Genomic DNA, 57,671 nt, shown 5'->3' with positions numbered 1-57,671 from the left:
GGTTAACAGAGCAGGCGCGTTTGCTGAGTATCTTAGCCTCCCTGTCGACAATGTGTTTTTAGTGCCAGACAATATTGATGACCACCATGCAGCTATTTTCGACCCCTTAGGTAATGCTGTGCATACAGCCCTCAGCTTCGATCTAGTGGGTGAAGATGTGCTCATTACAGGCGCTGGGCCTATTGGTTTAATGGCGGCCGCTATTGCCCGTCATGTGGGCGCCCGCCAAGTGGTGGTAACGGATGTTAACCGTCATCGCCTAAGGTTGGCTTCAGCGATGGGAGCCACCCGTTGCGTCAATGTCGCAAAAGAGGATTTGAGTGAGGTGATGGCCCACCTGAACATACACGAAGGCTTTGATGTGGGTCTAGAGATGTCTGGTGTGGGGTCAGCGTTTGAGCAAATGTTAAAACATATGAACCATGGTGGAAAGATAGCAATGCTAGGCATCTTAGGGGGGAAGGTGGCCATTAATTGGGGCGAAGTTATTTTCAAAAGCCTAACCATTAAGGGTATCTATGGCCGTGAAATGTACGAAACCTGGTATAAGGCTGCTGCAATGTTGCAATCCGGTCTCAGCGTAGAGCCCATACTAACCCATGAATTTAATAGCCAAGACTTCGAGCAGGGTTTTGCGGCCATGGCTGCAGGTACTAGTGGTAAGGTGGTATTAAAGTGGAGCTAACGGTGCATGGGTGTTTTTCTGTGTGCTCTTAGAGTCTTTGTGACTGGTGTAATCGCCAGCAATAGAGTTTGCTATGAGACACTTATTCAGTCTTTGTAGCGTTGCAATCATTCGCCTAATCCCGTACAATCCCGTACCCATTTTATTTGGGCTGGAAGGCTTTTCGCTTTTTAGCACTGAAATGGGCTAGATTTAAACCCGTTTAAAGAAGGTTGTAGTCGATAATGCAAAACCAAAAAATCCGTATTCGGTTGAAGGCTTTTGATCATCGTCTGATTGATTCTTCTACGTTGGAAATCGTAGATACTGCTAAGCGTACTGGCGCTCAGGTTCGTGGTCCTATTCCACTACCTACTCGCAAGGAACGTTTTACAGTTCTGACTTCACCGCACGTCAACAAAGACGCGCGTGATCAGTACGAAATCCGCACCCATAAGCGTGTTCTAGACATCGTTGACCCTACAGAAAAAACTGTAGATGCATTGATGAAGCTAGACCTTGCTGCGGGCGTAGATGTTCAGATCAGCTTGAGCTAATCGAATCGTAGGCCGAAAGGCAGCGTGGCAGCGCTAAAAATCTGCACTATTTATTATTTTTCGTGCAATTGACGTGTATCGTCAGCCGTAGTGGGTAAGCAGCCCCGTGCACAACTGGCAATTTGAGGTAATACAATGACTATTGGATTAGTCGGACGGAAGGCGGGCATGACCCGTGTATTCACCGAAGCAGGTGATTCCGTGCCAGTCACCGTTATCGAGGTTGATCCTAACCGCGTAACGCAAGTGAAGACAGCAGATACTGACGGCTATGCAGCTATTCAGATTACTGTTGGCGAACGTCGCGCTTCACGCGTTACTAAGGCTGCTGCAGGCCATTTTGCTAAGGCAAATTCTGCTGCTGGTCGTGGTCTATGGGAACTACGCAATGTTGATGGCGAAGAAGTCTCTGTTGGCGATAAGCTATCGGTCGAACGTTTTGAAGTTGGACAGAAAGTGGACGTAACAGGCCAATCAAAGGGTAAAGGCTTTCAGGGCGGTATCAAGCGGTGGAATTTCACCATGCAAGATGCAACCCACGGCAACTCACTCTCCCACCGTTCTATCGGATCTATTGGTCAGTGTCAAACCCCCGGTCGTGTCTGGAAAGGCAAGAAAATGGCGGGTCATATGGGCTCTGAACAAGTTACTACCCAATCACTAGAAATCGTTCGTGTTGACGCAGAAAATAATCTGTTGTTGATCAAGGGCGCTGTTCCTGGTGCACCAGGTGGTGATGTGATCGTTAGACCTACCGTCAAAATCCGTCGGTGAGGCTTAGGAGAATATCATGAATTTAAATCTTGTCGCAGGTGGTTCAATTGAAGTGTCCGAAGTAGCCTTTGGTCGTGACTTTAATGAAGCGCTTGTTCACCAAGTAGTTACCGCATATCTAGCTGGCGGCCGTCAAGGCACTCGCAAGCAAAAGACCCGTTCAGAAGTGAGCGGTGGCGGTCGTAAGCCCTGGAACCAGAAGGGCACAGGTCGTGCGCGTGCTGGTACCATCCGTAGCCCAATTTGGGTTGGTGGTGGTCGTGCATTTGCAGCTCGTCCTCAAGATCACTCACAAAAAGTTAATCGCAAGATGTACCGTGCGGCGATGCAATGCATCTTAGCCGAACTCGTACGTCAAGAGCGTTTGATCGTTGTTGAAACGTTTGAACTAGCGGAAGCGAAAACAAAGGCAATGCTGGTTAAGCTTGCTGAGTTTGATGCGACTGACGCGCTAATTGTGACTGAAGCCGTAGAAACGGGCCTGTATTTGGCCGCTCGCAATATTCCTAAGATCGACGTTGTTGATGCCGCTGGCATTAACCCTGTCAGCTTGGTGGGAAGTGAGAAGGTTATTATAACCGTTGCTGCTCTGAAGAAGATCGAGGAGTTGCTAGGATGAACCAAGAACGCATTTATCAAGTACTGCTAGGCCCACACATTTCTGAGAAAGCTACAATCGTTGCAGACGATGGTGGTCAGGTTGTCTTCCGCGTTGCCGCGGATGCGACTAAGCCAGAAATTAAAAAGGCTGTTGAGCAGTTGTTCGAAGTTAAAGTGGCTTCTGTCCGTGTACTTAATGCTAAGGGTAAGGCTAAACGCACCCGTTATGGCATTGGTCACAAGGACAATATCCGTAAGGCGTATGTACGCTTAGCGGAAGGCCATGACATCGATTTCATCGCTGAGGCGTAAGGAGAAGCACATGTCAGTAGTTAAGTGTAAACCTACTTCTCCGGGTCGTCGTCACGTCATTAAAGTCGTACACGTTGATCTACACAAGGGTAAGCCATACGCTCCTTTGTTAGAGAAGAAGTCAAAGTCTGGCGGCCGTAATAATAACGGCCGTATCACTACCCGTCATATCGGTGGTGGTCATAAGCAGCATTATCGTATGGTCGATTTCAAGCGTAATAAAGATGGCATTCCAGCCACTGTAGAGCGTATTGAATACGATCCAAACCGCACTGCTAATATCGCACTTGTGCTTTATGCAGACGGTGAGCGTCGTTACATCATTGCCGCTAAAGGCATGAAGGCCGGTGATCAAATCATCTCTGGTGCTGATGCACCAATTAAGAGTGGTAACACCATGCCTCTACGCAACATCCCTATGGGTAGCGTAGTGCACTGCGTTGAAATGAAAGTAGGTAAGGGTGCGCAAATCGCCCGTTCTGCTGGTGCCTCTGTGCAACTGGTAGCGCGTGAAGGTGATTACGCTACATTACGTCTACGTTCCGGCGAAATGCGTAAAATTCGTGTTGAGTGTAAAGCCACTCTGGGCGAAGTAAGCAACTCCGAGCATAGCCTTCGGTCATTGGGTAAGGCTGGCGCCTCCCGCTGGCGTGGTGTTCGTCCTACCGTTCGCGGTGTGGCAATGAACCCAGTTGATCACCCACATGGTGGTGGTGAAGGTCGTACTTCTGGTGGTCGTCATCCTGTTTCACCATGGGGTACTCCTACCAAGGGTTACAAAACTCGTAGCAACAAACGCACCGACAAACTTATTGTTCGTCGTCGTAACGCTAAATAACTAAAAGAGGATACGGCTGTGCCACGTTCACTAAAGAAAGGTCCATTCATCGACCTTCATTTGTTGAAAAAGGTTGAGACTGCAGTTGAAACGAACGAACGTCGACCAATTAAAACCTGGTCTCGTCGCTCGACGATCTTCCCTAACTTTGTAGGGTTGACGATTGCAGTCCATAACGGACGCCAACACGTACCAGTCTTCGTAACTGAAGATATGGTAGGGCATAAACTCGGCGAATTTTCTGCTACACGGACCTATAAAGGCCATGCAGCAGATAAGAAAGCCAAGCGTTAATGGAGAATATGATGGAAGTCACCGCAAAACATATGGGTGCCAGAATATCTGCTCAAAAAGCGCGTTTGGTTGTCGATCAAATTCGCGGAAAGCGTGTAGATGAAGCATTGACTATACTTGCTTACAGCCCCAAAAAGGCTGCTGAGTTGGTAAAGAAAGTGCTAGATTCAGCTATCGCTAATGCAGAACATAACAACGGTCTAGACGTTGACGAACTAACGGTTTCTACCGCGTTTGTTGACGAAGGTATGACCATGAAACGCATCAGTCCACGTGCCAAAGGCCGTGCAGACCGAATTTTAAAGCGTTCATGCCATATCACCTTGAAAGTCGCTGAGAAATAGGAGCTACCATGGGACAGAAAATACATCCTACGGGTATTCGTCTTGGTATTGTGAAGGACCATACCTCAACTTGGTATGCGAACCGCTCTGCTTACGCGACTAACCTGTTGCAGGACTTAAAAGTTCGTGCCTTTTTGGAGCAACGCCTAGAGCGTGCTTCAGTAAGTCGCATCGAAATTGAGCGTCCTGCGCAAAATGCACGCATTACAATTCACACGGCTCGCCCTGGTATCGTTATCGGTAAGAAAGGCGAAGACGTAGAAAAGCTACGTAATGAATGTTCTAAGATGATGGGCGTGCCTGTGCACATCAACATCGAAGAAATTCGTAAGCCAGAATTGGATGCAAAACTCGTTGCACAAAGTGTAGCTGGCCAATTGGAGCGTCGGGTTATGTTCCGTCGCGCTATGAAGCGTGCTGTACAGAACGCCATGCGTCTGGGTGCCGAAGGCATCAAGATTCAGCTAGGCGGTCGTCTTGGTGGTGCTGAAATAGCGCGCTCCGAATGGTACCGCGAAGGTCGCGTTCCATTGCACACATTCCGTGCAGACATCGACTACGCACCCTATGAGGCTCATACTACGTATGGCATCATCGGCGTTAAAGTGTGGATTTTTAAAGGCGAAATTCTGGGTGGTTTGGACGAAGTCCGCGCTGCTAAGAGCAACGCTGCGAAAAAAGCTAAATAGGGGATACTGTAATGTTGCAACCTAAACGCACAAAATTCCGCAAAATGCACAAAGGCCGTAACCGCGGTCTTGCACTTCGCGGAAGTAAAGTAAGCTTTGGTGAATTTGGTCTTAAGGCTACTGGCCGTGGCCGCATTACCGCCCGTCAAATTGAAGCGGCACGTCGTACTATGACGCGTCACATCAAGCGTGGTGGTAAGATTTGGATCCGAGTTTTCCCAGACAAGCCGATTACTCAAAAGCCTCTTGAAGTTCGTCAAGGTAAGGGTAAGGGTAACGTTGAATATTGGGTTGCCCAAATTCAGCCAGGCAAAGTCTTGTTTGAAATGGAAGGTGTTTCTGAGCAACTAGCTAGCGAAGCGTTCACGCTTGCTGCAGCGAAATTGCCACTCGCCACCACTTTTGTTAAGCGGACGGTGATGTAATGAATTCTGTTGAAATGCGTGAAAAATCTGTTGATGAATTGCAAGTGTCTTTGCTGGACCTATTAAAGGAACAGTTTAACCTTCGCATGCAAAAGTCATCAGGTCAGCTAGGTCAGTCTCATTTATTGGGACAGGCGCGCCGCGATATCGCCCGCGTAAAGACTATTCTTAACGAAAAGGCAGGTAATTGATATGACGGCTACTGAACAGTCTCGTCTCGCCACTGGCCGGGTCATCAGCGACAAGATGGAGAAATCCATCACTGTACTGATTGAGCGTCGTGTTAAGCACCCTATTTATCACAAGTACGTGAAGCGCTCTACTAAGCTTCATGCACATGATGAGAATAATGAGTGTAACACCGGTGATCTTGTAACTATTGGTGAAACACGCCCGATTTCAAAGACTAAGTCTTGGTCTTTGGTAAAAATTGAAGAAAGCGTCGCAAAGGTGTAGAATACCCGCCTCGCTTCTAGGGAACTCCAATTTTGGGCACCTAAATTAGAAGATTTTCTGGTTAAGGAGTGTGAAATTGGCCCTTATAGTTTGGAGTAAACAATGATTCAAACAGAATCAATGCTAGACGTTGCTGATAATAGCGGCGCCAAGCGAGTACAGTGCATTAAGGTACTCGGCGGTTCTCACCGTCGTTACGCAGGCATCGGCGATGTCATCAAAATTACTGTTAAGGAAGCAATTCCTCGCGGTAAGGTGAAGAAAGGCCAGGTGCTTAAAGCTGTTGTAGTACGGACCCGCAAAGGTGTACGTCGTCCGGATGGTTCAATCATCCGTTTTGACGTTAACTCTGCTGTGTTATTAAACGCAGCCGATGCCCCTATCGGTACACGTATCTTCGGCCCAGTAACGCGCGAGTTACGTACCGAGAAATTTATGAAAATTATTTCCCTGGCACCTGAAGTACTTTAAATCTCTTTGGAGTTTAAACTATCCCTGTTAAAAGGGAGGGGAGTGAGCGCAGTAGCGCTCCCTCTTGTATGAGAAGGTTGTAGGAAAGGATAAACAAATGCTTAAAATTAAGCGCGAGGACGAAGTAATCGTTATCGCAGGCAGAGATAAGGGCAAGCGCGGCACCGTCGCGAAAGTTCTTGATGGTCGATTTATTGTGACTGGCATCAATATGGTTAAGAAAAACCAGAAGCCAAATCCAATGACGAACCAACCTGGCGGCATCATTGATATGGAGGCGGCAATTGCTGCGTCTAATGTTGCTATTTTCAATTCCGCGACTGGCAAGGGCGACCGTGTTGGCTTCAAGATTCTTGAAGACGGCAGTAAGGTACGTATCTACAAGTCCAGCGGCGAAGTGATCGGCGCATAAGGGGATTCGGACTATGTCAAGACTAAAAGCATTATACAAAAACGAAGTCGCTAGCAAACTCCACGAAGAGCTAAAGCTAGCTAACGTTAACGAAGTTCCAAAGATCACCAAGATCACTCTGAACATGGGTGTAGGTGAAGGCATTGGCGACAAAAAGATGATCGACAACGCAGTAGCTGATTTACAAGCTATCGCTGGTCAGAAAGTTGTTGTTACTCTAGCGCGTAAGTCTATTGCAGGCTTCAAGGTGCGTGAGGGTTGGCCAGTGGGTTGTAAAGTAACTTTGCGCGGCCAGCAAATGTGGGAATTCTTTGATCGTTTGGTAGATATTTCTATCCCTCGTATCCGCGACTTCCGTGGCTTAAATCCTAAGTCATTCGATGGTCGTGGTAATTACAGCATGGGTGTTCGTGAGCAAATTATTTTCCCTGAAATCGAATACGATAAAGTGGACAAAATTCGCGGTATGGATATTACCATCACTACCACAGCACGTAACAACGAAGAAGGTTTGGCGCTATTAACAGCCCTTAACTTCCCGTTCAAAAAGTAGGGCGATAACATGGCTAAATCTTCCATGAAGGCGCGTGAAGACAAGCGTGCAAAAACTGTTGCTAAGTTTGCCGCTAAGCGCGATGCAATCAAAGTAATTTTAAACGATGTTAATACTAGCGATGAAGATCGTTGGGACGCACAAATAGCTTTGCAAAAGTTGCCACGCAACGCAAGCCCTGTTCGTCAAATGCGTCGTTGTCAGATCACCGGTCGTCCACATGCGGTTTACCGCAAGTTCGGCCTATCACGTATCAAGCTTCGTGAAGCTGCGATGCGTGGTGATGTACCAGGGCTTAAGAAAGCATCTTGGTAGAAAGTTGGCTGTGAAGTCTTGGTGCTTCTCGGCCAGTTTTTAAAAAATCGGGTGATTGGAAACCAAAGTCAATACCGGCTTTAGGTCTGGTCACGCTTTTGTAAAGCAAGCCTCAGGGCATGTGGCACTTAAGTTATAATTTGGAGCTCACTCACATGAGTATGCAAGACACATTAGCGGATATGATCACTCGCATCCGTAATGCGCACATGGCTGGGAAAGTATCAGTCACTATGCCTTCTTCAAAGTTGAAGGTGTCAGTAGCGCAAGTTCTACAAAGCGAAGGTTACGTTGGTGACATCTCTGTTGCTGAGGGTACTAAGCCTGAACTAACTATTACTTTGAAATATTATGAAGGCAAGCCTGTAATCGAAAAGATTGTGCGCATCTCTAAGCCTTCTCTACGCGTGTACAAAGGCGCTTCTTCTATTCCTACTGTTGAAGGTGGTTTAGGTGTTGCAATCGTTACAACTTCTCATGGCGTCATGTCCGACCGCGCAGCTCGTGCTGCTGGTATCGGTGGTGAAGTCATTTGTACTGTATTCTAAGGAGTTGTCATGTCACGAGTAGCAAAAAACCCAGTGGCTTTGCCCACCGGGGTCACCGTTACAATTAATGGCCGCGATTTGACCGTTAAAGGCAGCAAAGGTTCTTTAGACTTGGCAATTCACCAAGATGTAGAAGTTAACCAAGCTGACAACCAAATCACCTTCGGTGCTCGCAACAATAGCAAGCTAGCTATCGCCATGTCAGGTACTACCCGTGCCCTAGTAAACAACATGGTTAACGGCGTAGTTAATGGCTTCGCTAAGACTTTGTTATTACAAGGTGTTGGTTACCGTGCTGCTGCTAAAGGTCCTGTACTTAATCTAACGTTGGGCTTTTCCCATCCGGTAGATTACCAGTTACCTGAAGGCATCACTGCTGAGTGCCCTAACCAAACTACAGTCGTAGTTTCCGGTGTCGACAAGCAACGTGTTGGCCAAGCGGCCGCCGAGATTCGCGCCTTCCGTCCACCAGAGCCTTATAAAGGTAAGGGTGTCCGTTATGCAGACGAGCATGTACGTCGTAAAGAAGCTAAGAAGAAGTAAGGTAGGATAACGATGGAAAAGAAAATTGCACGTTTACGTCGCGCCGCCCGCGCACGTTATAAGATGCGTGACCTAGGTGTGACTCGCTTGTGTGTTAACCGCACACCACAGCACATCTACGCACAAGTTATTTCTGGCGACGGTTCTAAGGTATTAGCCCAGGCTTCTACGCTAGACTCTAGCTTGCGCTCAGGCGCTACTAGCAACGCTGATGCGGCTGCACAAGTAGGCACACTGATCGCAACTCGCGCTAAAGAAGCAGGTGTCGAGACGGTCGCGTTTGACCGTTCTGGATTTAAATACCACGGCCGAGTGAAGGCGTTGGCTGATGCCGCGCGTGAAGCTGGCTTGCAGTTCTAAGGAAATATGACAATGGCTAACATTGAACAGAAAGACGGCGACCTGCAAGAAAGTTTGGTACAGGTTAACCGTGTATCTAAAGTGGTTAAAGGTGGTCGTATCTTTAGCTTTACCGCTTTAACAGTGGTAGGTGACGGCGCAGGCCGTGTAGGTTTTGGGCGTGGTAAGGCTCGTGAAGTGCCTGCTGCAATCCAAAAAGCTATGGAAGCTGCACGTCGTAACATGATTACAGTGGAATTGGACGGTACTACCCTTCAATACGCAATTAAAGCTCGCCATGGTGCCTCTAAGGTATACATGCAGCCTGCATCAGATGGTACTGGCGTAATTGCCGGTGGCGCGATGCGTGCTGTATTTGAGATGGCTGGTGTCCATAACGTATTAGCTAAGTGCTACGGTTCTACCAATCCGGTAAACGTAGTGCGTGCAACATTCAATGGCCTTAAGGCCATGAATTCTCCAGAAGAGATTGCAGCTAAGCGTGGTAAAACTGTCGAAGAAATTTTGGGGTAATTAGTCATGGCAACAAAAAAGTCTATGATCAAGGTCACCCTTGTACGCAGCGTGCATGGCAAATTGCCACGTCACCGTGATTGCGTCAAAGGTCTCGGCCTAAAGCGCATGTGGCATACAGTTGAAGTGGAAGACACTCCTTCTGTACGTGGCATGATCAATAAGGTCAACTACATGGTTCGCGTTGAAGGCGAATAAGGGAAATTGATATGCGTTTAAATACTCTATCCCCAGCCGAAGGATCTACCCATGCGCCAAAGCGTGTAGGTCGTGGCATCGGTTCTGGTTTGGGCAAGACGTGTGGCCGCGGTCACAAAGGTCAAAAGTCTCGTTCTGGCGGCAGTGTTAAGCCAGGATTTGAAGGCGGCCAGATGCCTCTACAAAGGCGTCTACCAAAGTTTGGTTTTACGTCGCGCAAAGCTGCTTTTGTAGCTGAAGTGCGATTAAGTGAATTGGCAAGTATGAATGTTGATGTGATCGACTTAGCAGCGCTTCAAGCTGCTGACGTGATCAATGATCGCATGAAGGACGCCAAAATCATTCTTAGTGGCGAGCTAACCCGGGCAGTTACTGTCAAAGGTTTGCGTGTAACTAAGGGCGCTGCAGCTGCTATTGAAGCGGCTGGCGGTAAGATCGAGGCATAGTATGGCAAAGCAAGGTAAGTCGCCAGCAGGCAATCAAGGTGGGTTAAGTGAGCTATGGTCTCGCTTGCGCTTCGTTCTGATCGCCATTTTGGTGTATCGGATTGGGGCACATATTCCAGTCCCTGGAATTAACCCTGACCGCCTTGCCGCTATGTTCGAGCAGAATCAAGGCACCATCCTGAGCATGTTTAACATGTTCTCAGGTGGAGCGTTGGAGCGCATGAGTATCTTAGCCTTGGGCATTATGCCCTACATATCGGCTTCGATAATCATGCAGCTTATGACTGTGGTAAGTCCACATTTAGAGCAGCTGAAGAAGGAAGGTGAAGCTGGTCGACGGAAAATAAGTCAATACACCCGCTACGGTACTGTGATTTTAGCCACGGTACAGTCTTTAGCTATGGCGGTCGGTCTTGCTGGGCAAGGAATTGCCTTTAATGCAGACCTCAGCTTTTATTTCGTTGCAGTCGTAACCTTGGTGTCTGGTGCAGTATTCTTAATGTGGCTTGGTGAACAAGTGACAGAAAAGGGTATTGGCAATGGCATCTCAATACTCATCTTTGCAGGTATCGTATCAGGTCTCCCTGGTGCGGTAGGACAATCGTTTGAGGCCGCCCGTCAGGGTGACTTGAACATTATCGCCCTGTTAGCAATCGCCGTACTGGCGCTCGCGACCATCGCTTTTGTGGTGTTCATGGAGCGTGGTCAGCGTCGAATTACCGTTAACTATGCCAAGCGTCAGCAAGGTAATAAGGTATTCTCCGCTCAGTCCAGTCATTTGCCTTTGAAGGTGAACATGGCGGGGGTTATTCCGCCAATTTTTGCATCGGCCATTTTACTACTACCCGCTTCAATCGGTCAGTGGTTTGGTCAAGCAGACAATATGCAATGGGTGCAGGATATATCTTTGGCGCTAGCGCCAGGCCAGCCCCTATACATACTTCTGTTTGCAGTAAGTATTGTGTTCTTTTGCTTCTTTTATACCGCATTGGTCTTTAACCCTAAAGACGTGGCGGATAACTTGAAGAAGTCTGGGGCTTTTATCCCAGGCATTCGCCCAGGTGAACAATCGGCGCGTTATATCGACACTGTATTGGGTCGGTTAACGTTATTCGGTGCGCTTTACATTACCGCGGTTTCGCTAATGCCGCAGTTCTTAGTAATTGCATGGAATGTGCCTTTTTACTTTGGTGGCACATCGCTTTTGATCGTTGTTGTTGTGGTCATGGATTTCATGTCCCAAGTTCAATCTCATTTGATGTCCAACCAGTATAGTTCCCTGATGAAGAAATCGAATTTAAAGGGTAATGGCGGACTGTTAGGTTAAGTCCATTATTAGCCCCAAGAATTTAGGAGTTCGAAATGAAAGTACGTGCATCTGTAAAGAAAATGTGCCGAAACTGTAAAATCGTACGTCGCAGCGGTGTAGTTCGAGTGATCTGCAAAGTTGAGCCACGTCATAAGCAACGCCAAGGCTAAGCTGAATTGACGCAGGTGGGTGGGGGATGTATAATTCGCCGCCTTCTGTGACGAAGAGAATAGAAACGATGCACTTTTTGAGTGTCTCGAACGGAGTAAATTGAATGGCTCGTATAGCTGGCGTCAATATTCCAGACAATAAGCACACGGTTATCTCGTTGACTTATGTTTTTGGTATTGGCCGACCCACTGCCCAGCAGATCTGCGCCGACCTCAATATTGAGGAAAGCACTAAGGTTCGCGACTTGGGCGAAGAAAAATTAGATGAGATTCGTAACGCCATTACTACAATGAACGTCGAAGGCGATCTTCGCCGCGAAATCTCAATGAATATTAAGCGACTAATGGACTTAGGTTGTTATCGTGGTTTACGTCACCGTCGTAGCTTACCGCTACGTGGTCAACGTACCAAGACTAACGCGCGGACCCGCAAGGGCCCAACTAAACCAATTCGCAAATAAGCTAAGTACAGGATATCAACATGGCTAAGCCAGGTACTCGTACACGTAAAAAAGTTAAAAAGCAGGTAGCGGATGGGCTAGCGCACATTCACGCCTCTTTTAACAACACGATCGTTACTTTAACCGATCGCCAGGGCAATACACTAAGCTGGGCAACAGCTGGTGGTTCTGGTTTCCGTGGCTCTCGAAAGAGCACGCCTTTTGCTGCCCAGGTGGCTGCAGAACGTGCTGGTAAAGCAGCAATGGAATTTGGATTGAAGAACATTGATGTATTTGTTAAAGGCCCAGGACCAGGACGTGAGTCTGCGGTTCGTGCTTTAAACGGTTGCGGCCTCAAGGTTGCTAACATTACAGACGTGACTCCAATTCCACATAATGGTTGTCGCCCGCCTAAAAAGCGTCGCGTATAAAGGGGTAGGATCAAATGGCAAGATATATTGGACCCGTTTGCAAGCTGTCTCGACGTGAAGGAACAGACTTGTTCCTCAAGAGCGGTGTGCGAGCATTAGATTCGAAATGTAAAGCTGATACCATTCCAGGTGTCCACGGCGCACGCCGTAGTCGTCTGTCTGAGTTCGGCACGCAGTTACGTGAAAAGCAGAAAGTTCGTCGTATGTATGGTGTTCTTGAGCGTCAATTCCGTAACTACTATAAAGAAGCGGATCGTCTTAAAGGCGCAACAGGTACTAACTTGTTGGGTTTACTTGAGACACGTTTAGATAACGTTGTTTACCGTATGGGCTTTGGCTCTACTCGTGCAGAAGCACGTCAAATTGTTTCTCATAAGAGCATTTTGGTTAACGGTCAGACTGTAAACATTCCAAGCTACAAAGTAGCTGAAGGTGACGTAATCTCTATCCGTGAAAAGGCAAAAGTACAGTTACGTATCAAAAGTGCTCTAGAGTTGGCCGCCCAGCGTGCCGCAGTAGAGTGGTGTGATGTAGACACTACAAAATTGGAAGGTACCTTTAAAAGTACACCAGAGCGTAGCGAACTGCCTGCCGAAATTAATGAGCAATTAATTGTAGAACTTTACTCTAAGTAATTTCTTTATTAACTGCCCCAGTGAAAGGTGAGTCCATGACTTCAACCAACGATATTTTGACACCGCGTAACATCGTAGTGCAACGTGTAAGCGATACCCGCTCTAAGATTATTCTTGAGCCATTAGAGCGTGGTTTTGGCCACACTTTAGGTAACGCTTTGCGTCGTATTCTACTGTCTTCAATGGCAGGCGCGGCAATCGTTGACGTAGAAATCGACGGTGTTGAGCATGAGTACAGCTCTATTGAGGGAGTGCAAGAAGACGTTATTGAAATCTTGCTTAACCTTAAAGGTGTTGCACTAACCATGCACGCTGGCGAAGAAGCAGTCCTAACCCTGACTAAACAGGGACCTGGTACTGTAACTGCAGCCGACATCGCACTGAGCCACGATATAGAAGTGGCTAACCCAGACCATGTGATTGCCCATCTAAACACTGCAACCAAGCTAGTAATGCAGCTTACCGTGCGTGCCGGCACTGGCTATGAGCCAGCCGACACACGCGACTTTGGCGAAGACGAAACTCATGCCATTGGTAAGCTACAGCTAGACGCTTCTTTCAGCCCTGTACTGCGTGTTGCATACGCGGTTGAAAGTGCTCGTGTTGAGCAGCGTACTAACTTGGACAAGCTAGTGTTAGATCTAGAGACCAACGGTACTATAGATCCAGAAGAAGCAATCCGTAGCGCTGCTACCATTCTGCAACGTCAGATGGCAGTGTTTGTGGCCTTGGAAAACGACAACGAACCAGAAGCTAAGGTTGATGAGCCGGAAATTGATCCGATTCTTCTACGTCCAGTAGACGACCTAGAGCTAACCGTACGTTCGGCAAACTGCCTCAAGGCAGAAAACTTAAACTTCATTGGTGATCTGATTCAGCGCACCGAAGTTGAGTTGCTTAAAACTCCGAACCTCGGCAAGAAGTCATTGACCGAAATTAAAGACGTACTGGCCTCTAGAGGCTTGTCTCTTGGAATGCGTTTAGAAAACTGGCCACCGGCTATGTTGAAAGGCAACCAAGCATAACGTCTTAACCGGCTAAAAATTCAAACTTAGTTTGATAAGGAACTAACAAATGCGTCATCGTAAAAGTGGTCGTCATCTAAATCGGACCAGCTCTCATCGTAAGGCCATGTTCAAGAACATGTCTGTATCTTTGTTTGAGCACGAGTTGATTAAAACCACCCTACCCAAAGCCAAGGAACTGCGTCGTGTGGCTGAGCCATTGATCACCCTTGCTAAGGAAGATAGCGTTGCTAACCGCCGTTTGGCCTTTGCTCGCACGCGTAGCAAAGAAGCAGTTGGCAAGCTGTTTAATGAACTAGGCCCTCGTTATGAGGCTCGTCCTGGTGGCTATATCCGCATTATGAAATGTGGTTTCCGCCCTGGTGACAATGCCCCTATGGCCTATGTAGAATTAGTTGATCGTCCTGTAACTAGCGACGAGTAATTTTTTACATTAGTAAAAACCCAGCCTTGTGCTGGGTTTTTTTATGTCTAAATTACAGTCTAATAGCTTGTGATGGGATCGTGGTTAACATAGACAAGTTACTAGTGTGATGATCCTAAGCGGAGTTATGTGTAAGCGTAGCTAACCTGAACTTGCAGCTATTATTGCTCAGTAAGAGCTATGGCTGCAGTGCGCTTTAGGGGTGTGAGTATGTAGTCAATAATGCGAGTTTTTTCGCCGAGAATGTCAACTTGGGCAACCATGCCTGGCATGATGTTAGGAACCAAGTCAGATTTAGAAAAACTAGCTGTGGTTGTTTCCACCCAAACTTCGTAATACATTAAGCCTTGATTAGTTTCCGTTATATTTTGTGCAATGTTGACGATTTTACCTTCAATAGACCCAAACTTGGCAAAGTCATAAGCTGCAAAAGAAACCCGACAAAGCTGGCCTTGGGTGACATTGCTGATATCAGCGGGTTGAACTTTGGCCAATACTAGAAAAGAATCCGTTATCGGCACAACCTCAGCTAACGTTTCGCCGCCATTAACCACTTCACCTTCAGTGGTCACAAAGATGGCGGAGATAATACCATCACTTGGGGCTTTAACTTCTGCCATTGCCATGCGCTCGATCAAAGAGGTGTATTCCGCGCTGGTTTTCGTCATGGTGTTTGTACTGTCGGCCAGGCGCTCTTCCGCTTGCACGCGGTGATCCATTAGCACTTGTGTTTTACGGCGTTTAAGGGTGTCTATATCGATGTTAAGGCCTGCTTCTACTAGGACTTGTTGGTTAATGCTGTTGTGGGCTTCTTGCTGCTGCCTCTGAAAGCCAAGTAATTTTATTTTTGGCTCGACACCGGCGTCAACTAGAGGCTTGTATATGCTCAGTTCTTCTAGGGTGAGCAATAGGCTGTCTTGAGCTGAGCTAACAGCAGTTTGAGCCTGTAATATGGCATTGGACTTACTCGAAATTTCTTGCTCTATGATGTTAAGTTGTTCTTGAATTGACCGTGTTTTTGCGTGAAAAATAGCCCCTTGTTGTTCTATAAAACGAACAGGCAATTGGCTTGGAAAATTTAACTCCTCACCATAAGCTTCTGCTCTAAAGCGGGTTATTTCGGCCATGGCGTTGTAAAAAGTAATACGGTTTTGCTTAATAGCTGCTTCGTTGTCTTCTTGCTTTAGCCAAAACAACACTTGGCCTTTTTCCACAGCATCACCAACGCTAGCCCTAAACTTGTCAATGGATCCTGGGTAGCGGTTTTGCACTACTTGCACTTTCCCAGTGGGCTCTACTATGGCTTCGGCGCGAACCACTTGGTCTACTTCCGTATTGAAAGACCAGTAAGTCGCTGCGATAAAGAAGGCGCAAATAAGGTAAAAAATGACGTTGGTTAACTTGCCTGATTTCACGATGGGGTTCCAGTTTTTGCGGTCTTTAGCACTTCTTCTTTTGGCCCATCTGCAACGATGCGACCACTGTCTATAACAATCACACGATCAACAAGGGCGAGCAAGGTGCCGCGATGGGTGATAATAATTACGGTTTTGTGTTCAAAGAGAAGTTTCAATCGCACCATTAACTGTTGTTCAGTACCAGAGTCCATTGCGCTGGTCGGCTCATCCAAAATGATTACAGAAGGGTTGCTGATCAATGAGCGGGCAATACACATAGCCTGGCGTTGACCACCAGACAGCTGTTGACCTCGCTCTGTGAGGACAGTTTCATAGCCATCGGGTAGCTGCCCAATAAAGTCATCGATGCCTGCCTGTTTAGCGGCTTCGATGACTTCTTCGTCTGTAGCGTCTGGTTTGCCCAACAATAGATTCTCTTTTACAGAGCCAGAAAATAACATGGGTGTTTGTAATACCACGCCCACACCACGTCGCAAGTCTTCTGGGTGTATGTGGCCTACTTCTGTTTGGTCTATCTGTACACTGCCCTCATTAGGCTCGTAAATTCCAGCCAGCAGACGCAATAAAGACGTTTTACCGGATCCAATTTTGCCTAAAATAGCGACCTTTTCACCCGCTTTCATTTTCAAATTGAGTTGCTTAAGGGTGTCTTCTTTTTGGCCCGGGTAACGGAAGCTAGCGTTGCTAAAACGGATGTCACCTACAATTTCTTCGCGTCTAATTTGGCCCACACGGGAGGCCTCCAATACGGGTTCAGACATGAGTTCGTTAAGGTTCTTGTAGGCGTTTACAGACTGGTTAAACCGGCCTAGAAGGTTGGTTAGCTGCCCAAGGGGTGCCAATGTTCGGCCTGATAAGATTACACAAGCAATCAAGGAACCCATGCTTAGGTCGCCACTGCTGATGAGGATTACACCATAAACAACAATACCTACTTGGGAAGCTTGTTGGCCAAGCTGGGAAAAGTTAGTGGTGAGCTGAGTCCAGAAGCGTGACTTAGCAGTGACCACGCCTTGACGACCGACACTATCCATCCAACGGTTACGCAATAAACGCACACCAGACAGGGTTTTGATAGTTTCTAGGCTGTTAAGCACCTCTACTAATACAGCTTGTTTAGACTGACCATCTTGCATAGCGTTAAAAGTAAGGCGCTTAATAATAGGTTGGACTAAAAGGCCCACCAATAATACAGCGATGACAATAACGCCAGGAATTGCGGCGATAGGCCCACCAATGCTGTAGAGCACAAAAATAAATAAAAATACAAAGGGTAAGTCAGCAAATACCACAAAAGAAGCAGAGGCTAAAAAGTCCTTAAGGCTGTCAAAATCCTTTACAGTATTAGCCATGGCCCCCGTCGCTTTTTGGCCAGCTACGTTATCATTTTGAGCCAAGCGATCAAAAAGGTTGTCGGCTACGTCAAAGTCGATATTAATACCAGCTTGGTCAGTAAATACGCCGCGCATCACCTTCATAATGAAGTCAAAGCTCATGACAATGCAAACACCAATGGTGAGAGCCAAGAGTGATTCCATAGCGTCGTTAGGGATAACCCTGTCGTAAACTGTCATTATGTAAAACGCACTCACAAGGGCGAACAGATTAATAAATACAGAGGCTAATATTACCTGCATGTAAAGGCGTTTACTGCGGATTACGGGCCCAAAAAACCAATGCTGCGAAGCCGACTTGTGATAAGGTTTATTCATGGTAATTGATTATAGCTTACGTTGAATTGTTGAATGATTTGTTCGCTAAGTAATACATGGTCAAGTGTTAGCTGTTCCATGTCCGAAGCGATGCCAATAAGGTTTATTTCAGCACTAGCAATTTGAGTATACATGTTAGCAAGACTGGCGTGGTCATTAGCTGTTTTCCCTAAAGAAAGCTTCATATTTTTTAACTGTAAAACTAAGTTATTGTGCTTCTTAGTACCCTCTTGTTCGCGCAATTCTAGGTCTTCTATTTGGCGCTCACTAGTTTTCAAATCTAAGTTTTTTTGCTGAATTACTTTTGCTAATGCTTGCTGCTCGGCACTGATAGCATGAGTGATGCTGGCCATTTTTGCAGAACGATAGCCGCTGTCAAAAGCAGGGAAAGTTAAACGGAATTCCCCAGCAACACGGTAGTTTCCTAAGCTTCCTGTCACGTCATATAATGTCGTATTAACGTCTATAATTAATTTTGGTTTTTTTTGTGCATCAATGCTATTGCGCTGGTAGCGCAATGAGGTTTGTAAATCTTGGCTTATTGCACTGGTGCGCAAAGCTTGTTCTGGAACATAAGATACTCTACTCAGTTGTGGTTCTATGGAGTGCCAATCGTTTACTAAGTCGGCAACAGTTAGGCCATAGTCAGAGTTAACCATGTGTTCAATTTCATCCATTTTGTTAAACAATTGAACGATTTGAGTCTCTAGGTCAATTTGGCTAAGTTGGGTGCGGCGAATGTCTGTTATGGTGCCAAGGCCAGCCTCAAAACGCTTTACCAAGTCCTTTTTTACTAAAGCTATATTAGCTTGAGCTGTGTCAATAATAACCACGGTTGTCTTAGCTTTTTGGTGCTGAAGAACAAGGCTAAATAAAGCATGGGTTTGTTGCTCAAATGCGTTGGCAAAAGCTAGCCTAGCTCGGGTTTGCAGCGTACGTTCTGCGTCAATCAACGAATCAGATTCGCCAAAGTCATACAGTGTATGACTAGCGCTAAAGACCAGATCTAAATAAGGGTCGTGGGTGGCTACGCGAGAGAAAGAACTGTCAAAATGCTCGGCAATGGGCAGATGTGCAGAGCTCTTGATATCGAAATCAAAACCTTGCTCGGCTTCAAGTTCTAATATTTTCCATTTTTGTTTCTCTATAGAGCTGTTTTGCACCCGCAGATTTGGGTGATCAAGCACCGCAGATACCCAGTCTGCTGATGCTTGAGCAGCAGAACTGGCCACAGCCACCGAAATGATGGCTGTTAATATAAGTGGACGATACATTTTATTCCTTAGCTCTTAGGACTCAGTGAATTGCAGCTAAAGCTGAGTTTAAGCAATATCAGGAGTGGTAATGTTAATTTCATGGTCAATATAAAGTGTACTGGTACCGTCTGACCAAGCGTCTAGTACTTGTGCTGAGTAATCGCCAGATGACAGGCTTGAACTTGCCCCCTTGGTCCATGCTGTGCCACTTAAGGTGACTATGTCGTTAGTAGTACCCATAATACTCACGGTACTATCAGAACCTGCAATCATGCTTGCCGCCGAAGTGGCATCAATGGTCATGTGGGTGCTAAAGTCACCAATCACAATAGCTGAGCTGTCGTTGCTGCTGATCACGTTGCCAATATCAATGATTTCCATGTCTACAAGGGACGCTGTAAGTTCAGTGGTGCCACCGGTAGTATCCCACGTAGTGTGGTTTGCAATGCTTATTTTAGCCACGTCGTTGCCACCGTCACCACCATCTGCCGAAGCGGTCAGGGAGTCAATAGTGTAAGTGTCAGCGCTGGCTGTGCCTGTCCAGGTTGCGGTGCTAGTGGAGCTGTTAGCGTTGGCCGCAGCGGCATCTACTGTAATAGAGAGAGTTTGAGTTACACTGCTGGTGCTATCATTGCTGTCTGTTGCCGTGACGGCTACAGAATAAGTGCTGCTAGCTGCTGGTAAATCGGTAACGGAGTTGATGATTAGGTTATTGGTAGTAAGTCTCGCTGAGGAGCTAGTACCATCGTCACCACCATCCATTTTAATAGTTTCAATAGAGTAGGTTTCTGCAGCGTCATAGTTAGCAATGGTTATTGTGCCAATTTTAACGGCGCCAAGGGAGTTAGAACCTGAGGTATCATACCAAATTGACTGGCCTCCATTATTAGTAAAAGCACCTCCAATTGAGGAGTCCTTTACTATACTCATATCTGCTGCCGAATCAGAAGAGGTTTGTTTAAACTGGAACCCAGCCAACGATTCTGCACCCCCAGCTTTAGGCAAAGCGTATAAATCCATTGTGACTTGGGTAACGCTACCCGTGATAGTGGATGTGTAATTGTCAGCTAATAAAGCCCCTGGGTTTCCACTGCTGTCTAACAGCATAACCATGTCTGTGCGTGGGCTACCAGAAAAACTCAGCTTGCCCGTGCTGGAGTCGATGCTAAAAGAACTAGCATCGGTGCCACTGAGGCTGTAGGTCAATGTGTCCGATTCTTCATCGCTTACAACTACCGTGGCTGCGGTAAAACTATTTTCGGTGACATTAACACTGGATGCACTGGTGAATGCAGGTGCGTCGTTTGCTGCTGTTGTCACTAGATCAAAAGTGGCAGTGCCTGATGCGGTACTGGCATCTGTTGCAGTCACAGTAATTGTGCTTGTGCCAGCATCGCTGTCGGTAGTTGGTGTGCCACTAAAGGTTTTAGTATTTGCGTCGAAGGTTAGCCAAGTAGGTTCTCCTGATACGGTGACAGTCATAGTGTCACTATTACCATCAGTAAATTTAGCATCTGCTAAGGTAAAGCTCACAGCTGTGTCTTCCGTTGCTGTTTGATTTCCTAAGGTAGCCACTGCAGGGGCTTGGTTTGCCGTCACTATGATATCAAAGGTATCAGACACTGCAGCAGCAGCAGTATCCGTGGCGGTAACAGTGACTGAAATTGTGCCAGCATCACTAGCTGTTGGATTAGCGCTAAAGGAGCCGTCTCCATTAGGACTAAGCCACGAGGGCAAATCTCCGCCGCCTGCTAAGGTGACAGAGTATGCTAAGGTGGCAGTTTCACCGATATCAATATCACTAAAACTATCGCTAGCGATGGTGTACGTACTTTCACGGCCGCTAATTATAGTTTGGTCGATCAGTTCATTAGCCACAGTGGGTGCGTCATTGACATTGGCCACCATAATGGTAATTTGGTCGGTAACGCTAGCGCTACCGCTGTCTGTAGCAATAATGCTTACTACGTTGGCGCCTACGGCGGCGTTAGTAGGCGTGCCACTAATGGTACCATCGGCAAAGGTTAATCCATCAGGTAAGCCCGTTGCAGTAATGGTTAAGCTAGAGTCTAAATCCTCTAAGTCACTAAAAGTGCCCGTTGGTACGATGTAGGAAGTGAAGACACTGTCTTCAGTCCCGGTTAGGTCTGCTTGAGCGACAGCGACAGTAGGCACTGCGTTGTCGGTCACCGTTAATGCTAGCGTATCGCTCACTGTTGCTATGCCATCACTGGCGGTCACCTTGATGCTTAAGTCGGCAATGTCGCTGTTAGCAGGCGTGCCGCTAAAAGTTTTAGTACTAGCGTCAAAGCTTAACCATGCAGGCAGTGCGCCTCCACTGGTTAGGGTGGCGCTATAGGTGAGGCTATCCCCCACGTCTATATCACCAAAAGTAGCATTAGGCACTGCATAGCTAAAGGCTACGTTTTCTGAGGTTTCTAACGCAGTTTGGGCCGCTGTTATGGTAGGCGCATCGTTCGTGTTAGTGGTAGTAAGGCTAAAGCTGTCTGCCACAGAGGCCGCACTGGCGTCTGTGCTGGTTACGGTAATGTTAATACTTCCAACTTCGTCATTAGTGGGCGTGCCACTTAGTACACCTGTGGCGGCTGTGAAGGTAAGCCAGCTAGGTAAGTCACCTCCACCCGTTAAGGTGGCTGTTAAGGTTGAGGTGTCACCAGTGTCTACATCAGAAAAAGTGGCACTTGGAATAGTGAAGCTTAAGGCTGAGTCCTCGGCGATAGTCTGGTCAACGATCTCAGCAGAAACTGTGGGCGCATCGTTTGTGTTAGTCACTGTAATAGTGAAAGTATCAGACACAGATGCTTTACTGGCGTCTGTGCTAGTTACGGTAATGTTAATGCTTCCTACCTGGTCATTAGTGGGAGTGCCACTTAGAACACCAGTGGAAGCTGTAAAGGTAAGCCAACTAGGTAGTTCAGCACCGCCCTCTAAGGTGGCGGTCAAAGTGGAGGCGTCACCGGTGTCTACATCAGCAAAAGTGGCACTGGGAATAGTGAGGCTAAAGCTTGCATCTTCTGCCGTTGAAACATCACCTAGCGCTGCGCTTAAGGTAGGCGTGTCATTACTACCAACAACCCTTACACTAATAAACTTTGTTGAGCTATCGGCAGTGGTTAGGTTGTCTGGGTCGGTGGCATCAGTTGCGATGGTTTTAATTTGAAACACTTCAACTAGAGAGCCACTTGCACCTAATGCTTGAACGTCAGCATGGTTGTTATCCAAGGTGTATGTCCATACACCCTTTGCAGTGATGGTTAAGGTGCCTATAGGATTCCCGGATGTGCTGTCAGAACCTATTGAAACTGCAGTAGTATCAAATGTATAGGTCACGTTGTCGGCTGTATCAGGATCTGTAACGAGGGCAGTACCAGTAAGTACTAAGCTACCAGTCTCGGTTACTGAAGCTGCGTCTTCTGCAGTAAGTCCAGCTGTAACGCCGTTAATGACCACTAAGGTAGAGATATTGGTGCTGGCAGTAATTGATGCATTGCTAGCATCGTTGGTGCTGGCCACTGCCTGGGTCATGTCTATCAAACTTGATTGAGCTACAGCAAATGTTTGTTTAGAACTTGAGTCTAAACTGGTAACAGCATCAATAGCGGTGTTAACAGTTTGAATCGCTATTTTGATAGATGTTAAGGAGGTAGTAAAAGTGCTGTCAGCAAATACGGAGCCAGCGTCATTGACAACGGCAGCAGCTACGACTTCATTTATGATATCAGCTTCTTTAAAGTCAATAGCGGTTACCGGGTCACTACCTGCAGCTACAACCTTAGCCTCAATCACGTCTACAAAAGCAGCCACTGCGTTGTTAAGGGCTGCAGACTTACTAACCGTTGAACCTATCGATGAAGTGGCTTCAGCTTCGGCTAAAGTGTTAATCACAGTCATTACTTGCTGGGCGGATTTTTCAAATGCGACCGATTCTGCAGTGCCTGCGTTGGCAGCAGCGTATGCGTTATAGCTAGACACGTCTGTGCTGGTATCAAGGCCAAGAATAGCCTTCACTTGAGCCTCTGCTTTGGCTTGACTTAAAGTGCCGCCAGAGGAATCTACCAATTCGTTAGTAATCGTTGTGGCTACGGTTACCACGCTAGAACCAGCCATGGCAGACATTTTTATGCCAGCTAAGATGGCGCCAGAAGATGCGTCTATGGTGGTTTCATCGGTTTGCACCACGATGTCGCCGCTGAGTTCAGTGTCAATGCTAAAGCTACCATCGGCTTCGGTGCGCACTTTGTCGCTATCTACCCCAACTGTCCAAACCCCGTCGCCATCAACGTCTATGAATACCTCGGCATTGTCTAATAAACCTTTATAGGCAGTGCCAGTAGTAGCTGTGTCAACAGTACTGCAACCTGCAAGGCCAGCAGAGAATAAACTCAGCAAAATTGGATTAGCGTGATTTCTGATATTATTTGTTTTTTTCACAGGTACGTACCTTAATTCAATAGTTTTGACCGCGGAATGAATAGCGTATTTCTTAACGTAATTCTTGAAAAGCCTAAATTAATATACCCTTTCAAATTTCTACAATTACTTATATTGATGTGGATTCCATACTCAAAAAGCCACTAACATAATTAGAACTGAAAGGAATGTAAAAGTATCTGGGTATTTATACCTATAGTTTCATCCCTAAATACAGCTAATTTGGGCATTAACAATACTTGCTAGGTGAGTAGATAGTTAGGTAAGCAATAGGTAGGTGCTTAGGCAGGTAAATAAACAGGTAAATAAATAGGTAAATAAATAGGTAGATAGGTTAAACCATCTCATAATTAATTAAATGTTGTTTTATCGATTGGGATCATTTCAACGTGATCTAGTGGTAATAAATATTGCCCTGTTTGTGTGTGCTTAATTAGCACGTTTTAAACCTTTCTATTGGGAATGTTAACAATACTTAAATATTGAAAATTTTTTACCTGTGGTTTATACCTGCTATAAAAATGCCAAATAAAATTTAGAAATTTTTCTTAATCCCATCATCTCGCTTCAGATGACGGATATTTAATTGAGTCTAATCAAAAATTGTGTGATATTCACATTATTGCTTTTAAATATAGGATTAAATAACAATCGTTTTGCCAAATGTCTCATTCATTTTTCAATAAACATAAAAAAGACTACCTTTTTGCTACCCTAAAGGGTGACTTTAGTGATGCCCCATCAATATCTGGAGAGGTAGCGATTGAGCGCCTGCAAACTCCCTTAGTTAATTTGCAAAAAACCGACAGCCCTATACTGCCAGTAGTGTTGCCTAGTGTGGAAAATAATGCCGCCCATATGCACACTAATGGGCTCATTAGACCTGCTGCAAACCAGCAGCAGTCTGGCCAGCCATTGCAAAAAAATCTAGTAAGTCATGGGCAAGCTGCAGACAACAGTTTTGTTTATTTGCCAGTGTACGAGCTGCAGATATACGATGTAGAGCTTTTATTAGTATGGAATGAAGTTGAAGATCGCCTGCTTTTATTGCAACCCCAAGCCGGAGTTATTGAGGTTAGTGCTAGAGAATCGGTCTCGCGACTTGAGTTGGTTGGCCATATCCAAAGCACTATAGACGTCAGTGATGTGCTGGCTCTAGTTCGCCACATAATTGATTTTGATCTATTACAGGGTGACGCTTTATTAAGCGCTGACGTTGATCAAGATGGTGAAGTGAGTATATCGGATGTTTTGAGGTTAGTTAAGCACGTACTCAACATCGATAAAATATCAGCACACAGGTTAGTTGATGCCAGTGGGGTAATGGTGGATGCAGCTGGCACGATGAATAGCCCCCAGTACCGCCTTATCGCTATGGGAGACATAAACCCCGTCACCTCAACGAATTTGTTAATTGGCGCCAACTCATCAATTGTTTATGGTGCCTTTAACTTTGAGGTTCAAGAGAACACGAATCTGATCACCACTGCTCAATTACTTGATAGTAATGTCAGCGCTGCGCCAGCGTACAGCTTAACTGGAACTGACGCCGCGGCATTTGTAATCAACAACGGTGTCATAGAATTTGTTGAAGCGCCTGATTTTGAGAAAGCGGTGGATAACGATGGTAACAACCGTTATGAACTCACCCTAGAGGCAGCATACGACGAGTTAACACTCAGCCAGCCACTGCAGATCACAGTCATCAACGAAGACGAATCTGCAGCGGCCTCTCCTCTAGTCAATGCAGCAGTGGTGACCTTGCTCGATGAAGTCTCAGGTATTGATCGTATTGATAACTTATTAATGGGCTCGTTGTGGGGCTCTCAGTTAGGCCAAGGGCTTGACTTGAGCTACTCCTTCTACGACCAGAGTTCGGTCTTTAGTTACGATACAGACACTCTTGGTGTGGCTTTAGGAGAAAACATTAAAGCGACAATTCATGCGTCCTTTAAAGCCTTGTCAGAGCTAACTAACCTAAACTTTAGTTGGCTTGAAGAAACATCATCCAGCGTAGGCGATATTCGTCTTGGCTACCAAAATGGTTCGTCCTACGGTGCTGCTTTCGGTCCTGCTGAGTGGGCATCAGACTCCTATGGTGGTGACGTGTATTTTGACAGCGAATCGATTGCGGGTTGGGAGGCAGCAACTGCAGGAGATTTTTACTATGCCACAGTATTTCATGAAATTGGCCATGCTATGGGCCTGGAGCACCCTCACTCTGAAGGGACCTATGGCGATGTGGTGCTGGGTGTAAATACCGATACAGGTAGTGGTGGCCGAGATGGACAACCCTATACGTTAATGAGTTACGCAAGCTATCAATCCGGAAACATCGGCTTTCTTAATGATCTTAGAGCACAAACCTACATGGTTGATGATATAGCAGCCTTGCAGTATTTATATGGCGCCAACTTAAGTACTGGGGCTGGAGCAGACGTCTATGGCGCTGAGCTGTTAACCTCAGATCAGCCCTTTGAAGCGTCCATTTGGGATGCGGGGGGGATTGATCTCATCGATTGGCGCCATGGGACGACGGCCAGTGTGATTAACTTAACTCCTGGTAGTTTGTCTTATTTTGGAGGCAAAATTAGCAATGCTAGCGATGCACATATTGCACAATTAAAGGCTGGTGAGGGGGTGTTAGGCATTGCCTTTGATACAAATATTGAGAATGCCTATGGCGGCTTGGGTGCTGATGTATTGTTGGGCAATGATTTAAGTAATGTACTGTACGGAGGTGCAGACCGTGGTCAAGGTGATGTTTTAACCGGAGGCGCTGCCACAGATTACTTTGTGTGCAATGTGTTAAATGCGTCTGTTCAGCAGGCCAATGTAGATCGAGTCACAGACTTTAATAATGGCGAAGACAAGATTGCCCTTAGTGGTAGTTTAAATTATGAAGACTTAACCTTTGTTAATAGTTCCAGTGGAGGCTTTAATAACGTGTTAATTGAACATACACGAACAGGGCAGTATCTACTAGCACTAGATAACGTTGAAATTAATCAAATCGATATACACGATTTCATTAACTATGAGATTGTTTAACCTACCTACCTGCCTAGCATTGTTAATACTTAAACTAGCTGTATTCAGGTATGGGATTATAGGTATAACTACCCAGATACTTTCGTATCTCTTTAAGTTTTAATTGTAGATATAAATCTCTGTCTGATACCCACATCAATATAAGCATTTTAAGAATTTGAAAAGCTATATTAATTTCGGCTTTTCAGACGTTGTGTTAAGAAGGTTGACGTATTTTATATATCAACTGGAATAATAAGAAAATATAAAGAAAGAAGGTGGCTAAAATGGACCTAAACGAATTTGGTGTAGATGAATTAAATTCTACCAACAACGCCAATGCTGATGATGGTGCAACAAGACATGATCAGTCTGCTGCGGGTGATCAAGAACAGGATGGCGATAATAGGGAGCCGCTTCAGGTTGTAGATGATACTGGAAGTAAGTTTAACGGCCGCATGCTAGTCAGTGATAAGTTTGCAGCTAAGATTGCAGTTGATGCTAATGGTAATCCTACCCAAGGTGATGATGCTGATTACATCCTCGATATGCAAATATTGGGCACTGATATGGCGGTTGCTGCATCCTATGATCCTAATTGGATCGCTGAACTACAATCAGCCAAGGGTTTGATAAATATAGATAATAATAATCAAGGCTCATTGGCATTAGATGCTGCTGCTGTTGCTGGTGTGGGTCATACCACCGGCTCTGCAAGAACATTGATGATTTGGGGTAGTGATACTGACACTATCAAATTGATTGGTAGTGACGACGCTTGGATCAAAGTAAGCCTTGCGGGCACAGAATATAAAACTATGGTCAACGGTAACAAAGGCCGTGGTGAGAGCTTTGATGTATATGAAAGCCAAGTGGACGGCCAAACCGTTGCTGTGATTGTGCAAAGCTCTATGCAGATAAGCTTGGGTCAAGACGCTAACACAGACATTGATGTTGCAGATCAATTCTTTGCTTATAACGGCATGACTGCGGATCAGGCAGAGCAAATGGGTATCTCTTCAACGGGGGAGTATGTTCATGCGGACGCCAGCGGTGGTGATACAGACATTACCCTTACGGCAGGTGAAGATGAACAAAAGGGGCAGCTCGTCCAAGCTGGAGATTTAGACAATACAGTAACAGGCTCCGATAAAAGTGACACTATTCGTGGAGATGGTGGCGCAGATACGCTTAACGCAGGCGCGGGTGCAGACCGTATTTGGGGCGGAACAGGCGACGACATTATTGATGGCGGGGATGGTGGTGATATTGGGCATTTTTGGGAAGATGCGGACCACGTTTATTTTGAAGGTAATCGTGACGACTACACTATCTCTCAAACGGTTACGGAAGGTAAGTCAACCTTCAGCATTATCGATACTGCGGCCAATCGCGATGGTACCGACACAATAACCAATATTGAAATAGCTCACTTTGCTGATGAAGAAGTGTTACTGGGGGTAGAAACAAATTCTTGGACTTACACAGACTGGGCTACCAACCTAGAAGTGACAGAAGACTTCAATAGGGGCACTGACTTTGACGATACCATTGTAGGTTCTACAGGGCGTTCGCATATTGAAGGTGGCGCTGGGGATGACGTTATCATAGGCGATTCTGAGGGCAGTGTCGGTGATGCTGACCGCATTATAGGTGGTGAAGGCAGTGACTTCATTGACGGTGCTCTAAGAGGCGACAGTGCTTATTCGTGGGAAAATGACAACACAGCTGAATATTGGTCGGCCAGCCGTAACTATAGTGTAGAAAAATACACCTATAGTGGCAGCGATGTGTCAACTTTAGACACGGCTTTAGCCGATATGGGTATGTCGGATCGTGTTACTTTGGTAGCTGATCAAGAATATTTCGTGGTCACAGACGCTCGTACTGTCGCTGATGCAACCAAAGGCACCGGTGTTGATATTATTACCAATATCGATCAGTTGTTTTTTGATGATAAAGACATGCGTTTGTCGGTTTTCAAAGATTCACTGGGTGGTTACATAGAAGGAACCAACTTTGGTGACACAATTCTAGGCTCTAGTGCTAACGAATTCATAGACTCGGGCAAAGGTAATGATATTGTTGAAGGTGGTGATGGCGCTGATGAGGCGGAACTCGGTCAGGGTAATGACTTCTTTGATGGCGGTGCTCATGCAACCAACAGTTTCAATCTGCAAGAGTTCTTCCAAGGCTTTGGTGACGATTGGAAGGATGTTGACCTAGGTTTCATGGGTGAAGAGTTTGAAAACGTCAAGTTTGATGATTTCGACGCCACTAACTCAGGTGAAGAAGGTGCAGGGTTTGGATTTGAAGGGGACGAAAATTCGGAGCTAGGTCACGAAGCTGCAAGCCCTAATGAAGCATTTGGTGGTAATCAAGGCTCTGAGCAAAATAACCAAGGAAGTGACACAGCCTTTTATAAGGGCGATTTTGATCGTTACATCGTTACTAGCTACGAATCTACTAAAACTGCAGAAAAAACTGCTCTTGATAGTGTAATCGGTGCTAGCTTTTCTAGCGCAGTGCAAACCAAGGTTGATGCGCTGGTAGCTAATTTAGCAGATGGTGGTTTACTCAATTTTATTGTTGTAGAAGACACGCAAACCCGCAAGGGTGACGGCATTGATCTGTTGGTTAATGTGGAAAAAATCCAATTTGCAGACATGACCTTTAACGCTACAGTAACCCAAGAAGTTAATGATTGGGGTTGGCCGGGGCCAGAAGTTCAATGGAATGGCACCTTTGGCGATGACATTATCAATTTCAATGCCCTAAATACAGATGCAGACGGTAAAGTGAATGGCAAGCTGGCCTCTTCATACCAAGATATTGACTGGGATGGCACAAACGAGCCTCTAGAAAACGACCGTATGTATGGTGAAGCAGGTAATGATGTATTGATTGCTGGCGCAGGTGGTGACCGCCTTGACGGTGGCATAGGTAATGACATTATGGATGGTGGTGCTAACGGTAGCGCCAGTTTTGCTAATGACCCATGGATGAAACAGGAGGCTAACTATGACGTGGCCGAATACAGTGCTGATATTGACCGCTTTGAATTGACCAAACACACCTTTGTGGGCAAAAACATGGCCCTTAAAGACCAAGATGGCAACGTGATATACAAAGTAACCGCTGCCACCAAAGGTAGCGACACCATTGGCCAAATTACCCGCATGGGTAGCGACGAGGTGGTATACCAAATCGATAAAGGCACAACCTTTTATGTAGTGGCGGATAGTTTGCCAGGAACTTATGGCGGCTACGGCACCGATATTCTATTAGGTATGGAGAGTGCTCGTTTTGGTTATGACTGGGATGGCAATGTGTCTTTTCAGGTGGATTACCGAGTTGATGATTGGGGTAATGGCGAGGGCCAAGTTAATGCAGACGGCACTCAATTTGCTGATGTAATTGACTTACGTGCAGGTAAAATGGCCACTCAAGCTGGTTTTGGTGGTTTTAACGACTTTAATGACGGCATGGATATCTGGGACGATGGCTTTATGGACGTCCAAGATAATAAATTAGACGCAGACAGCGCTGGTTTTGATCTGTGGAGCTGGGCCCCAAGTGACGCTGACATTGCCACTGCCGAAGATGTGACGCAAATCACTAGTATTGATGGTGCCAATATTATCTCTGGTAACTTTGCAATTTACACCGGTCTCGATATGACCGCGACTAATCCACAAGGCAAAACAGTGGCTTTTGACGTTGATGGTGGTTGGGTGTTTGGCGAAGTAGCTACCGATGGTAGTGGTGGTTGGAAGGAAGACTATGAGGGCTTTATCTTTGACGCTGCCGCCAGTACGAGTAACGACACCTATGGTTGGCAACCCACTCAGACAGATACAAAGTTTGCTGAAGGGGTAAAAGTACAATGGGAAGATGGCTTTGAAGAGCCTGAGAGCTTTGATGTATATGATATTGGCACAGTCGCAGAGCCAAGCTACGTTGCCTACAGCGAGGACTGGGGTTTCGTATTTGAAGCGGTAAGTAAAAATGAAGCGGGCAACTGGGTGGTGGCGCAAGTTGCAGGCATGACTGATTTTGAAGATACAGGTGGCTTTGATTGGAACTGGAAACCCAACGAAAATGACGACAAGCTTGACTTAGACGGCGATTCTACCGACGGCGTTACCTCGATCTTTTGGAAAGGCGAGGGTATTGAAGATGATTATGAGGTAACGGGGCAATGGGACATCTATGATATAGAAGGAAAACCTGTCGCGTATAACACAGAGTACGATTTCATAGACCTAAAAGTGTCTTACGACGGCACCGAAGGGAAGTATTATTTTGTTGATGATTTTGCTCCTACAACTCAGGATTCAGCTCAAAATAATGCCCAGTCTCACGCAGAGGCAAGCCCTAGCCGCATCCATGACAGTTATATTGATGCAGGAAAAGGCAACGATATTATTATTGCTGGCCAAGGTCGTGATGAAATCCGAGGGGGTCAGGGCGATGACTTTATCGATGGTGGTTCAGAAAGCGAATTTTTAGCCACGTTAGATCGTACAGACACATCTACTCCATCCCAGTTACTCGCCAACCCAGACACGGGCTTAACGAGTAAGTACAAAATCTACACCGTAGGCAGTGGTTCCGAGGAAAAATTATGGGCTTGGGATGACAATGTAACCACACCGGATTACTTCGAAGTTACGTTCAATGCAGGAAAATACCAAGCAGCGACCCAAAATCAAAACGATTTTGATAATTGGAAGTATTACGACCGAGCAATGTACGAAGGTTATAAAATCCGCTACGACATTTCTGAAGTCTATTTAAAGATGGACAGTGGTCGTCCTGACCTCACTAGTGATGGGTCTTACCAAGAAATTACTACCAGCGCCTGGTCTGCCCTAAGTGCGGCAGACAAGGCAGGCTACTCTTCGGTGGTTAAAATCAAAGATTTGTTGCCAACAGTTGCTGGTGGTGAAGGCACTGATTACTTGATGAATATTGAAGAAGTGCAGTTTGAAGACGGCTACGAACAACTAGAAATAGAAACGTGGGGTTGGGATCGTCAAGAGATTGATTGGGACGCCTTGAATACAGCAGCACAAAGCGACCCAAGCGTCTGGGAACTGAACTGGGAGCAGCAGCAACAACAATTTGGTGTCACCGTCAGTGAAGCCAATTACCGAGGTACGCTAAAGAACGATACCTTGGGTGGGCCAAGCCCCGCTAAAGTGGTTGCTGATGAACTGTGGGGGCAGGCCGGTAATGATCTAATGATTGGTGGTGCGGGTATGGACCGTGCTAAAGGTGGTGCAGGTGACGACGTTTATTGGGGTGGTACCCATGCGGGTGGCAATCCCTGGGACTTTAGTGGTGATACAGCGTTCTTTACTGGTGGCGCGTCCCGTTATCAGGTTGTGCGTAATGTATTTGTTCATGCGGATAGTGAAAATGGACAAGTCACTACAGACGCCAGTGGTAAAGTCATGCTTTACCGTGCCTACGATGCGGCTGATGTCTTCGCTCTAGCCACAAAAGGAGTGGTTGCTAATTCAAGTGCCAGCATTGGCAGTGAAGCCGTTGCAAATTTAACAACGTCAGACCTAGTGGTTAGCAATGGTTTTTATGCAGCCACCATTGTGGTGGACAGTTTGGGAGCTAGCACGGGTGGTGAAGGTGTCGATACTTTAATCGGTGTGGAACGCCTAGTCTTTGGCCATGCAGAATCTGGTGACTTTGGCTGGTTACCTACTAACCCTGAACACGAACATGACGCTTCTTATACTATTAATACCTTGGCGGTTTCTAGCCAAGCGGAAAGCTTTCAGGATTGGGATTGGCAGACGCAACAAGACGTTAGTCGGTTTAAGGTAACCTATAAAGGCACCAAATATGCTGATGAGATTTCCTATGAAGATGACTCTCCCTTCACAGCTGGCAATGGTGATGTGTTTTATGCTACCAAAGCGGCAGCAACTGATGCAAGTAGCTCAAAATCAGCCACTGAGTTTCAATTTATGGGTGGTGCGGGAGATGACGTTATCACCGGTAGCACTGAACTTGGGGTTAAGAATTACGCTCTCTATAATGGCACTTCTGGCGCTTATACCGTTGACATTACACGCGATGGCAGTGGTGATATCTCTTATGTAACAGTGACCCATAACGTGCCTGATGACATGGATGGTACTGGTGCCGACACACTATACAATGTTGATGGTGCAGTGTTTAGCTATCAAACTGACAGTGAAACCCGCGTTAACTTTACGCCTAAGTACTCCGCCCAAGAATGGGATGGAGACAAAACAATGGAAATTTCTGGCAGTCGGTTTGGTGATCGGGTAGCACCTGTAGCCACAGATGGGTCTACTGCCACTGACGTTGCCGATAGCTTAAATAGTATGGCTAACGTATTCAGGCCAAATGGTGGTGCAGATACCTTCGATGGTGGCACAAGTGTGCTTGATAGTGCTGGGGATGATGCGGACTGGTTAGCGCTTTCGGGCATGCCTACCCGTTATTCCTACCTCTGGGATGAAGCTGCTCAAGACATTGTTGTGATCGATAAGTTAGCCCATGTATTGGGAGGTGACGGCCATATTACGTTGCAAAATGCTATGACTGGCGGTTTAGGAGCCAACGTAGATTTTATTGACTATGGTGGGCCATTTTCCATGAGCCTGGTATTTAACGCTGATGGTAGCTTGCGTACCAAGGGCGATCTTGGTACCACCGTATTACGTGGTAATGCTGACGCCTATACGGCTATTTATGACCAGAGAGATCTAACGGGCAGCGAAACTGATGAGCCCACTTTATTGGCTGGCTTAGAGGCGCTGGCAGTAGATGTGGATGTCAATACTGATGATGTTTGGGACATTACTGGGCTCTCAGCCACTTTAGATTATAACGGCGATGGTAATGCTGATTACAGTACTGCACCAGTGTATTTTGCTGGCCTTGGTGCGGTTGATATGGCCTCACTTGGAAATATAACTACGACATACTCTTTGGGAACTATCTTAGGTGCAGCCATTACGTTCGATGCCGTCACTGCGGCGGGTAGCGGCGATTGGGATGGAGAAACTTACACACCTCTAAACAACCAAGTGACTAGAGAGGAGGTGTTTTCACAAACCTACAATACCAATACAGATCGGTGGGAAGATAACTCAGCAATTACAGTATATAGTTATTACCTGTCGGGCATGGGTAGTAATGACCGTTTACTGGGTGCCGACCAAAATGATAGCTTTGTTGGTGCACCAGGCGATGATTATTTCGATGGTCGTGGTGATAAAAAGGGCGACTGGTGGGATGCTTGGAACAACGGTGACGTTGTGGAATACAGCGGCTATTTAGCCCGCTATAGTATTACCAACCTCACAGATGATGCAAGTGGTAGCGTTACCGGAACAGCCAATTTAGCTTATTTCAAGGTAGTCGATAGCTTAGACGCAGGGTTTGGTGGTGATGGTACAGATACCTTAGTAAATATTGAGCGTATTCAGTTTTCAGATCAAACCTACTTCCTCAGCATTCGAGATATGACTAACGATTGGGACAGTAACGCCCGCCTCATTGGTACATCTGGTGACGATGATTTCACCAGCTACACCTCTTCTACCACTGATGTTAAAGACTACTTCATTAACCCAGGTGCAGGTAATGACTTAGTGATTGGTAAAGTGGAGGGTGACAATAACTGGGGTGATGCCGTCGTATTTGATGGCGCAGCCAACTATTTTGATATTACAGTAAAGAAGGTCACCTTCACCTCATTAGAGGACACTCTAGAAGCCACGTTGCGTGATAGATTCGCAGATAGTGACGCTTCTAATGATGTTACTGAAACCATAGATCAAGTGGTAGTGACCGATCGCCGCTCCGCTGATGCTGGTGGTTTAGGTGAAAATACGCTTTACGGTATTGAACGCTTAGAATTCCAAGCCAGTGGTAAATTTACCGAATACGATATTAAATCTACCCAGCAAGACTGGGATGGTGATGGCTACATTGACGATTTCCGTGGCACTAATTTTGGTGATCGTTTTGACGGTGATGGCGGTGATACTTACATTGAGGCTAAAGGTGGCGATGACATTATTCTAGCTGGCGACGGCGCTGATAATATTAATGCTGGTGGTGGTAATGACTTTGTTAACGGCGGTGAAAACGGTGCAGTAGACGATTATGGTTGGGGCGGTCGTGACGAAGTACAATTTAGGGAAGCAACCTACGCCAGAGTAGAAATTGAAGGCGTTAAAGTTGTATTACTAGCTGATGGGACAGCTACCTTAGACAGTGCTGGCCGTTGGGTAATATATGAATACGGTGGTGATGAAGCGCTCAATTCCACAGCGGTAAGGTTTTCTACTGACGCCACTCCAGGTGATGCAGTGGCAGCTTACCTAGTTACGGACACCTTGCCCAGTGACGAAACAGGATCTGTGGGCACTAACCTAGTGGTGAACGTAGAAGCCATTGGTTTCTCTGACGAGTACTTGGATTTAGAGTCTACTAACAGCACGTGGGAGTGGACCGATTGGTATACGGGTGAAACCTTTTCTGAAAGTTATCAAAGGGGTACGCCATTTTCCGATACGATGACAGGTGGTACTGGCGCTGACACCTTAGAAGGCGCATCTGGTAACGATTATTTGAGCTCTGGCGCAGGGGGTGACCGCTTAAGAGGTGGTGTTGGTGATGACCTAATCGACGGCGGTGCAAATGGCAGTAGTGGCGACCCTTGGCGCGATATGGACGTAGCTGAGTACGGTGGTATTGAAGCCCGTTATACGGTTTACACAATTAAAGTAGAATTAGATAGCGAAGGTAAACCTACGGTCACTGATGGTAAATATAATGTCTACGATACAGGAAGCCTAGTTACTGCCGACAGTATTGCCAGTATGACTAGCTACAACGTTGTGCAAGGTGCGGTGCCAGGGAGTGTTGGCGCCCTAAGTACAGCCTTTATAGTTTCTGATGCCTTGATGTCTGCTTTGGGTGGGCATGGCGATGACTTGCTTATTAATGTTGAACAAGCTCAGTTTAGTGATGGCCAAATGGACTTAGGCTTTAGGGTTATGCGCCAAGACTGGGATAATGATGGCGCCCTAGATATGGTTGAAGTTTCAGGCACTGATGGCGGTGATAATATGACTGCTGCTGCCTGGGGTGATGGCACTGATGCCAATAGCGATGGCGAGTCTGATGATGTAGCCCTAGAGAATCAAATATTTGGTAAAGGTGGCAATGACATCATCGAAGGTGGTTCTGGTGGCGATCGAATTTCTGGTGGTGCAGGTAACGACTTTATCGATGGTGGTGCTGATGGCGTCTTGGATGATTGGGGCCATGTGCCTAAAGACGAAGCCATTTATGATGGCGCTAGCCGCAATTTCACAGTAACCACCTATACCTTTACGGAGGGTGCTACGACTGCAGACAACACTGCTATACAGACAGCTGTAACAAAAACGGGCCACACGGGCACTTTGGTTTCTGGAAAATATACGGTAGTAATTGATAGCTTGCCTGATGCCATGGGTGGCGCAGGTACAGACGTCTTAACTAATATTGAGTTCCTTTCCTTCCAAGATGCCTTTGTACCACTAGCTATGGAAGAGTGGATTGATTATGAAATTGTAGATGGTGTACAAACCGAGGTGCGACGGTTTGTTAAAGGTACCGACGCAGCAGATACCATTAACGGTGGTGATGGTAACGATGACTTGTGGGGCAACAGTGGTGACGACACCATTAGTGCCGGTGCAGGAGGAGACTTTATTCAAGGTGGTGCTGGCGATGACATTATTGACGGTGGCAGCAATGGCGTTGATGAATGGAGTGGTCAGATCATTGGTGACCGAGTTAGATATGATGGTGACTATGATCAATTTGAGATTGAAGACACCCTTGTAGGTGGAGTGTCTACGCTTATTGTCACGGATACTGAAATAGACGGTGAAGGCCAAGACACCATCACCAATGTGGAAATGTTAGAGTTTGATGATCGCGTTGTTCGTGTAGGAGTGGAGCAGTTTACCAATTACGCTCAAGATGGCGAAACAGTCAGTAGTATCCACTACGACGGCTCGATTTTTGGTGATACGGTAACAGGTACATCGGCTTCTGAGTACATGGATGGTGGCGCAGGTGCCGACACTTTATCTGGTTTATCTGGCCCTGACACCTTCAATGGTGGTGCAGGTAATGACACTATTTACGGTGGCGACAATGGCTTAGATGAATGGGGTAATGCGGGGCAGGACGTTGCAGAATATGCCGGTTCTGAGAGCCGTTACACTGTTACTCATTATGACTCTGCTGGCGCAGTAGCCACCAGCTATCAAGCTGATGGTTATATGACCGTTGAAGATACTAACACCACCGTGGGTGAGACTGAAGGTACAGATACCTTGTACGGCATTGAGTCGGTAGATTTTAACGGTGACTTTGTTAGCTTCTTAAGCAGTAACACCTTTGTTGATTTCGACGGTGATGGTATTGCCGATGTAGGTGATCAGCGCGGCACTAACAATGCAGATGAGCTGGTGGGCCAAGATATCGACGAGACACTCGACGGTGCAGGCGGCGACGATATCCTATGGGGTAACGGCGGCGCTGACTTTATCCTGCCGGGGTTAGGTACTGACTTTGTTATTGGTGGTGCCGATGGTGTGGCAGATAAGTTTGGCCGCAGTGACCCAGACGTAGTTCAGTTAGCAGGTAACAAATCTAGTTACACCTATACAGAAATAGGCACATATTGGCTTGCTCAAGACGCCAGTGGCAGCTTGGCTATCGACGCCGCTGCAGGCACCCCTCTAGTCTACGCAGCCACTGCCACAACGGGTATCTTGGCAGATACTGCCATCGAAGAAGGCTATACCAAGGTAGATTTAGTGCGCTTTGCGAGTAATGTTACTGGTGTTGATGATGTGAATTACATTGCCCAAGTAGAGCGTATTGAATTCCTTGATGGTGTTGGCCGGTTTGATGCCGAATTAAAAGCCGAGGACATCGACTACGATGGCGTGGCAGATACTGCTAACTTAGTAGGCGCCATGGGTGCCGACACCTTCACCGAAGCAAACATTGATGCCAGCTTACTGCCTGAGTGGGCCGATGCTGCAGCCATATTTGCGGCCGATAACTTTATCGACGGTGGTGCAGGCGCAGATACTATAGAGACAGGTGCGGGTGATGACACCATTGAAACAGGTGCCAAAACTAGTGATGCCGACGATAAGGTTGACGGTGGCACAGGTAACGACACCGTGTACATGACGGGTGTTGAAGCCAACTGGTCTAAAGCAGATGGCACCGGAGATTATGCGGGTTATGACGCTTGGACCAGTACCAACGGTACTGGTGATGCGAGCTCCGAAACAAGCGACGACTTCACTGTTTATTTGAAGAACGTAGAAGGTTTAGAGTTTAGTGACGGTTTCTTAGGCCTAACCATTAATACGCTTAACGTTGATATTGACGAAGACGGCGTGGTCGATGAATACGTGATCAAGGGCACAGCCAATACTGGTTTTGCCGCTGGCGAGTATGAGGAATTAATGGCCACAGCTGGTGCGCACACAGACACCATAGACGGTGGTGCCGGTGATGACTTGATTAGTACAGGTGACGGTGCCGACACCTTAATTGGTGGTGGTGGTAGCGACTTCATGATTGGTGGTGCCAATACAGGTACTGATGATTCTGGTAATGCTCTTAAAGACACTGCAGTGTTTGATGGGCGCAGCACTAACTTAGATGCCGATGGAGATGGTACCAATGAAGCCAGCTTGCAATACACCGTAGCCAATGTAGGTGTGGCAATACGTACTGCAGTGGATGCTACTACTGGTGAAGAAACCTTTATTGATGCTGGTGGTGATAAACGTCCCGACGTATATACCTCGGCTACGGCCGTGTACGTAGCCCAAGCAAATCAAACCACAGCGGCAAACAACAGTGGTGACATTGACGGTGACGGTACAGTGGATACCGTTTATTTAGACACCAATAACGATGGTGCTAAAGACACCTACTTCATTGATGAAGCCCAAGATGGCATTGCAGATACCTTCGATAGTCAGGATGATACAGACTTTAGTGCCACAACGATGACTATTGACTTAGCCCATAATCTGGTTGATAGCAGTGATATTACCAGCATGCGTTTCGACGTAGACAAGGTAGAGCAAGTGTTTACCGTGTCCAATTCTGAAGATAGCACTGAGACAGACTATCTAATTGGTGTTGAGACCATTGAGTTTACCGACACTATGGTGAATTTGGGTGTCAAAGAATCCAGTTCTACCACCTTCTCTTTAGCTAATGGCTTAACCAATCTCACTAATCTGGACGGTTCGGCCTTTGTCGACCACCTACACAGTGGTGACGGTACCGACATTATGGAAGGCGCAGGTGGTTTGGATGCATTCTGTTTTGGAGCTGCCAGCGGTGCTGACCAAATTCTAGACTTTAACGTAACCGGTGTAGATACCGACAGTGATGATGTGGCGGATAGCTTTGAGACGTTGCTTATTGTGCGAGACATTAATGGCAGTGGTATCACTACTGAGGCCAACGCTCTATCGAGAGTCACTTCCACCGCTGACGGGGCACTCGTCAACTTAGGTTCTACCATCACTAATGGTGTGACTAGCGCCAATACAGTGCTGTTAGTGGGTATCGATGCAGATACATTAACAGCAAATCATTTTCAAATTGCAGATCCCGTTCTTATGGACGTTATGTAAACCACCACAATAATACTAAGAAAAGGGTAGGAGAAAGCAATGGCCAGTTATTCAGGCAGTTCAATTAGTGGTGCGACTTTAGCGGTACCTTTGCAAACAGCAATTACAGACCAGCTACAAACCTCAACAGAGATTGATTATTTTAAAATTTCTGGTGCTGATATAAGTGTGGACTCGCTTATTACTTTGGATTTTGGTGTGGCATCTGCCAGCAGTAATAACGAATACAGTGTTTCGATTGTTGATGATGGGGGCGCTAGTTTAGCCACAACCAGCACAGGGCAGAACACAAGCTTAACGTATCAAGCAACCGCTGGCGTTACTTATTACGCCAAGGTTGAGAAAGGTGCTGATGCGTTCACTGATGCAGCATATACCCTTAATTTGGCTGTTGTAGGTACCTCAGAAGTTGCAGGCAATAATGACACTCAAGCTAATGCTAATGCTTTATTAGAGAATGTTAACTTTACAGGTAGCCTTGCCACTACGTCTGATGTGGACGTATTTGCCTTTACCACCGGCCCTGCTGGAAGCACGGTCTCGCTCTCAGTTGCGGCAGCATCTAGTGCAACTACGTCATTTTATGACATAAAGCTGACCAATGATGCTGGCACCACTATTGTTGACAGTTCAAATGCCTCTGTGAGTACTACGGTAACGGGTAACTCTAATGGCACGTTAAGTTTTGATGTCACTGCTAGTGATGGCCAGACCCCACAAGGTACTTACTTTCTTACTATATCTAATAACGCCGCAGCCTCTACCCCAGACACTAAATACACTATAAATTTGGCTGGCACCTCAGAACTTTCAAGCGTCGCCAACACTCATGATTATAACAATGCACCTACGGTGACCATGGGCAGTATGGCCTCCACTCAGTATGGTACAACTAAGGTTAGTGAAGAAACTCTATCTGTTAACATGGGTTCTTCAGTTAATCTCAGTGATATCATCACTGTGGCCGATGCCGATAGCTCAAGTGCAACCAACGGTACCGTAAAAAGCTATGTGGTAGCTTTGTACGATACCAGTTCTCCTGTTACCTATTCTGGTAGTGAGAGCGCTTATGACGGTTACATTAGCTTTGGCAGCACAGCGACTTATGTGAACGGGATGTCGACCCAGGGCTCAGGCTTTTTTACCTCTATTAGTGCGGCAGACTTTGCTACCGCAAAATACTATGCAGGTACCAGTGCTAATACTCAAACGCTTTACGTGGCGGCTATAGATAGTTCTGGTTCTAGTACCTTAAGCTCTACAACTATGGCCAACCCACTAGATACTAGTGGTTTTGTCACCATGGCAGTAGCCTCTACTGATGCTAGCGTTAGTGTGGTTTCAGCTGGCATTACTGCCCTTAAAGAGGGTAATACTAGCGCCACCTACTCCGACACGCTAACTATCTCGGTAGCTGGGGCAACGATGCCTAGTGGCGGCAGTGTGGTTGTAGTGTTAGACCCAGGTGATGACTTGGCCATTAGTGGTTCGGCCCTTACGGCCTCTAACGCAGTCACTCTTAATGCAGCTAACAGCTACAGCACCACAGTGGTTGTAGTTGCAAAATCAGATGCCATTACCGAATTGTCCCATACGGGTGCGTTGACCTTTACCACCAGCAGCAGTGACAGTGCCTTTAATAACTTATCAATAGATGGGTTGAGTTATACCATTACCGAACAAGTGGCTAACTTTGCTATAGGCAGTGTTACTTACAGTGGCTCAAATACTTCGGTACTAGAAGGTACGGACTCGCGCACCGGCACATACACCATTACCGCGACTGATATTCCTGAGGGTACTACCCTAAATCTCAGTGTTACAGGCACGGGTTTGCAAGTTACCAGTAGCACATTACTGGCCTTTACTTACGATAGTGGTAACTCGGTCACCCAAACGGTAACCTTCATCGCCGAAGACGATGTTTCTGAAGAAGCCTCTCCCCATACGGGCACCCTTAGTCATACAGTAGTAGACAGTGATGGTGACCCATTAAGCCAATACACCGGTGCAGTGGTGGATGCCTCTGCTAGTATTACTGATAATGACGACCAAACAGCGCCCACAGCCTCAATAGCTGTAGCAACTATTACCAATTTGGGCAGTGCGGTAATCCAAAGTACTGAAGTAGGCACAGCCTATCTGGTTAACACCAGTATTACCGTAACCAACTTAGCCAGCATTACTGCTGCTGCTGATACCTCATGGAACACGGCTAGCGTAACCACCGCGGCCAATAATACCAATGTCGCTGCTACGGGTTTAGTAGATGGCACCTATAAAGTGTACACCACAGATGCCAGTGGTAACTTGTCTAATGCTTCCTCCAGTACTTTAACTATTGATAGCTCCACGCCTATGCTCACAGCGGTGACTGTGTCTACGGACAGCGTGATCGATTCGAGTGATACTGATCTAACGGCAGTAGCTTTTGCAGGCACCACTTCAGACGTTAATGATAGCGCTAGTGTTAGCATTACTATTGGTGGAATTAATACCATTGTTACTGTCACCAGCGATGCTTTTAGTGGCACCATTGATCTCTCGGGGGTGGCTGATAGCGATAGTGTGTCTATTTACGGTGGTGTTGGTTCTAGTGCGAGTGTGCCACTGCAATATAGCAGCACCTTTATCAAAGATGTAGTTGGGCCTAGCGTGGACAGTGTTGCTATTTCTTCAGTTACAGGCGCGCAAAATAACCGGCTTAACACAGGTGATGTCGTAAGTGTTACGGTAACTTTAGATGACTCTTCTATCGTCACTGGAAGCCCAATTATTGCCTTAACTATAGGCAGCGCTACCGCCAATGCTACTTATGTAAGCGGTACGGGCAGCGCGAGTTTGCTATTCCAATATACGGTACTGACCAACGATGTGGATAGTAATGGAATTAGTATTGCCGCCAACGCACTGAGTTTATCTTCTGGCAGCATCGTCGACGCTCGTGGAAATGCGGCTGTATTAACGCATGATGCTGTAACTGATAATTCGTCCTATAAGGTCGATACTGCAGCTCCAAGTGTATCCAGTGTGGCCTTTACCAGTGCCATTGGTGCAGAATCTAACACCCTTGGTACGGGTGACACCCTAGACATCACTGTGACTATGAGCGAAGTGACTACCGTTACAGGAGTGCCTCAACTTGCCTTAGTGGTGGGTTCTGGTGCTGGTGCAGCAAACTATTTAAGTGGTAGTGGTACCTCTAGTTTGGTGTTTCGCTATACAGCCGTATTGGGTGACACAGACACAGATGGCATTAGCATGCTTGCTGACCAGTTAAGTCTCAATAGTGGCACCATGGCTGATGCAGCAGGAAACGCTGCCACCTTAAGTCATAGTGCGGTAGCAGCAGACAGCAACTATATGGTAGACGCCATTAAAACCTTCGATGCTCAAATAACGACTAGCTCTACCCAAGGCATTACTGGGCTAGACTTAGAGTTATGGGCTGGAGGTGCTAGCAGTGCTGCAGCAACCTACACTGCAACTAACGGTGAGATAACCGTGCCTACAAGCCAAACAGTTGCGCAAGTAAAACTGTCTGTGGCGGCGGCTTATAATATGGTTGACGCAATTGATATAAGTGATGTGTTGCTTACTGTTAAAGACATCATCGGGGTGTCATCACTTACTGGCAATGCCCAGCATGCAGCTGACGTTAATAATGATGCTAGCGTCGATATTTCAGACGTGCTTTTAATGGTAAAGCATGTTATCGGTATAGCGCCTATCGATCATTTTGACTTGATTGACAGTAATAGTGCTTTGGTTACAGAACTCGTTCCATTAACTTCTGGCAATGCGCCTCAATACCAATTAGTTATGAATGGTGACGTAAATGGTGATGGTGATTTTGCTAACCAATATGTTGGTACCCTTGATATTACCTAATGAGTGATTTATTTTAATCATTCAAATATCTGTATAAGGAAATTTAATGTCTCATACTCCAGAATATTTAGTGGACCAAGTGCAAAATGTAAATGTACAAGGGCCTTTAGTCACAGTTACTTATGGCCGATCAGGGCCAGCATCTGGGCCAGATGATAAAGCCACTGAGCTGTTAGAAAAGTTACAAGTGACAATGACCACCCCCAACTTTGTTAATACGGTTAATGCGCTTAATCGAATTGTGAAACGCATGTCGGAGCAAAAGAAAGCACAGAAAGATGAAGCAGAAAAACAAAGTAAAGCCCTTGATGAGGCAGAAAAGGCCTAAGGGTAGCAGGGCATATCAGGCCTAAGGACGAGTTATGAGGGCCTATACAAGGGCCGTCTAATAGCACCACCTATCCTTTATAACCTGCTATTTAGGCCCCACTTTACTTCGCTAGCAAGGGTCCTAAGAAGCGCCCAGTATGGGACGCTGGATTTGCTGCTACCTGTTCTGGGGTTCCAGTGGCAATGATCTGGCCGCCTTTATTACCCCCTTCTGGTCCTAAATCTACAACCCAGTCTGCAGTTTTAATAACATCTAGGTTGTGCTCAATTACGACCACAGTATTACCATGGTCGCGTAGCCGATGCAGGACCACCAATAGTTGCTGAATGTCAGCAAAATGAAGGCCGGTCGTGGGTTCGTCCAAAATATATAAGGTTTGGCCCGTATCACGCTTAGATAGCTCCCGTGAAAGCTTCACCCGCTGGGCTTCACCACCGGAAAGAGTAGTGGCATTTTGACCTAGGCAAATGTAACTTAGACCCACATCCATTAGGGTTTTTAAACGTCTATGGATCATAGGTACGGCGGCAAAAAAATCTACTGCAGTTTCTACAGTCATGCCAAGTACTTCAGTAATGTTTTTGCCTTTGTACTGTACTTCTAATGTTTCGCGGTTGTAGCGCTTGCCCTTACACACGTCACAGGGTACGTAAACGTCTGGCAAGAAATGCATTTCAACTTTAATGACACCATCGCCCTGACACGCTTCACAACGACCACCTTTAACGTTAAAACTGAATCGGCCAGGCTTGTAGCCACGAGAGCGAGACTCTTGAGTACCCGCAAAAAGTTCTCTAATAGGGGTAAAAATGCCAGTGTAAGTGGCAGGGTTAGAGCGTGGTGTGCGGCCAATGGGGCTTTGGTCTATGTCTACCACCTTGTCCATTAGGTTAAGGCCTTGCACCTGCGTGTGAGGGGCGGCTACCAATGTAGTGGCCTTATTTAACAAGGTTGCTGCTAAAGGATAAAGTGTGGCATTGATTAAAGTTGACTTACCGGAGCCAGAAACGCCAGTGACACAGGTCATTAAGCCTAAAGGAATGGCAAGGTCTACACTTTGTAAGTTATTGCCTGTCGCACCTAACAGCTTTAGCCATTGGCCTTTTGGTGGTTTGTTGCGTTTGTCTGGCAAAGGAATGCTTTTAACGCCACTTAAATATTGCCCAGTAAGAGAGTCAGGGTTAGCCATCACCTCTTCTGGCGTGCCTTGGGCCACTATCTGGCCGCCATGAACACCTGCGCCAGGGCCAATATCGATCACATGGTCTGCAAGGCGCACTGCTTCTTCGTCATGCTCTACTACAATAACTGTGTTGCCAAGGTCTCGCAGGTGAACAAGGGTTTTTAACAGGCGTTCATTGTCTCGCTGGTGTAAGCCAATAGAAGGCTCATCAAGGATATACATCACACCTACTAAGCCAGCACCAATTTGGCTTGCAAGGCGTATGCGCTGGGCTTCCCCACCAGAAAGAGTGTCGGCATTGCGGTCTAGGGTTAGGTAATCTAGGCCCACGTTCACCAAGAAGTCTAGGCGCAAGCGAATTTCTTTAAGAATTTTATCTGCAATCTGGCCTTGTTTGCCTGACAGCTGCAGGTTGCCAAAATAGTCTGAACAGGCGCCTACTGCTTTACTGGTAATTTGGGGCAGGTTTAGGCCATCAATGAACACGTGACGCGCTTCTACTCGCAAACGGCTGCCGTCGCAGCTGGGGCAGGGTTGCATGTTAAGGTATTTGCCAAGGTCTTCGCGAACCATGTTAGATTCGGTCTCTCGGTAACGCCTTTGCATGTTATTAATGATGCCTTCAAAGGGATGATTGCGGGTTATTTTGTCACCACGGTCGTTAATATAATTAAACTCAACGGGCACTTTACCAGTGCCATAAAGGATAAGTTTTTGAACATCAGCTCCCAGTTCTTGCCAAGCGGTGTCCATGCTAAAACCGTAATGGTTAGCCATAGCGCTCAGCAGACCATAGTAATAAATAGACCTGCGATCCCAGCCTCTAACGGCGCCTTCAGATAAACTGTTAGCGGGCTGTTGTACCACTTTTCCGGCATCAAAAAACTGGCGAATACCTAGGCCATCGCAGCTTTGGCACGCACCAGAGGGGCTGTTAAAACTAAATAAACGGGGTTCTAATTCTGCTATAGAATGGCCACAGGTAGGGCAGGCAAAACGTGATGAAAAGATCATCTCTGGTGCTGCTGGATCATCCATCGAGGCAACTTTAGCAATGCCATCTGTTAGGTTTAAAGCTGTTTCAAAAGACTCTGCTAAGCGCAGCTGCAAGCCAGGCTTTACTTTAAAGCGGTCTATAACCACCTCTATGGTATGTTTTTTATTCTTTTCTAAGTCGGGTGCATCATCCAAGTCACACAGGGTGCCGTCTATGCGAGCACGTATGTAGCCTTGGCTGCGCAGCTCATCTAGGGTATGTAAGTGCTCACCTTTACGGTTCTGTACTACTGGCGCAAGGAGCATTAAGCGCTGCTCAGCTTCTTGAGCCAATACCTGATCCACCATTTGGCTTACAGTTTGAGCAGCAAGCGGAAGGTCATGATCTGGGCAACGTGGTTCGCCAGCACGGGCAAATAGCAGCCGCAAGTAATCGTAGATTTCAGTAATGGTGCCCACGGTAGAGCGTGGGTTGTGCGACGTGGACTTTTGTTCAATTGAAATAGCAGGAGAAAGGCCTTCAATGTGATCAATGTCGGGCTTTTCCATGATCGATAAGAACTGCCTAGCGTAGGTGGACAGAGACTCCACATAGCGCCTTTGGCCTTCTGCATAAAGGGTATCAAATGCCAACGAAGATTTACCAGAACCCGAAAGCCCAGTAATGACCACTAGCTTGTCTCGTGGGATATCAATGTCTATATTCTTTAAATTGTGGGTGCGCGCGCCGCGTACTATTATCGTGTCCATGAATAAATCCGCTAAGGGCCAAACCGACCATTATAGGCATAACCTCAGCCCTATAACAGCATTTAAAGATGGTCTGGACAGACCACAGTAAAATAAGCGGTTTAGGCTTTGAATAATAGCCACATAAGGCCTATAATTTTCACCCAATTTGAATTAATTGGACACTTTCTAGTGTGCTAACACATACAGCAACTCAATACTCATACATCAGGAGAAGATCATGGCACGAGGCGTAAACAAAGTTATATTAGTCGGTAATGTGGGCGGTGACCCAGAAACAAAATACATGCCCAGTGGTGGTGCAGTAACAAACCTTAGTATAGCCACATCAGAATCCTGGAAAGATAAACAAACAGGTCAACCCCAAGAGCGCACAGAATGGCACCGAGTGGTGTTTTTTAACCGTTTGGCTGAAATTGCTAGTGAATATGTACGTAAAGGTTCAAAGGTTTATGTGGAAGGTTCTTTGCGCACACGCCAGTGGGAACAAGACGGCGTAAAACGCTATAGCACTGAAATAGTGGCTTCTGAAATGCAAATGCTAGACAGTCGCCAAGGTGGTGCTCAAGACGGTGGTAACGCAGGTGGTTTTGCGCCGAATCAAGGTGGTCAAGCACCGCAGCAGAACTACAACCAGCAAGCGTCCCAAGGTCGCCCACAACAGCAGCAGTCCTATCAGCAGCAGCCCCCAGCGCAACAGCAACCACAAGCCCAACAACAGCCACAGCAACAAGCAGGTGGTTTTGATGATGGGTTTGATGACGATATTCCTTTTTAGCACATAGTTAATTAATAACTGTAAAGTTAAACGTTAAAAACCATGCAAACCCACTGATAATAGTGGGTTTTTTTATTCTTACACTTTATTTTTATAGTGTGGTAACCGTCACTAAACTTATATATAAATAAAGCTCCTTCCCGGAAACTTGGTAAAGATACCCAGCTATAATAGATGCTTTCTTTGTATAAGGCTGTGCCGAATAGCGGCACTGCACACCTAAAAAATATGTTTGCATTCAATAAGGTATTTTCCTAAATGAGGATTAACTGCCCAATTAAGGCGTTCAGTAAATGAACAAATCGCCATTTAAGGTGTTCATTTACTGAACAAGCTCTTTCTTTAACAATACACATTGCCTAAGATACTTTTGGCGATTTTAGTTGATCTCCAGATTACTGAGTTCTAAAAATCCAGCTACTTTAAACCGCTCAAATAAACAGCACCAACAGTTACTTTAGGGCAGCTAAGTAAAAAAATAGCCCATTAGAACTAACGCCATCTAATCTAACTCTAATATATTTTAAAAAGGAAAAAATATGTTTACCAAAAAAATTGTCACCTTCGCCTCATTAGCAGTAGCATCTTCAACAGTTTTTGCAGAGGTTGGTGATATTTCTATCGGTGTGGGCGCTGGTCTTACTCAAGGCACTGGTTTTGAAATCGGTTATGAAGTAAGTGAAAACGTTACTGTGCGCGCTGTTAGTTACTCTGGTGAGTTATCCAGAACTGAAAGTTTAGATGACATTAGTTACGCTATGACCATTAAGACTGAAACCCCAGGTTTGATGGTCGATTTCTACCCTAGTGAAGGTCGTAGCTTCCGCCTTACGGCTGGCGCCGTTGATAATGGTAATGGCCTATCCGCTACGGCGGCTGCAGCAGTTAGTTATGATATCGGTCAAAACACCTACGCAGCTGCTGACGTGGGCAGTTTGAAGAGTGAAATCGCGTTTTCGGGCATCACTCCTTATGTGGGTTTGGGGTATCAAATGCATGCCACGAAGCAATTATCCATTGATTTTGATGCAGGTATGTTGATAGGTAGCGCACCTGTCGTGACCATGACCACTAGTGGTACTCCTGTTGGCGGCACATTTGAAGCAGATCTGGAAGAAGAACGTAAGGGTTTAGAAGGCGATTTATCTTCTTTTAGATATCTGCCGATGGCTAAAATTGCATTGACATACAAGTTCTAAATTCACCTTAGGGCTTAACTATCACTTTATTTTCTTGAAATATAAAACGGGAAAGAAAAGGAAAAAAGGTGCTCAGCAATTGGACACCTAATTTTATTTCAGTCCTAGACCGTTTTATGGTTGTCCATGCAGCTTTAATCGGATAAAAATTATTGACATTTAAGCTTATGTATTTTAAAAAATAACGAAAAGAGATAAAGATAACGGCAAAGGGCTCAGTCTACGTGATGATGATAATTTGGACAGGCATTTTTTTGGAGTAGGTGCTGTGTTTGAGTATCTTGACATACACGCCGTTATAGTTGGTTGGTTTGTATCCGCCACTCATGAAGTTAAATCCACAGGGAGGTTTTTTGGCAGATCCACACTATAACTTTACAAAGGCAGAGATGGTAGAACCCTTAAACTACAGAAATGAGTGGTATAGGACCTTGGAGAGGGAAGTGCTTAGCGTTTCTTACTTTAGTAATGCTTTAAATCAAAAAAGGGGGGGAGATAAGTATCCGTAATCTGGTGACCCCTATGGTTCGTTTTATAGATGTGCACGCAGGCACCGTGTGGTCGTGGTTTTGTGTGATTGGTTGCTTCATTGAATTAATGGCCATCTTCAAAGCTAGAAAGGACAATGGTGACAACGGAATATCAGAATTCGATTACTAGCCACTCATATTAAAACAGATCAATTAAAAGGCCACATTTGTGGGCTTTTTGCTTTATGGGATAAGTATTAACATGTTTTTAAGCACCAATCTTAGCCACTTTTTGAAGCCAATTAATTCTTTGTTACCAATAATCCACAAGTGATACCTAAATTTAACAAACATCAATGCGCTTAAGGCCAAGATCGCACTGCAAAAAAGGATGTTGATAATGCCGGAAGAACCAAATAGTTTATAAGTGGTGTAAGCAAACACCAGGATCAAAAAATAGCCAAGATAGTTGTTTGTTTTTAATGACGGTCAAAAAAGATGAGCATGGACAAGGTGCCCATCCGCATATAATGAATCCAATCAGTTAGTTGTTATATGGAATCTTAAAAATACATTACATTAAAAGTGTAAATATAAATGCTATTAGATAGGTAAAGTAGCGCTTAAATTTACTTTTTTTTGTAAAGTTAAGATTGTGTTGGTTGTGTATTTATTCTACTAAAATCATTATGTTATGCAACTAACTCGTTAATCATTTATTGATTTTTATGTAAACTAATCTTTTAATAGAAGCTTGATAGATTTCAATTAAGTGTTACATTACAAGCCCCTCATTTTAGGGGCTTTTTTAGTTTTTGATATATCTTAATGTATGCAGTGTGTGAATGTCTCTGCTAGAGGTAGGCCTATGTTGTTTAAATTGTTTTTGCCCTTTGCTTTTGGTTACTTTTTATCGTTTTTGTACCGTGTTGTAAACGTAGCTATTGCGCCAGATTTGGTGCAAGAGTTTGGTTTAAATGCTAATCAAATGGGTTTGGTGAGTAGTGCCTATTTATTAACGTTTGCTTTGTGTCAGTTGCCCTTAGGGTTATTGCTAGACCGTTATGAAAGCCGCAAAGTTAGCGCCGCTCTTTTGTTAATTGCAGCACTGGGTTCATTAGTATTTGCCTCTGCAGATTCTGCTGTAGGGTTGCTAATAGGGCGTGGGCTTATTGGTATTGGTGTATCAGCCTGTTTAATGGCTGCATTTACCGCCTATGCCAACCTTTTGCCTTCAGAAAAACTGCCTTTAGTAAACGGTTTGCAATTAATGGCGGGTGGCTTAGGTGTGATCTCGGCGTCAACGCCTGTGCAATGGTTTTTAACCTGGGGTGATTGGAGGCTGCTATTTCAGGGTATGGCAGTGGCCTCTGTTTTGGCCAGCGTGCTGGTTTATAGCTTGGTACCTAAGTATGAAATCAGTTCTAATGGGCAGGGTTTAAAGCAGCAACTAGCAGAGCTATGGCAGGTGGTTAAAAGCCCTAGCTTCTACCAAATGGCGCCCATATCAGTAGCAACTCAGGGTGTTTTTGGCGCTTTTGTTGGCTTGTGGTCTGGGTACTGGTTGAGAGACTATTTAGCATTATCTAACACAGAATCGGCGCAGATTATTCTTACCATGGCTGTTTCTATGACTGCCGGGTTTGTTGTTTTAGGCTGGCTTGCAGCAAGCCTACAGCGCTTTGGTGTGAATGCCTATGTGGTCAGCGTTTCAGGCATGCTAGTTTACATGCTAAGCCAATGGGTAATTATAAATGAATGGAGCCAGTGGCATCATTTATGGTGGGGGCTAAGTGGCTTTTTTGGTACTTCTGGGGTGCTTATGTACGCTTATTTGTCTCAATCTGTCCCTAAAGACTTAGTAGGGCGCACTAACACCAGCCTAAACCTGTGTGTATTTGTTGTGGCTTTTTTGTGCCAGTGGGGTTTAGGTATAGTGATTAACTTATGGCCTGCAGATGCCATGGGTGTATACCCACAAACAGCCTATGCCACTGCATGGTTTTGGGCATTAGGGCTGCAGGTATTAGCTTTAATGTGGTTTGTTTATAACGCCATCTTTAGCAAGCTGCGCTAACTGCACAGCAGACAAACCCAATAACTCACTTAACACCTGGTGATTGTGGCTACCGAGCTCTGGCCCGGGCCAGAGTGTGGCACCTGGGGTTTTGTTGAGCTTTGGTAAAATAGCAGGAATTTTTAATGTTTCGCCATTAATTTGCACGTTTTCGAATAACCCGCGGGCATTAAAGTGCTCATCATTAACCATGTCTTCTACGTTATAAATGGGCCCACCTGGCACCTTGTTTATATCAAGAATATGCAAAATGTAGCTAGAATCATTTTCTGCACACCAAGAGCTCAGTGCCTGGTCTATTTTGGCTTCATGTTCTACGCGGCCTGCATTAGATGACAGTGCGGGGTCTTGAGCCATTTCTGGGTAGCCAGCAGCGGTCATTAATCGCTGAAATATAGAGTCTCCATTACCTCCAATCACCACATACTTGCCGTCTAAGCAGCGGTAGGTGTTGGTGGGCACAATGCCAGTAACAGTGCTGCCAGAGGGTTGCCGAATAACATTGGCACCATCGTATTCTGGGATGACCGCTTCCATTAAATTAAACATAGATTCGTACAAGGCCACGTCTACTACTTGGCCTGTGCCACTATTTTTTTGTTCAAGCAGCGCTAAACAGATACCTAGTGCAGCGTGAATGCCAGAAATGGTGTCGCCAATACTAAGGTTAGGCCTCACTGGTGCTTGTTCTGGATGACCGTTTACATAGCGAAAACCGCTAATGCCTTCACACACTGAGGCAAAGCCAGGTTTGCTAGCATAGGGGCCTGTTTGGCCATAGCCAGAGATGCGAGCATAAACCAGCTTTGGGTTTGATTGGTTAAATTCATCAGGCCCAATACCCCAGTTTTCTACCACCCCTGGACGAAAGTTTTCAATCACAATGTCGGCAGAGTTAATCAGTTGTTTAACTAGGGCAATGCCCGCTTTTGTTTTTAGATCTATAGTGACTGATTTTTTATTTCTAGCTAATGAATACCACCACAAAGAGGTGCCATCTTTCATCTGCCGCCAATTTCGTATGGGGTCACCCCCATGTGGAGATTCAATTTTGATGACTTCAGCACCAAAATAACCCAGCATGCAGCCTGCAAAGGGGCCTGCAAGTAACTGCCCTAGTTCAATGACCCGATAGCCTGATAAAGGCCCACTAGAATGCATAACTAGGCCTCATTTATTTCTTCTAATAGTTGCTGGCACCAGGCATTAACGCGCCGGTCTGTGAGTTCGTGTTGGCCGTCTTCGTCTACAGCTAAGCCTATAAATTGGCTACCATCAGCAGTAGTGGCTTTAGACACTTCAAACTCGTAGCCAGCAGTTGGCCAATAGCCAATGGCAGTAGCGCCTAGGCCTAGGCATTTGTCATGTAATAGCCCCATAGCGTCTTGGTACCATTCGGGGTAACCCACTTGGTCACCACACCCAAAAAAAGCCACTTGCATGCCTGTTAGATCTAACGCGTCTATCTCGTCCCAAATATCTTCCCAATCAGCTTGGAGCTCACCATAGTCCCAAGTTGGAATGCCGCAAATAACGGTGTCGTACTCTAGCATTAGACTTACAGAATCATCAGCTACGTTGTAGATGTCAACTTTATCAGAACCTAAGATGTCACGAATTTGGTCGGCAATGTCTTCTGTGTTGCCAGTAGTAGAACCAAAAAATAGTGCAATCGTCATGGTATAAATCTCAAAATAGCTATGAAGCTAAGTATAGGTGTAAATGAACGTATAAATGTAAGTGTATTAAAAAAACCTAGGAACTATTCTGAATTCTAAGCCATTTACTTGGCAGGTTGAATAGCTGTAGGTAAAGTGACATTGCTTTCCACAGTATTAGTGGCGATTTTATGGCCTGGGGTGACTCAGGCCATTTTTTATGTCTAAAAAGTACAGTTTGCTGTAGTGGTTTGAACACTAATTTAAATACTTATAATTGGCCCTGCCGCAGCCCTAACCCATGGCCCTTCAGACACTACTGGGCCCATGTCATAACCACTGTTAGCACCCTCAATACCTTCAATACTGATCACAACTTTGCCTTCTTGCATTAACTTTTGCCAGCTTGGTAAAGAAGTAATTTGCTCATTTAATGTAACCTGTATGCGGCCTTTTTTAGGCAATATGCCAAGTGAAATAGGCTCTTGTGAATCGACGATCAACCAAAGCTCACATACTTCGCTGGCGCCTAAAAGGTCTGGTGCGATGGTGTCTACAGACACGTGCTGCTGCGCTATAGAGGCATTAATGATCCAGGCTGGGTCATTATCAGTATTGTACATGACGTAATTTAAATCTGGTGAGGCGTAGGGTAGCGCTGATAGGTTAACCTTTTGCTGGTCTATACTCACAATGCCAGTCCATGGTGATAATGCCATCACTAAAGATAAAGCTAAAGCTGAAGCGCTAACAGCTTGCCAAAGTTTTAGACTATTAAGCCAATGCTGCCAAGGGGGTTGATGCCCTAGTTGGTCTGCAATGCGGGGCCATAGAGTTTTAGGTGCAGCCACAGGTTTAAAGTCATGTAAACCTGTTTGCACGTGTTGCTGCCATTGGGCTACCTTAACTTGAGTGTCGTGGCTAACGGCCAATAAGGCTTCAAATGCAGCCTTTTGCTGCGCATCAAGGCTACCCAAGGCATATTCAGCAGCGGCTAAATCAATATCATCTAGTTGGCTTAAATTATATGTGTCAGACATTCTCTTAATCCCAATAACCCACGCCTAATCCAAGTTTTAACACTGCCCAAAGGCAGGTTAAGTTGGGCAGCCACCTGAGGGTGAGCTAACCCGTCAAAATAAGCCAGCTGTAAACACTGGCGTTGGTTCTCTTTTAGTTGTGCTAAACAGGTATGAATTGCCCGTTGTTCTTGTGCCAGACTAACTTGTTTTTCTTGGCTCGGGCTTTGGTCCGCCAGCTGCGCTAGGGTTTCATCGCTAGTGTCATGCATTTTTTGGTGTTTGTTTTTACGCAATAAATCTAACGCTTGGTTGCGCACAATTGCGTTAAGCCAAGTGATCGGTTTGGCTTTAGTGGCATTAAATTGTTGCGAATTGTGCCACACCTTTACAAACGCCAACTGCAAACAATCTTCCGCTAAGTCCCTTTGTTGTAATATACGTAAGGCAAGCGCAAATAGATTCGCATTAGTGAGTTGGTATAAGCGCTTAAGGCTAGGTTCGTGCTGGTTAGCTATTTGTGCCAGCAGTGGCTCAAGTTCAGTATTAATGTGGAAGTTCCAAAACAATCGATTGAGGTTAACGTTTACTTTAAAATTCAATACCGCGCTGAGCTTTGATACCATTTCTAAATGCGTGTTTAATGTCTTTCACTTCGCTTACAGTATCACAGGCGGCAATTAACCCTTCTGGCGCACCCCGCCCTGTAATAACAAGGTTCATGTTAGCAGGCCGTTCAAGTATGGCTTGGGTCACTTTTTCGAGGTCTAACCAGCCTTGGGTAAACATGTAGGTGAGTTCATCTAACATTAAAAAATTAATTTTAGGGTCAGCTAATAACGTTGCAGCCAAGCTCCAAGCCTTTTCAGCCGCCGCTTTATCTTTTTCTAGGTTCTGGGTTTCCCAAGTAAAGCCAGCCCCCATAGCGTGGTAGGAAACCAAAGGCAGTTGGCTAAAAAATAGCTCTTCACCACATTCCCACTCTCCTTTAATAAACTGTACTACGGCGCAATTATGGCCATAGCCTAAGCTACGTGCCAGCATGCCAAAGGCAGAACTGCTTTTGCCTTTACCGTTACCTGTAAGCAGCACAGATACGCCTTGTTCTTTATCAGCTTGAGCAATCTTTTTGTCGATTTGCTCTTTAACTTTGCTCATACGTTGCTGGTGTTTTTCGCTATTAACCGGTTTTTTCATAGTAATTTTCCTTAATGTATGCGGCATTTTACCCATAGGTGCACATGCGAACAAGGCGTAAATTGTAAGATTGATTTAACAGAGTCGCTTTTAAGTATTAAAGGCCAAGGGATCACTATAAACTGTGGCACATATTAATGACTTAAATTTCACGGATCCTCACCATGACGTCTCCCGTAGCATTGCGACAGCTGTTTTTAGGTGGTGCTCGATCAGGCAAAAGCGGTCTAGCCGAGCAAGCCGCCATAAATAGTGGCTTAGAGGTGATTTATGTGGCTACTGCACAAGTGAGCCATAGTCATGAACAAGGCAGCATGGCGCAAAGAGTGGCTATTCATAAACAACGTAGGCCAAGTCATTGGCGCTTAGTTGAAGAACCACTGGCACTAAGTCAAACTCTGCTGGAGCTAGATCAACGGCCCTGTTGTGTTCTGGTAGATTGCCTAACACTATGGCTTAGTAACCATCTTTGTGGCCCGTCTGCTGGCCTCGATGTGGCCCTAGAACAGCTAGTAACTCAGGTGAGCAATACCCGCCACCACCTTATTTTGGTCAGTAACGAAGTGGGGTCTGGTATTGTGCCTATGGGTGAACTAAGCCGCCAGTTTCAAGATTATTCGGGGCTGATGAATCAGCGCTTAGCACAGGTATGCGATGAGGTAACTTTGGCTGTAGCTGGGTTGCCATTAAATTTAAAAACTAAACCCTCACATTAACTAGAAGCAACACACACTATGACTCTTGATTGGATTTATAACCCATTAGCCGCCCTTAATAGTCACGCCAAAGAACAAGGCCTAGACCGCCAAGGGCAGCTTACCAAGCCGCTAGGATCTTTAGGCAGTTTAGAAGCCATGGCAGTGCGTTTATGCGCTATGCAAGGGGTTAGCAAGCCCAGTGTAGATAAAGCTCAAGTGGTGGTTTTTGCTGGTGACCATGGTGTAGCAGCGGAGAAGGTGTCTGCTTTTCCACAGGTAGTTACTGCAGAAATGGTAAAGAATTTTTCCCGAGGTGGGGCTGCTATCTGTGCTTTAGCACGGCAAAATAATGCCCAATTTGAAGTGGTGAATTTAGGCACAGTGGTGAATTTGCCAGCCATGGAACATGTAATAGACAATACTATTATGGAGGGCACCTCTAATTTTTCTGAGCAAGCTGCAATGACGCAGGCGCAGCTTAGCCAGGCAATGGCGGCTGGCAGGGCTGCAGTAGATCGAGCAGCAGCCAAAAATGTTACGCTGTTTATTGGCGGCGACATGGGCATTGCCAATACCTCAGCAGCCACGGCTTTGGCTGTGTGGGCTACAAAGCAGAGTGTGGCAAGTTTGGTGGGCCCAGGCACCGGTTTAGATGCACAAGGCGTATCTCACAAAGGCCAGGTAATAGAAGCGGCATTGGCGAAACATGCTGCAGCCATGACAAGCCCAGAGGACGCATTGCGTTATGTGGGTGGTTTAGAAATTGCCGCTTTAACAGGTGCATACATCCGTGCAGCGCAAGTGGGCATAGCCATTTTAGTGGATGGGTTTATTACGACTTCGGCAGCTATTATGGCGGCTAAAATACAACCTCAAATCGTTGATTGGATGTTTTTCGCTCATGCCTCTGCAGAGCCAGGCCACCAAACTATGATGGCCTCATTAGGCGCAGACACTATCCTAGATTTAGGCATGCGGCTAGGCGAAGGTAGTGGTGCTGGTGTGGCCTTGTCTATACTCAAGAGTGCCTGTGTCACTCATAACGAAATGGCTACCTTTGCAGAAGCTTCGGTTTCTGAAAAGTCGGCTTAACTAGGGCAGACCTGTTATGCAAATTAGTTTGTTGCGCCATGGAAAAACCACTGAAGATGGCATTTACCGTGGCCACACAGACGTGGCCTTAACCGACCACGGCTTAGCTCAAATGCAGCAAACGTATGCTGGTTTTTCTTTGCCAGTAGATTACCTTGTGAGTTCTCAGTTACAACGGTGTGCAAAATTTGCAGTGTTAATTGAGCCCAAGGAACAGTTAGATGAACGCTTCCAAGAAATGTCGTTTGGAGACTGGGATGGCAAGTCTCGCAGTGACATATGGAGCACACAGCCTGAGGCTGTGAATGCGTTTTGGAGCAACCCAATGGAAAGCTCGCCCCCCAACGGCGAATCTGTTTCGCAGCTGCAAACAAGGGCTATGGAAGCGCTTCACTACCATGTTAAATTAGCTATTACGCAAAAATGTGAACACATGCTTATTGTTACCCATGGCGGGGTAATTAGAGCAATTCTAGGTTCTGTGTTGCATATGACCCCCAAGGGGCTATTTAATTTAAACTTGCCCTATGGCGGCGTAGCACACCTACACCTAGCGTGTTTTGATAACGCTGACGGCCAGCCAGACTATCACTTAAGCCTAGATTTGGCCCCTAGTTAGGATGTTTGTAATGCTTAATCAACACTACCATGCATTGGTTTTGGCTTTTCAGTTCCTAACTCGAATACCAGTTTACCGTGTTTTTTCTATTGCCAGTACCATACCGTCACCACAAGTGGCTGGTAAGGCCTTGCTCTATTATCCTATTGTAGGGGCTGTTATTGGTGGTTGTTTAATTTTGTTACCAATAACGTTTAACTACGTGCACATAGCGGTAAGCCCACAAATACAGGCAGGCTTGGTGCTGGTGCTGTGGGTATGGATAACGGGTGGGTTGCACCTGGATGGCTTAGCCGATAGCGCCGATGCTTGGCTTGGTGGTTTTGGTGACAAGCAACGTACTCTAGATTTGATGAAAG

The 57,671-nt window shown here is 46.0% G+C and carries 50 protein-coding genes (2 of these 50 running past the window's edge); 40 read left to right on the top strand and 10 right to left on the bottom strand.

Going from position 1 to position 57,671, the window contains the following annotated elements:
• The 29 genes from tdh to rplQ all read left to right on the top strand — a co-directional run.
• Positions 1 to 685, top strand: partial view of an L-threonine 3-dehydrogenase gene (gene tdh / locus ABXT60_RS11890; RefSeq protein WP_443632103.1) — the 3' portion only. The gene continues 341 nt to the left of window position 1, outside the view; the window shows 685 of its 1,026 coding nt (coding positions 342-1,026); its start codon lies off the left edge, out of view; it ends in the stop codon at positions 683 to 685.
• Between the two features lie 224 nt (positions 686 to 909).
• Complete coding sequence (gene rpsJ / locus ABXT60_RS11885) at positions 910 to 1,221, top strand: 30S ribosomal protein S10 (RefSeq protein ID WP_046483976.1); 312 nt, start codon at positions 910 to 912, stop codon at positions 1,219 to 1,221.
• A 135-nt stretch (positions 1,222 to 1,356) separates the two neighbouring features.
• Positions 1,357 to 1,995 (top strand): 50S ribosomal protein L3, encoded by a 639-nt coding sequence (gene rplC, locus ABXT60_RS11880; protein ID WP_443630333.1) that lies wholly within the window; start codon positions 1,357 to 1,359, stop codon positions 1,993 to 1,995.
• A gap of 16 nt (positions 1,996 to 2,011) precedes the next feature.
• Positions 2,012 to 2,614, top strand: a complete 603-nt coding sequence (gene rplD / locus ABXT60_RS11875) for a 50S ribosomal protein L4 (protein ID WP_046483972.1) — start codon at positions 2,012 to 2,014, stop codon at positions 2,612 to 2,614.
• On the top strand, positions 2,611 to 2,907 hold the full coding sequence (rplW, locus tag ABXT60_RS11870) for a 50S ribosomal protein L23 (RefSeq protein ID WP_046483971.1): 297 nt from the start codon (positions 2,611 to 2,613) through the stop codon (positions 2,905 to 2,907). Before rplD ends, rplW begins: the two co-directional genes overlap by 4 nt.
• Before the next feature lie 10 nt (positions 2,908 to 2,917).
• The gene (gene rplB, locus ABXT60_RS11865) at positions 2,918 to 3,745 is read left to right on the top strand and encodes a 50S ribosomal protein L2 (RefSeq protein ID WP_443630332.1); all 828 of its coding nucleotides are present in this window, start codon (positions 2,918 to 2,920) and stop codon (positions 3,743 to 3,745) included.
• A gap of 18 nt (positions 3,746 to 3,763) precedes the next feature.
• Entirely contained in the window at positions 3,764 to 4,039 is a 276-nt protein-coding gene (gene rpsS / locus ABXT60_RS11860) for a 30S ribosomal protein S19 (RefSeq protein ID WP_046483969.1), read from the top strand.
• Between the two features lie 11 nt (positions 4,040 to 4,050).
• Complete coding sequence (gene rplV / locus ABXT60_RS11855) at positions 4,051 to 4,383, top strand: 50S ribosomal protein L22 (RefSeq protein ID WP_046483989.1); 333 nt, start codon at positions 4,051 to 4,053, stop codon at positions 4,381 to 4,383.
• A gap of 8 nt (positions 4,384 to 4,391) precedes the next feature.
• Positions 4,392 to 5,072, top strand: coding sequence for a 30S ribosomal protein S3 (rpsC, locus tag ABXT60_RS11850; protein WP_443630331.1), 681 nt, complete (start codon positions 4,392 to 4,394; stop codon positions 5,070 to 5,072).
• Between the two features lie 11 nt (positions 5,073 to 5,083).
• A complete protein-coding gene (rplP, locus tag ABXT60_RS11845; RefSeq protein WP_046483966.1) occupies positions 5,084 to 5,497 on the top strand; it encodes a 50S ribosomal protein L16 in 414 nt (137 codons plus the stop codon).
• Complete coding sequence (rpmC, locus tag ABXT60_RS11840) at positions 5,497 to 5,688, top strand: 50S ribosomal protein L29 (RefSeq protein WP_046483964.1); 192 nt, start codon at positions 5,497 to 5,499, stop codon at positions 5,686 to 5,688. The genes rplP and rpmC overlap by 1 nt, the downstream gene beginning before the upstream one ends.
• A 1-nt stretch (position 5,689) precedes the next feature.
• A complete protein-coding gene (gene rpsQ, locus ABXT60_RS11835; protein ID WP_046483962.1) occupies positions 5,690 to 5,953 on the top strand; it encodes a 30S ribosomal protein S17 in 264 nt (87 codons plus the stop codon).
• Between the two features lie 102 nt (positions 5,954 to 6,055).
• Entirely contained in the window at positions 6,056 to 6,424 is a 369-nt protein-coding gene (gene rplN, locus ABXT60_RS11830) for a 50S ribosomal protein L14 (RefSeq protein ID WP_046483961.1), read from the top strand.
• Positions 6,425 to 6,521: 97 nt separating this feature from the next.
• Positions 6,522 to 6,836: a 50S ribosomal protein L24 gene (gene rplX / locus ABXT60_RS11825; protein WP_443630330.1), complete on the top strand. Its 315-nt coding sequence runs from the start codon at positions 6,522 to 6,524 to the stop codon at positions 6,834 to 6,836.
• A 13-nt stretch (positions 6,837 to 6,849) separates the two neighbouring features.
• Positions 6,850 to 7,389, top strand: a complete 540-nt coding sequence (gene rplE, locus ABXT60_RS11820; protein ID WP_046483958.1) for a 50S ribosomal protein L5 — start codon at positions 6,850 to 6,852, stop codon at positions 7,387 to 7,389.
• Positions 7,390 to 7,398: 9 nt separating this feature from the next.
• Positions 7,399 to 7,704 (top strand): 30S ribosomal protein S14, encoded by a 306-nt coding sequence (gene rpsN / locus ABXT60_RS11815; protein ID WP_046483956.1) that lies wholly within the window; start codon positions 7,399 to 7,401, stop codon positions 7,702 to 7,704.
• A 155-nt stretch (positions 7,705 to 7,859) separates the two neighbouring features.
• Positions 7,860 to 8,252, top strand: a complete 393-nt coding sequence (rpsH, locus tag ABXT60_RS11810; RefSeq protein WP_046483987.1) for a 30S ribosomal protein S8 — start codon at positions 7,860 to 7,862, stop codon at positions 8,250 to 8,252.
• A 9-nt stretch (positions 8,253 to 8,261) separates the two neighbouring features.
• Entirely contained in the window at positions 8,262 to 8,795 is a 534-nt protein-coding gene (gene rplF / locus ABXT60_RS11805; protein ID WP_443630329.1) for a 50S ribosomal protein L6, read from the top strand.
• Positions 8,796 to 8,807: 12 nt separating this feature from the next.
• Positions 8,808 to 9,155, top strand: coding sequence for a 50S ribosomal protein L18 (gene rplR, locus ABXT60_RS11800; RefSeq protein ID WP_046483952.1), 348 nt, complete (start codon positions 8,808 to 8,810; stop codon positions 9,153 to 9,155).
• Between the two features lie 12 nt (positions 9,156 to 9,167).
• Complete coding sequence (gene rpsE / locus ABXT60_RS11795) at positions 9,168 to 9,668, top strand: 30S ribosomal protein S5 (RefSeq protein ID WP_046483951.1); 501 nt, start codon at positions 9,168 to 9,170, stop codon at positions 9,666 to 9,668.
• Between the two features lie 24 nt (positions 9,669 to 9,692).
• On the top strand, positions 9,693 to 9,866 hold the full coding sequence (gene rpmD, locus ABXT60_RS11790; RefSeq protein WP_443629474.1) for a 50S ribosomal protein L30: 174 nt from the start codon (positions 9,693 to 9,695) through the stop codon (positions 9,864 to 9,866).
• An 11-nt stretch (positions 9,867 to 9,877) separates the two neighbouring features.
• Positions 9,878 to 10,312: a 50S ribosomal protein L15 gene (gene rplO, locus ABXT60_RS11785; protein WP_046483947.1), complete on the top strand. Its 435-nt coding sequence runs from the start codon at positions 9,878 to 9,880 to the stop codon at positions 10,310 to 10,312.
• A 1-nt stretch (position 10,313) separates the two neighbouring features.
• Positions 10,314 to 11,639 carry a preprotein translocase subunit SecY gene (gene secY / locus ABXT60_RS11780; RefSeq protein WP_046483946.1) on the top strand — a complete coding sequence of 442 codons (1,326 nt, stop codon included), beginning with the start codon at positions 10,314 to 10,316 and terminating at the stop codon, positions 11,637 to 11,639.
• Positions 11,640 to 11,674: 35 nt separating this feature from the next.
• Entirely contained in the window at positions 11,675 to 11,791 is a 117-nt protein-coding gene (gene rpmJ / locus ABXT60_RS11775; protein ID WP_443627979.1) for a 50S ribosomal protein L36, read from the top strand.
• A gap of 104 nt (positions 11,792 to 11,895) precedes the next feature.
• Entirely contained in the window at positions 11,896 to 12,252 is a 357-nt protein-coding gene (rpsM, locus tag ABXT60_RS11770; protein ID WP_046483945.1) for a 30S ribosomal protein S13, read from the top strand.
• A 20-nt stretch (positions 12,253 to 12,272) separates the two neighbouring features.
• Positions 12,273 to 12,662 (top strand): 30S ribosomal protein S11, encoded by a 390-nt coding sequence (gene rpsK / locus ABXT60_RS11765; protein ID WP_046483944.1) that lies wholly within the window; start codon positions 12,273 to 12,275, stop codon positions 12,660 to 12,662.
• 14 nt (positions 12,663 to 12,676) lie between these two features.
• The gene (gene rpsD, locus ABXT60_RS11760) at positions 12,677 to 13,297 is read left to right on the top strand and encodes a 30S ribosomal protein S4 (protein ID WP_046483942.1); all 621 of its coding nucleotides are present in this window, start codon (positions 12,677 to 12,679) and stop codon (positions 13,295 to 13,297) included.
• 35 nt (positions 13,298 to 13,332) lie between these two features.
• Complete coding sequence (locus ABXT60_RS11755; RefSeq protein WP_046483941.1) at positions 13,333 to 14,322, top strand: DNA-directed RNA polymerase subunit alpha; 990 nt, start codon at positions 13,333 to 13,335, stop codon at positions 14,320 to 14,322.
• 49 nt (positions 14,323 to 14,371) lie between these two features.
• A complete protein-coding gene (gene rplQ / locus ABXT60_RS11750; protein WP_443627975.1) occupies positions 14,372 to 14,746 on the top strand; it encodes a 50S ribosomal protein L17 in 375 nt (124 codons plus the stop codon).
• Positions 14,747 to 14,907: 161 nt separating this feature from the next.
• Here rplQ and ABXT60_RS11745 read toward each other — a convergent pair whose 3' ends face one another.
• From ABXT60_RS11745 to ABXT60_RS11730, 4 genes are read right to left on the bottom strand one after another with little or no spacing between them, the layout of a single operon-like run.
• Entirely contained in the window at positions 14,908 to 16,161 is a 1,254-nt protein-coding gene (locus ABXT60_RS11745) for an HlyD family type I secretion periplasmic adaptor subunit (protein WP_443630328.1), read from the bottom strand.
• Positions 16,158 to 17,876 carry a type I secretion system permease/ATPase gene (locus ABXT60_RS11740; protein ID WP_443630327.1) on the bottom strand — a complete coding sequence of 573 codons (1,719 nt, stop codon included), beginning with the start codon at positions 17,874 to 17,876 and terminating at the stop codon, positions 16,158 to 16,160. The genes ABXT60_RS11745 and ABXT60_RS11740 overlap by 4 nt, the downstream gene beginning before the upstream one ends.
• On the bottom strand, positions 17,873 to 19,150 hold the full coding sequence (locus ABXT60_RS11735; RefSeq protein WP_443630326.1) for a TolC family protein: 1,278 nt from the start codon (positions 19,148 to 19,150) through the stop codon (positions 17,873 to 17,875). The genes ABXT60_RS11740 and ABXT60_RS11735 overlap by 4 nt, the downstream gene beginning before the upstream one ends.
• A 48-nt stretch (positions 19,151 to 19,198) precedes the next feature.
• Positions 19,199 to 23,584: a beta strand repeat-containing protein gene (locus tag ABXT60_RS11730; RefSeq protein WP_443630325.1), complete on the bottom strand. Its 4,386-nt coding sequence runs from the start codon at positions 23,582 to 23,584 to the stop codon at positions 19,199 to 19,201.
• A 663-nt stretch (positions 23,585 to 24,247) separates the two neighbouring features.
• On the opposite strand from ABXT60_RS11730, the gene ABXT60_RS11725 reads away from it, so the two are divergent.
• The 4 genes from ABXT60_RS11725 (at position 24,248) to ABXT60_RS11710 (ending at position 43,573) form a co-directional block, all read left to right on the top strand.
• Positions 24,248 to 26,635, top strand: coding sequence for a M10 family metallopeptidase C-terminal domain-containing protein (locus ABXT60_RS11725; protein WP_443630324.1), 2,388 nt, complete (start codon positions 24,248 to 24,250; stop codon positions 26,633 to 26,635).
• A 266-nt stretch (positions 26,636 to 26,901) separates the two neighbouring features.
• A complete protein-coding gene (locus ABXT60_RS11720; protein ID WP_443630323.1) occupies positions 26,902 to 39,354 on the top strand; it encodes a hypothetical protein in 12,453 nt (4,150 codons plus the stop codon).
• Positions 39,355 to 39,393: 39 nt separating this feature from the next.
• Entirely contained in the window at positions 39,394 to 43,245 is a 3,852-nt protein-coding gene (locus ABXT60_RS11715) for a beta strand repeat-containing protein (protein ID WP_443630322.1), read from the top strand.
• A 46-nt stretch (positions 43,246 to 43,291) separates the two neighbouring features.
• Positions 43,292 to 43,573, top strand: coding sequence for a hypothetical protein (locus ABXT60_RS11710; RefSeq protein ID WP_443630321.1), 282 nt, complete (start codon positions 43,292 to 43,294; stop codon positions 43,571 to 43,573).
• A gap of 103 nt (positions 43,574 to 43,676) precedes the next feature.
• Here ABXT60_RS11710 and uvrA read toward each other — a convergent pair whose 3' ends face one another.
• Entirely contained in the window at positions 43,677 to 46,505 is a 2,829-nt protein-coding gene (gene uvrA / locus ABXT60_RS11705; protein WP_443630320.1) for an excinuclease ABC subunit UvrA, read from the bottom strand.
• Between the two features lie 220 nt (positions 46,506 to 46,725).
• On the opposite strand from uvrA, the gene ssb reads away from it, so the two are divergent.
• The 3 genes from ssb (at position 46,726) to ABXT60_RS11690 (ending at position 51,029) form a co-directional block, all read left to right on the top strand.
• Positions 46,726 to 47,283, top strand: a complete 558-nt coding sequence (ssb, locus tag ABXT60_RS11700) for a single-stranded DNA-binding protein (protein ID WP_443630319.1) — start codon at positions 46,726 to 46,728, stop codon at positions 47,281 to 47,283.
• 539 nt (positions 47,284 to 47,822) lie between these two features.
• Complete coding sequence (locus tag ABXT60_RS11695) at positions 47,823 to 48,482, top strand: hypothetical protein (protein ID WP_443630318.1); 660 nt, start codon at positions 47,823 to 47,825, stop codon at positions 48,480 to 48,482.
• A gap of 1,338 nt (positions 48,483 to 49,820) precedes the next feature.
• Complete coding sequence (locus ABXT60_RS11690; RefSeq protein WP_443630317.1) at positions 49,821 to 51,029, top strand: MFS transporter; 1,209 nt, start codon at positions 49,821 to 49,823, stop codon at positions 51,027 to 51,029.
• Here ABXT60_RS11690 and ABXT60_RS11685 read toward each other — a convergent pair.
• The 5 genes from ABXT60_RS11685 to cobO all read right to left on the bottom strand — a co-directional run bounded on the left by ABXT60_RS11685 (position 50,985) and on the right by cobO (position 54,903).
• Positions 50,985 to 52,190 carry a CaiB/BaiF CoA transferase family protein gene (locus ABXT60_RS11685; RefSeq protein ID WP_443630316.1) on the bottom strand — a complete coding sequence of 402 codons (1,206 nt, stop codon included), beginning with the start codon at positions 52,188 to 52,190 and terminating at the stop codon, positions 50,985 to 50,987. The two genes, ABXT60_RS11690 and ABXT60_RS11685, sit on opposite strands and share 45 nt — an antisense overlap.
• Before the next feature lie 2 nt (positions 52,191 to 52,192).
• Positions 52,193 to 52,708: a flavodoxin FldB gene (gene fldB, locus ABXT60_RS11680; protein WP_443630315.1), complete on the bottom strand. Its 516-nt coding sequence runs from the start codon at positions 52,706 to 52,708 to the stop codon at positions 52,193 to 52,195.
• Positions 52,709 to 52,950: 242 nt separating this feature from the next.
• Positions 52,951 to 53,727, bottom strand: a complete 777-nt coding sequence (locus tag ABXT60_RS11675) for an anti-sigma factor (RefSeq protein ID WP_443630314.1) — start codon at positions 53,725 to 53,727, stop codon at positions 52,951 to 52,953.
• Positions 53,706 to 54,308: a sigma-70 family RNA polymerase sigma factor gene (locus tag ABXT60_RS11670; RefSeq protein WP_443630313.1), complete on the bottom strand. Its 603-nt coding sequence runs from the start codon at positions 54,306 to 54,308 to the stop codon at positions 53,706 to 53,708. The genes ABXT60_RS11675 and ABXT60_RS11670 overlap by 22 nt, the downstream gene beginning before the upstream one ends.
• Entirely contained in the window at positions 54,298 to 54,903 is a 606-nt protein-coding gene (cobO, locus tag ABXT60_RS11665) for a cob(I)yrinic acid a,c-diamide adenosyltransferase (protein ID WP_443630312.1), read from the bottom strand. The genes ABXT60_RS11670 and cobO overlap by 11 nt, the downstream gene beginning before the upstream one ends.
• Positions 54,904 to 55,067: 164 nt before the next feature.
• Between cobO and cobU the strand changes: the two genes are divergently transcribed.
• The 4 genes in view from cobU to ABXT60_RS11645 are tightly spaced (at most 18 nt apart) and all read left to right on the top strand, a layout consistent with a single transcriptional unit that may run on beyond the window.
• On the top strand, positions 55,068 to 55,619 hold the full coding sequence (cobU, locus tag ABXT60_RS11660; RefSeq protein WP_443630311.1) for a bifunctional adenosylcobinamide kinase/adenosylcobinamide-phosphate guanylyltransferase: 552 nt from the start codon (positions 55,068 to 55,070) through the stop codon (positions 55,617 to 55,619).
• 18 nt (positions 55,620 to 55,637) lie between these two features.
• Positions 55,638 to 56,693 (top strand): nicotinate-nucleotide--dimethylbenzimidazole phosphoribosyltransferase, encoded by a 1,056-nt coding sequence (cobT, locus tag ABXT60_RS11655; protein WP_443630310.1) that lies wholly within the window; start codon positions 55,638 to 55,640, stop codon positions 56,691 to 56,693.
• A 16-nt stretch (positions 56,694 to 56,709) separates the two neighbouring features.
• On the top strand, positions 56,710 to 57,312 hold the full coding sequence (locus ABXT60_RS11650) for a histidine phosphatase family protein (RefSeq protein ID WP_443630309.1): 603 nt from the start codon (positions 56,710 to 56,712) through the stop codon (positions 57,310 to 57,312).
• A gap of 10 nt (positions 57,313 to 57,322) precedes the next feature.
• Positions 57,323 to 57,671, top strand: partial view of an adenosylcobinamide-GDP ribazoletransferase gene (locus ABXT60_RS11645; RefSeq protein WP_443630308.1) — the beginning only. The gene runs 455 nt beyond the window's last position; the window shows 349 of its 804 coding nt (coding positions 1-349); its start codon is at positions 57,323 to 57,325; the stop codon falls past the right edge of the window.

The sequence above is a fragment of the Candidatus Njordibacter sp. Uisw_056 genome (assembly GCF_047730085.1).
GTDB lineage: Bacteria > Pseudomonadota > Gammaproteobacteria > Pseudomonadales > Balneatricaceae > Njordibacter.
Note: the sequence above shows the minus strand (reverse complement) of the source record. Positions and strands in the feature narration are given on the sequence as shown.

Excerpts from the sequence above, each read along its gene's own strand:
- rpsJ (WP_046483976.1), top strand. The coding sequence starts at position 910 with ATGCAAAACCAAAAAATCCGTATTCGGTTGAAGGCTTTTGATCATCGT.
- rplC (WP_443630333.1), top strand. The coding sequence starts at position 1,357 with ATGACTATTGGATTAGTCGGACGGAAGGCGGGCATGACCCGTGTATTC.
- rplD (WP_046483972.1), top strand. The coding sequence starts at position 2,012 with ATGAATTTAAATCTTGTCGCAGGTGGTTCAATTGAAGTGTCCGAAGTA.
- rplW (WP_046483971.1), top strand. The coding sequence starts at position 2,611 with ATGAACCAAGAACGCATTTATCAAGTACTGCTAGGCCCACACATTTCT.
- rplB (WP_443630332.1), top strand. The coding sequence starts at position 2,918 with ATGTCAGTAGTTAAGTGTAAACCTACTTCTCCGGGTCGTCGTCACGTC.
- rplV (WP_046483989.1), top strand. The coding sequence starts at position 4,051 with ATGGAAGTCACCGCAAAACATATGGGTGCCAGAATATCTGCTCAAAAA.
- rpsC (WP_443630331.1), top strand. The coding sequence starts at position 4,392 with ATGGGACAGAAAATACATCCTACGGGTATTCGTCTTGGTATTGTGAAG.
- rplP (WP_046483966.1), top strand. The coding sequence starts at position 5,084 with ATGTTGCAACCTAAACGCACAAAATTCCGCAAAATGCACAAAGGCCGT.
- rpmC (WP_046483964.1), top strand. The coding sequence starts at position 5,497 with ATGAATTCTGTTGAAATGCGTGAAAAATCTGTTGATGAATTGCAAGTG.
- rpsQ (WP_046483962.1), top strand. The coding sequence starts at position 5,690 with ATGACGGCTACTGAACAGTCTCGTCTCGCCACTGGCCGGGTCATCAGC.
- rplN (WP_046483961.1), top strand. The coding sequence starts at position 6,056 with ATGATTCAAACAGAATCAATGCTAGACGTTGCTGATAATAGCGGCGCC.
- rplX (WP_443630330.1), top strand. The coding sequence starts at position 6,522 with ATGCTTAAAATTAAGCGCGAGGACGAAGTAATCGTTATCGCAGGCAGA.
- rplE (WP_046483958.1), top strand. The coding sequence starts at position 6,850 with ATGTCAAGACTAAAAGCATTATACAAAAACGAAGTCGCTAGCAAACTC.
- rpsN (WP_046483956.1), top strand. The coding sequence starts at position 7,399 with ATGGCTAAATCTTCCATGAAGGCGCGTGAAGACAAGCGTGCAAAAACT.
- rpsH (WP_046483987.1), top strand. The coding sequence starts at position 7,860 with ATGAGTATGCAAGACACATTAGCGGATATGATCACTCGCATCCGTAAT.
- rplF (WP_443630329.1), top strand. The coding sequence starts at position 8,262 with ATGTCACGAGTAGCAAAAAACCCAGTGGCTTTGCCCACCGGGGTCACC.
- rplR (WP_046483952.1), top strand. The coding sequence starts at position 8,808 with ATGGAAAAGAAAATTGCACGTTTACGTCGCGCCGCCCGCGCACGTTAT.
- rpsE (WP_046483951.1), top strand. The coding sequence starts at position 9,168 with ATGGCTAACATTGAACAGAAAGACGGCGACCTGCAAGAAAGTTTGGTA.
- rpmD (WP_443629474.1), top strand. The coding sequence starts at position 9,693 with ATGATCAAGGTCACCCTTGTACGCAGCGTGCATGGCAAATTGCCACGT.
- rplO (WP_046483947.1), top strand. The coding sequence starts at position 9,878 with ATGCGTTTAAATACTCTATCCCCAGCCGAAGGATCTACCCATGCGCCA.
- secY (WP_046483946.1), top strand. The coding sequence starts at position 10,314 with ATGGCAAAGCAAGGTAAGTCGCCAGCAGGCAATCAAGGTGGGTTAAGT.
- rpmJ (WP_443627979.1), top strand. The coding sequence starts at position 11,675 with ATGAAAGTACGTGCATCTGTAAAGAAAATGTGCCGAAACTGTAAAATC.
- rpsM (WP_046483945.1), top strand. The coding sequence starts at position 11,896 with ATGGCTCGTATAGCTGGCGTCAATATTCCAGACAATAAGCACACGGTT.
- rpsK (WP_046483944.1), top strand. The coding sequence starts at position 12,273 with ATGGCTAAGCCAGGTACTCGTACACGTAAAAAAGTTAAAAAGCAGGTA.
- rpsD (WP_046483942.1), top strand. The coding sequence starts at position 12,677 with ATGGCAAGATATATTGGACCCGTTTGCAAGCTGTCTCGACGTGAAGGA.
- ABXT60_RS11755 (WP_046483941.1), top strand. The coding sequence starts at position 13,333 with ATGACTTCAACCAACGATATTTTGACACCGCGTAACATCGTAGTGCAA.
- rplQ (WP_443627975.1), top strand. The coding sequence starts at position 14,372 with ATGCGTCATCGTAAAAGTGGTCGTCATCTAAATCGGACCAGCTCTCAT.
- ABXT60_RS11740 (WP_443630327.1), bottom strand. The coding sequence starts at position 17,876 with ATGAATAAACCTTATCACAAGTCGGCTTCGCAGCATTGGTTTTTTGGG.
- ABXT60_RS11735 (WP_443630326.1), bottom strand. The coding sequence starts at position 19,150 with ATGTATCGTCCACTTATATTAACAGCCATCATTTCGGTGGCTGTGGCC.
- ABXT60_RS11725 (WP_443630324.1), top strand. The coding sequence starts at position 24,248 with ATGTCTCATTCATTTTTCAATAAACATAAAAAAGACTACCTTTTTGCT.
- ABXT60_RS11720 (WP_443630323.1), top strand. The coding sequence starts at position 26,902 with ATGGACCTAAACGAATTTGGTGTAGATGAATTAAATTCTACCAACAAC.
- ABXT60_RS11715 (WP_443630322.1), top strand. The coding sequence starts at position 39,394 with ATGGCCAGTTATTCAGGCAGTTCAATTAGTGGTGCGACTTTAGCGGTA.
- ABXT60_RS11710 (WP_443630321.1), top strand. The coding sequence starts at position 43,292 with ATGTCTCATACTCCAGAATATTTAGTGGACCAAGTGCAAAATGTAAAT.
- uvrA (WP_443630320.1), bottom strand. The coding sequence starts at position 46,505 with ATGGACACGATAATAGTACGCGGCGCGCGCACCCACAATTTAAAGAAT.
- ssb (WP_443630319.1), top strand. The coding sequence starts at position 46,726 with ATGGCACGAGGCGTAAACAAAGTTATATTAGTCGGTAATGTGGGCGGT.
- ABXT60_RS11695 (WP_443630318.1), top strand. The coding sequence starts at position 47,823 with ATGTTTACCAAAAAAATTGTCACCTTCGCCTCATTAGCAGTAGCATCT.
- ABXT60_RS11690 (WP_443630317.1), top strand. The coding sequence starts at position 49,821 with ATGTTGTTTAAATTGTTTTTGCCCTTTGCTTTTGGTTACTTTTTATCG.
- ABXT60_RS11685 (WP_443630316.1), bottom strand. The coding sequence starts at position 52,190 with ATGCATTCTAGTGGGCCTTTATCAGGCTATCGGGTCATTGAACTAGGG.
- fldB (WP_443630315.1), bottom strand. The coding sequence starts at position 52,708 with ATGACGATTGCACTATTTTTTGGTTCTACTACTGGCAACACAGAAGAC.
- ABXT60_RS11675 (WP_443630314.1), bottom strand. The coding sequence starts at position 53,727 with ATGTCTGACACATATAATTTAAGCCAACTAGATGATATTGATTTAGCC.
- cobO (WP_443630312.1), bottom strand. The coding sequence starts at position 54,903 with ATGAAAAAACCGGTTAATAGCGAAAAACACCAGCAACGTATGAGCAAA.
- cobU (WP_443630311.1), top strand. The coding sequence starts at position 55,068 with ATGACGTCTCCCGTAGCATTGCGACAGCTGTTTTTAGGTGGTGCTCGA.
- cobT (WP_443630310.1), top strand. The coding sequence starts at position 55,638 with ATGACTCTTGATTGGATTTATAACCCATTAGCCGCCCTTAATAGTCAC.
- ABXT60_RS11650 (WP_443630309.1), top strand. The coding sequence starts at position 56,710 with ATGCAAATTAGTTTGTTGCGCCATGGAAAAACCACTGAAGATGGCATT.